The organism is Ralstonia sp. 25mfcol4.1 (genome assembly GCF_900104095.1).
Taxonomy (GTDB): domain Bacteria; phylum Pseudomonadota; class Gammaproteobacteria; order Burkholderiales; family Burkholderiaceae; genus Cupriavidus.
In genome coordinates this window covers 1-55,463 of sequence record NZ_FNJO01000007.1, presented here as the reverse complement: position 1 = coordinate 55,463, position 55,463 = coordinate 1, and the positions used below count along the sequence as shown (strand labels likewise).

The 55,463-nt window shown below is 67.1% G+C and carries 54 protein-coding genes and 2 rRNA genes (1 of these 56 running past the window's edge); 26 read left to right on the top strand and 30 right to left on the bottom strand.

Going from position 1 to position 55,463, the window contains the following annotated elements:
• The 16 genes from BLQ58_RS13970 to BLQ58_RS13895 all read right to left on the bottom strand — a co-directional run.
• Positions 1 to 646, bottom strand: the 5' portion of a protein-coding gene (locus BLQ58_RS13970) for a 3-oxoacid CoA-transferase subunit A (protein ID WP_029051539.1). The gene continues 38 nt to the left of window position 1, outside the view; the window shows 646 of its 684 coding nt (coding positions 1-646); the start codon lies at positions 644 to 646; the stop codon falls past the left edge of the window.
• Between the two features lie 349 nt (positions 647 to 995).
• Positions 996 to 4,049 carry an AAA family ATPase gene (locus tag BLQ58_RS13965; RefSeq protein ID WP_092598821.1) on the bottom strand — a complete coding sequence of 1,018 codons (3,054 nt, stop codon included), beginning with the start codon at positions 4,047 to 4,049 and terminating at the stop codon, positions 996 to 998.
• Positions 4,046 to 5,191 carry an exonuclease SbcCD subunit D gene (locus tag BLQ58_RS13960; protein ID WP_029051706.1) on the bottom strand — a complete coding sequence of 382 codons (1,146 nt, stop codon included), beginning with the start codon at positions 5,189 to 5,191 and terminating at the stop codon, positions 4,046 to 4,048. The genes BLQ58_RS13965 and BLQ58_RS13960 overlap by 4 nt, the downstream gene beginning before the upstream one ends.
• An 86-nt stretch (positions 5,192 to 5,277) precedes the next feature.
• Positions 5,278 to 6,642 carry a sigma 54-interacting transcriptional regulator gene (locus BLQ58_RS13955; protein WP_029051705.1) on the bottom strand — a complete coding sequence of 455 codons (1,365 nt, stop codon included), beginning with the start codon at positions 6,640 to 6,642 and terminating at the stop codon, positions 5,278 to 5,280.
• A 13-nt stretch (positions 6,643 to 6,655) separates the two neighbouring features.
• Positions 6,656 to 8,404: a TadG family pilus assembly protein gene (locus tag BLQ58_RS13950; protein ID WP_254775942.1), complete on the bottom strand. Its 1,749-nt coding sequence runs from the start codon at positions 8,402 to 8,404 to the stop codon at positions 6,656 to 6,658.
• Between the two features lie 9 nt (positions 8,405 to 8,413).
• The gene (locus BLQ58_RS13945) at positions 8,414 to 8,761 is read right to left on the bottom strand and encodes a DUF3613 domain-containing protein (protein ID WP_092598818.1); all 348 of its coding nucleotides are present in this window, start codon (positions 8,759 to 8,761) and stop codon (positions 8,414 to 8,416) included.
• Positions 8,758 to 9,606, bottom strand: coding sequence for a tetratricopeptide repeat protein (locus tag BLQ58_RS13940; RefSeq protein WP_092598815.1), 849 nt, complete (start codon positions 9,604 to 9,606; stop codon positions 8,758 to 8,760). Before BLQ58_RS13940 ends, BLQ58_RS13945 begins: the two co-directional genes overlap by 4 nt.
• Entirely contained in the window at positions 9,603 to 10,736 is a 1,134-nt protein-coding gene (locus BLQ58_RS13935; protein ID WP_029050790.1) for a type II secretion system F family protein, read from the bottom strand. The genes BLQ58_RS13940 and BLQ58_RS13935 overlap by 4 nt, the downstream gene beginning before the upstream one ends.
• 18 nt (positions 10,737 to 10,754) lie before the next feature.
• A complete protein-coding gene (locus BLQ58_RS13930) occupies positions 10,755 to 11,681 on the bottom strand; it encodes a type II secretion system F family protein (protein ID WP_029050791.1) in 927 nt (308 codons plus the stop codon).
• A complete protein-coding gene (locus BLQ58_RS13925) occupies positions 11,674 to 12,990 on the bottom strand; it encodes a TadA family conjugal transfer-associated ATPase (protein WP_029050792.1) in 1,317 nt (438 codons plus the stop codon). The genes BLQ58_RS13930 and BLQ58_RS13925 overlap by 8 nt, the downstream gene beginning before the upstream one ends.
• Position 12,991: 1 nt before the next feature.
• Positions 12,992 to 14,224, bottom strand: a complete 1,233-nt coding sequence (locus BLQ58_RS13920; protein WP_029050793.1) for a response regulator — start codon at positions 14,222 to 14,224, stop codon at positions 12,992 to 12,994.
• Positions 14,225 to 14,251: 27 nt separating this feature from the next.
• Positions 14,252 to 15,547 (bottom strand): type II and III secretion system protein family protein, encoded by a 1,296-nt coding sequence (locus BLQ58_RS13915; RefSeq protein WP_254775963.1) that lies wholly within the window; start codon positions 15,545 to 15,547, stop codon positions 14,252 to 14,254.
• 139 nt (positions 15,548 to 15,686) lie between these two features.
• Positions 15,687 to 16,661: a Flp pilus assembly protein CpaB gene (gene cpaB, locus BLQ58_RS13910; protein WP_029050795.1), complete on the bottom strand. Its 975-nt coding sequence runs from the start codon at positions 16,659 to 16,661 to the stop codon at positions 15,687 to 15,689.
• 6 nt (positions 16,662 to 16,667) lie between these two features.
• Positions 16,668 to 17,129 carry a TadE/TadG family type IV pilus assembly protein gene (locus BLQ58_RS13905; RefSeq protein ID WP_029050796.1) on the bottom strand — a complete coding sequence of 154 codons (462 nt, stop codon included), beginning with the start codon at positions 17,127 to 17,129 and terminating at the stop codon, positions 16,668 to 16,670.
• A gap of 374 nt (positions 17,130 to 17,503) precedes the next feature.
• Positions 17,504 to 17,698 carry a Flp family type IVb pilin gene (locus tag BLQ58_RS13900; protein ID WP_029050797.1) on the bottom strand — a complete coding sequence of 65 codons (195 nt, stop codon included), beginning with the start codon at positions 17,696 to 17,698 and terminating at the stop codon, positions 17,504 to 17,506.
• Between the two features lie 432 nt (positions 17,699 to 18,130).
• Entirely contained in the window at positions 18,131 to 19,309 is a 1,179-nt protein-coding gene (locus BLQ58_RS13895; protein WP_029050798.1) for a collagen-like triple helix repeat-containing protein, read from the bottom strand.
• A 661-nt stretch (positions 19,310 to 19,970) separates the two neighbouring features.
• On the opposite strand from BLQ58_RS13895, the gene BLQ58_RS13890 reads away from it, so the two are divergent.
• Positions 19,971 to 21,380, top strand: a complete 1,410-nt coding sequence (locus tag BLQ58_RS13890) for a collagen-like triple helix repeat-containing protein (RefSeq protein WP_029050799.1) — start codon at positions 19,971 to 19,973, stop codon at positions 21,378 to 21,380.
• Positions 21,381 to 21,517: 137 nt separating this feature from the next.
• Positions 21,518 to 23,194, top strand: coding sequence for a ShlB/FhaC/HecB family hemolysin secretion/activation protein (locus tag BLQ58_RS13885; protein ID WP_029050800.1), 1,677 nt, complete (start codon positions 21,518 to 21,520; stop codon positions 23,192 to 23,194).
• 29 nt (positions 23,195 to 23,223) lie between these two features.
• Here the strand turns inward: BLQ58_RS13885 and BLQ58_RS13880 are convergent, their stop codons facing one another.
• Entirely contained in the window at positions 23,224 to 23,430 is a 207-nt protein-coding gene (locus BLQ58_RS13880) for a dodecin (RefSeq protein WP_029050801.1), read from the bottom strand.
• Positions 23,431 to 23,646: 216 nt separating this feature from the next.
• Between BLQ58_RS13880 and BLQ58_RS13875 the strand changes: the two genes are divergently transcribed.
• From BLQ58_RS13875 to BLQ58_RS13865, 3 genes are all read left to right on the top strand, one after another.
• On the top strand, positions 23,647 to 24,243 hold the full coding sequence (locus tag BLQ58_RS13875; protein WP_254775941.1) for a phospholipase D family nuclease: 597 nt from the start codon (positions 23,647 to 23,649) through the stop codon (positions 24,241 to 24,243).
• A 419-nt stretch (positions 24,244 to 24,662) separates the two neighbouring features.
• Positions 24,663 to 25,082, top strand: a complete 420-nt coding sequence (locus tag BLQ58_RS13870; RefSeq protein WP_049815808.1) for a hypothetical protein — start codon at positions 24,663 to 24,665, stop codon at positions 25,080 to 25,082.
• Positions 25,083 to 25,319: 237 nt separating this feature from the next.
• The gene (locus BLQ58_RS13865; RefSeq protein WP_029050803.1) at positions 25,320 to 26,036 is read left to right on the top strand and encodes a dienelactone hydrolase family protein; all 717 of its coding nucleotides are present in this window, start codon (positions 25,320 to 25,322) and stop codon (positions 26,034 to 26,036) included.
• Positions 26,037 to 26,107: 71 nt separating this feature from the next.
• Here the strand turns inward: BLQ58_RS13865 and BLQ58_RS13860 are convergent, their stop codons facing one another.
• Together BLQ58_RS13860 and BLQ58_RS13855 are read right to left on the bottom strand one after the other, a co-directional pair.
• The gene (locus tag BLQ58_RS13860) at positions 26,108 to 26,851 is read right to left on the bottom strand and encodes a glycine zipper 2TM domain-containing protein (protein WP_029050804.1); all 744 of its coding nucleotides are present in this window, start codon (positions 26,849 to 26,851) and stop codon (positions 26,108 to 26,110) included.
• A 137-nt stretch (positions 26,852 to 26,988) separates the two neighbouring features.
• A complete protein-coding gene (locus BLQ58_RS13855; protein ID WP_029050805.1) occupies positions 26,989 to 27,456 on the bottom strand; it encodes a MarR family winged helix-turn-helix transcriptional regulator in 468 nt (155 codons plus the stop codon).
• Positions 27,457 to 27,645: 189 nt separating this feature from the next.
• Here BLQ58_RS13855 and BLQ58_RS13850 point away from each other — a divergent pair, with 189 nt between their 5' ends.
• Both BLQ58_RS13850 and BLQ58_RS13845 read left to right on the top strand, forming a co-directional pair.
• Positions 27,646 to 28,197, top strand: coding sequence for a YggT family protein (locus BLQ58_RS13850; RefSeq protein ID WP_029050806.1), 552 nt, complete (start codon positions 27,646 to 27,648; stop codon positions 28,195 to 28,197).
• A 200-nt stretch (positions 28,198 to 28,397) separates the two neighbouring features.
• Positions 28,398 to 28,670, top strand: a complete 273-nt coding sequence (locus tag BLQ58_RS13845) for a hypothetical protein (RefSeq protein WP_029050807.1) — start codon at positions 28,398 to 28,400, stop codon at positions 28,668 to 28,670.
• Between the two features lie 136 nt (positions 28,671 to 28,806).
• Here BLQ58_RS13845 and BLQ58_RS13840 read toward each other — a convergent pair whose 3' ends face one another.
• Positions 28,807 to 29,718, bottom strand: a complete 912-nt coding sequence (locus BLQ58_RS13840) for a LysR family transcriptional regulator (RefSeq protein ID WP_029050808.1) — start codon at positions 29,716 to 29,718, stop codon at positions 28,807 to 28,809.
• A gap of 239 nt (positions 29,719 to 29,957) precedes the next feature.
• On the opposite strand from BLQ58_RS13840, the gene BLQ58_RS13835 reads away from it, so the two are divergent.
• The 3 genes from BLQ58_RS13835 (at position 29,958) to BLQ58_RS13825 (ending at position 32,677) form a co-directional block, all read left to right on the top strand.
• A complete protein-coding gene (locus BLQ58_RS13835) occupies positions 29,958 to 30,779 on the top strand; it encodes an IclR family transcriptional regulator (protein WP_029050809.1) in 822 nt (273 codons plus the stop codon).
• Between the two features lie 276 nt (positions 30,780 to 31,055).
• Positions 31,056 to 32,303: a SorA family sulfite dehydrogenase catalytic subunit gene (locus BLQ58_RS13830; RefSeq protein ID WP_049815809.1), complete on the top strand. Its 1,248-nt coding sequence runs from the start codon at positions 31,056 to 31,058 to the stop codon at positions 32,301 to 32,303.
• 11 nt (positions 32,304 to 32,314) lie between these two features.
• Complete coding sequence (locus BLQ58_RS13825) at positions 32,315 to 32,677, top strand: SorB family sulfite dehydrogenase c-type cytochrome subunit (RefSeq protein ID WP_049815810.1); 363 nt, start codon at positions 32,315 to 32,317, stop codon at positions 32,675 to 32,677.
• A 53-nt stretch (positions 32,678 to 32,730) separates the two neighbouring features.
• On the opposite strand, the gene BLQ58_RS13820 is transcribed toward BLQ58_RS13825, so the two are convergent.
• The 4 genes from BLQ58_RS13820 to BLQ58_RS13805 are packed head-to-tail and all read right to left on the bottom strand — an operon-like array spanning position 32,731 to position 35,302.
• Positions 32,731 to 33,084, bottom strand: a complete 354-nt coding sequence (locus BLQ58_RS13820) for a 2Fe-2S iron-sulfur cluster-binding protein (RefSeq protein WP_254775962.1) — start codon at positions 33,082 to 33,084, stop codon at positions 32,731 to 32,733.
• A 29-nt stretch (positions 33,085 to 33,113) separates the two neighbouring features.
• Positions 33,114 to 33,428, bottom strand: a complete 315-nt coding sequence (locus tag BLQ58_RS13815) for a hypothetical protein (RefSeq protein ID WP_029050813.1) — start codon at positions 33,426 to 33,428, stop codon at positions 33,114 to 33,116.
• Positions 33,419 to 33,733, bottom strand: a complete 315-nt coding sequence (locus tag BLQ58_RS13810) for a 2Fe-2S iron-sulfur cluster-binding protein (protein WP_029050814.1) — start codon at positions 33,731 to 33,733, stop codon at positions 33,419 to 33,421. Before BLQ58_RS13810 ends, BLQ58_RS13815 begins: the two co-directional genes overlap by 10 nt.
• Before the next feature lie 30 nt (positions 33,734 to 33,763).
• Positions 33,764 to 35,302: a hypothetical protein gene (locus tag BLQ58_RS13805; protein ID WP_029050815.1), complete on the bottom strand. Its 1,539-nt coding sequence runs from the start codon at positions 35,300 to 35,302 to the stop codon at positions 33,764 to 33,766.
• Positions 35,303 to 35,575: 273 nt separating this feature from the next.
• On the opposite strand from BLQ58_RS13805, the gene BLQ58_RS13800 reads away from it, so the two are divergent.
• The 9 genes from BLQ58_RS13800 (at position 35,576) to BLQ58_RS13765 (ending at position 43,827) form a co-directional block, all read left to right on the top strand.
• Entirely contained in the window at positions 35,576 to 36,514 is a 939-nt protein-coding gene (locus BLQ58_RS13800) for an ornithine cyclodeaminase family protein (RefSeq protein ID WP_029050816.1), read from the top strand.
• Between the two features lie 113 nt (positions 36,515 to 36,627).
• Positions 36,628 to 37,347, top strand: a complete 720-nt coding sequence (locus BLQ58_RS13795; protein WP_029050817.1) for an iron-containing redox enzyme family protein — start codon at positions 36,628 to 36,630, stop codon at positions 37,345 to 37,347.
• Between the two features lie 85 nt (positions 37,348 to 37,432).
• On the top strand, positions 37,433 to 38,881 hold the full coding sequence (locus BLQ58_RS13790) for an aldehyde dehydrogenase family protein (RefSeq protein WP_029050818.1): 1,449 nt from the start codon (positions 37,433 to 37,435) through the stop codon (positions 38,879 to 38,881).
• A 35-nt stretch (positions 38,882 to 38,916) separates the two neighbouring features.
• Positions 38,917 to 39,396: a GlcG/HbpS family heme-binding protein gene (locus tag BLQ58_RS13785; protein WP_029050819.1), complete on the top strand. Its 480-nt coding sequence runs from the start codon at positions 38,917 to 38,919 to the stop codon at positions 39,394 to 39,396.
• A gap of 16 nt (positions 39,397 to 39,412) precedes the next feature.
• The gene (locus BLQ58_RS13780) at positions 39,413 to 40,417 is read left to right on the top strand and encodes a 2Fe-2S iron-sulfur cluster-binding protein (protein ID WP_029050820.1); all 1,005 of its coding nucleotides are present in this window, start codon (positions 39,413 to 39,415) and stop codon (positions 40,415 to 40,417) included.
• A gap of 188 nt (positions 40,418 to 40,605) precedes the next feature.
• Positions 40,606 to 41,331 (top strand): GntR family transcriptional regulator, encoded by a 726-nt coding sequence (locus tag BLQ58_RS13775; RefSeq protein ID WP_029050821.1) that lies wholly within the window; start codon positions 40,606 to 40,608, stop codon positions 41,329 to 41,331.
• Positions 41,332 to 41,612: 281 nt separating this feature from the next.
• Entirely contained in the window at positions 41,613 to 41,780 is a 168-nt protein-coding gene (locus BLQ58_RS29150) for a hypothetical protein (protein ID WP_175459906.1), read from the top strand.
• A 148-nt stretch (positions 41,781 to 41,928) separates the two neighbouring features.
• Positions 41,929 to 42,801 (top strand): helix-turn-helix domain-containing protein, encoded by an 873-nt coding sequence (locus BLQ58_RS13770; RefSeq protein ID WP_254775940.1) that lies wholly within the window; start codon positions 41,929 to 41,931, stop codon positions 42,799 to 42,801.
• Positions 42,802 to 42,909: 108 nt separating this feature from the next.
• Entirely contained in the window at positions 42,910 to 43,827 is a 918-nt protein-coding gene (locus BLQ58_RS13765; RefSeq protein WP_049815813.1) for a sensor histidine kinase, read from the top strand.
• A 23-nt stretch (positions 43,828 to 43,850) separates the two neighbouring features.
• Here the strand turns inward: BLQ58_RS13765 and BLQ58_RS13760 are convergent, their stop codons facing one another.
• Entirely contained in the window at positions 43,851 to 44,696 is an 846-nt protein-coding gene (locus BLQ58_RS13760) for a phytanoyl-CoA dioxygenase family protein (protein WP_049815814.1), read from the bottom strand.
• A 259-nt stretch (positions 44,697 to 44,955) separates the two neighbouring features.
• Between BLQ58_RS13760 and BLQ58_RS13755 the strand changes: the two genes are divergently transcribed.
• The 5 genes from BLQ58_RS13755 (at position 44,956) to BLQ58_RS13735 (ending at position 51,171) form a co-directional block, all read left to right on the top strand.
• Positions 44,956 to 45,867, top strand: a complete 912-nt coding sequence (locus BLQ58_RS13755; RefSeq protein ID WP_029050823.1) for an AAA family ATPase — start codon at positions 44,956 to 44,958, stop codon at positions 45,865 to 45,867.
• A gap of 32 nt (positions 45,868 to 45,899) precedes the next feature.
• Positions 45,900 to 46,934 carry a DUF58 domain-containing protein gene (locus BLQ58_RS13750; RefSeq protein ID WP_029050824.1) on the top strand — a complete coding sequence of 345 codons (1,035 nt, stop codon included), beginning with the start codon at positions 45,900 to 45,902 and terminating at the stop codon, positions 46,932 to 46,934.
• Entirely contained in the window at positions 46,931 to 48,967 is a 2,037-nt protein-coding gene (locus tag BLQ58_RS13745) for a transglutaminase TgpA family protein (protein ID WP_029050825.1), read from the top strand. The genes BLQ58_RS13750 and BLQ58_RS13745 overlap by 4 nt, the downstream gene beginning before the upstream one ends.
• A 132-nt stretch (positions 48,968 to 49,099) precedes the next feature.
• Positions 49,100 to 49,597: a MarR family winged helix-turn-helix transcriptional regulator gene (locus tag BLQ58_RS13740; protein ID WP_029050826.1), complete on the top strand. Its 498-nt coding sequence runs from the start codon at positions 49,100 to 49,102 to the stop codon at positions 49,595 to 49,597.
• A gap of 2 nt (positions 49,598 to 49,599) precedes the next feature.
• Positions 49,600 to 51,171 (top strand): MFS transporter, encoded by a 1,572-nt coding sequence (locus BLQ58_RS13735; RefSeq protein WP_049815815.1) that lies wholly within the window; start codon positions 49,600 to 49,602, stop codon positions 51,169 to 51,171.
• A 150-nt stretch (positions 51,172 to 51,321) separates the two neighbouring features.
• On the opposite strand, the gene BLQ58_RS13730 is transcribed toward BLQ58_RS13735, so the two are convergent.
• Both BLQ58_RS13730 and BLQ58_RS13725 read right to left on the bottom strand, forming a co-directional pair.
• Positions 51,322 to 51,645: a hypothetical protein gene (locus BLQ58_RS13730; RefSeq protein WP_029050828.1), complete on the bottom strand. Its 324-nt coding sequence runs from the start codon at positions 51,643 to 51,645 to the stop codon at positions 51,322 to 51,324.
• Positions 51,646 to 51,889: 244 nt separating this feature from the next.
• Positions 51,890 to 53,347: a DegQ family serine endoprotease gene (locus tag BLQ58_RS13725; protein WP_092598806.1), complete on the bottom strand. Its 1,458-nt coding sequence runs from the start codon at positions 53,345 to 53,347 to the stop codon at positions 51,890 to 51,892.
• Positions 53,348 to 53,574: 227 nt separating this feature from the next.
• On the opposite strand from BLQ58_RS13725, the gene BLQ58_RS13720 reads away from it, so the two are divergent.
• Together BLQ58_RS13720 and BLQ58_RS13715 are read left to right on the top strand one after the other, a co-directional pair.
• Positions 53,575 to 54,048 (top strand): MarR family winged helix-turn-helix transcriptional regulator, encoded by a 474-nt coding sequence (locus BLQ58_RS13720; RefSeq protein ID WP_029051734.1) that lies wholly within the window; start codon positions 53,575 to 53,577, stop codon positions 54,046 to 54,048.
• Between the two features lie 63 nt (positions 54,049 to 54,111).
• Positions 54,112 to 54,534: an organic hydroperoxide resistance protein gene (locus tag BLQ58_RS13715; protein ID WP_029051733.1), complete on the top strand. Its 423-nt coding sequence runs from the start codon at positions 54,112 to 54,114 to the stop codon at positions 54,532 to 54,534.
• A 47-nt stretch (positions 54,535 to 54,581) separates the two neighbouring features.
• Here the strand turns inward: BLQ58_RS13715 and BLQ58_RS13710 are convergent, their stop codons facing one another.
• From BLQ58_RS13710 to BLQ58_RS13700, 3 genes are all read right to left on the bottom strand, one after another.
• Positions 54,582 to 54,908 (bottom strand): GIY-YIG nuclease family protein, encoded by a 327-nt coding sequence (locus BLQ58_RS13710; protein WP_049816015.1) that lies wholly within the window; start codon positions 54,906 to 54,908, stop codon positions 54,582 to 54,584.
• Between the two features lie 220 nt (positions 54,909 to 55,128).
• Positions 55,129 to 55,242, bottom strand: a 5S ribosomal RNA gene (gene rrf, locus BLQ58_RS13705).
• 122 nt (positions 55,243 to 55,364) lie between these two features.
• Positions 55,365 to 55,463 (bottom strand): 23S ribosomal RNA (locus BLQ58_RS13700); the annotation flags it as partial.

Sequence of the window (55,463 nt, the reverse complement as noted above, 5' to 3'; positions counted from 1 at the left end):
CACGCTTGACGAACAGGCCCGGCGTGATGATGTGCTCGGGGTTCATGTCGCCCAGTTCGACGACGTTGCTGACCTGCACGATCGCGCACTTCGCAGCCATGGCCATGATCGGGCCGAAGTTGCGTGCGGTCTTGCGGTAGGTCAGGTTGCCCCAGCGGTCTGCCGTGTCGGCCTTGATCAGCGCGAAATCGGCGTGGATCGGCTTTTCGAACACATAACCCTGGCCGTCGATGATGCGCGTTTCCTTGCCTTCGGCCAGCGGCGTGCCGTAGGCCGTGCGCGTGAAGAAACCGCCGATGCCGGCACCGGCGGCGCGGATGCGCTCGGCCAGGTTGCCCTGGGGCACCAGTTCCAGTTCGATCTCGCCAGCATGGAACAGCGAATCGAACACATACGAATCCACCTGCCGCGGGAACGAGCAAATGATCTTGCGCACGCGCTTGGTCTTCAGCAGTGCCGCCAGCCCCGTGTCGCCATTGCCGGCGTTGTTGTTGACGATGGTCAGGTCACGCGCACCCTGGGCGATCACCGCATCGATCAGTTCCGCCGGCATGCCAGCCAGGCCAAAGCCGCCGATCAGGATCGTGGCGCCGTCGTGGATGCCGGCCACTGCCGCTTCCACCGAGTCATATAGCTTGTTGATCACTTGCGTTCCAGTACGGAAGGGTCCGGCATCGCGCCGGGACCGGCCGCAAGAGGGGCGGCACGCAAAGATGTCTCCGGCAGACTGCTCGGACGGGCGTCCCGTCGTGCCAACCCGTGCTCGGCACGGTGACGACGTCGGGACAGGGTCCACAATCTTGCAGTTGTCTTGATGAGCCGTCTTGCGGCGGCTTCTTTGATGGTCGGCGGATCGGGTTGTCAGCGATGTTCGCTATACGAACCTCAATTCGCAGAATGAACAAAGGTTACACCCGGCGTCAAAACAGGGTCAATAAGGGTCTGCGCGTGGCGGGCGATAATCGGTCACCCCCCCTCCGCGCACAGGGTGTCCCTCAGGGCAAACGCAGCACCGCCTGGCTGCCGCTGACGCCGGGGCGTACTTCGAGCCGCACATCGATCCGTTCGCGCAGTTCGGCCACGTGCGAGATGATGCCGACCAGCCGGCCGGCCTGCTGTAGATCGAGCAGCGTGCGGATGGCGAAGTCGAGGCTTTCCGGGTCGAGCGTGCCGAAGCCTTCATCCACGAACAGCGTGTCGAGCTGGATGCCGCCGGCGCGCGACTGCACCACGTCGGCGAGCCCCAGCGCCAAGGATAGCGACGCCAGGAAGCCTTCGCCACCCGACAGCGTGTTGGCCGGCCGGGTGGCGCCGGTATCGTGGTCGAACACCTCCAGGTCCAGCCCGCCGGCCATGCGCTGGTCGCCCTGCTCGCGCACGCGCTGCAGCGCGTAGCGGCCCCGACTCATGCGCAGCAACCGCAGTGACGCCGCCTCCAGCACCTCGTCGAGCAGCGTGGCCAGGACAAAGCGCTGGAACGTCATGCGGCGCGGATTGTTGCCATTGGCCACTTCCGACAGGCGGCCCAGCACCGCATAGCGTGCTTCCACCTCGCGCCCTTCGGCGGCCAGCGATTCCACCTGACCCTTGCATTGCAGCAGCGTGTCGCGCGACGCGGCCAATTCGCTGCGCTCGCGGATGGCCGCTTCCAGCCTCACCGCCGCCTGGTCGCGCGTGGCCAGCAGCGCAGGCATGTCGGGCACCTGCAGCGCCTGCGCGATGGCGGCGGTGCGGGCATGCCATTCGGCCGCACGGGCCAGTTCGACATCGAAGGCCCGGATCGCGTCGTCCAGCGCCGACGTGTCGTCGGCAGACAGGCACGCGGCGGCGTAAGCATCGTCATGATCGAAGGCGGCCGCGCGCATGGCGTCGGCCAGTGCCGTCTCGCGCTCGGCGACGCGGGCGTCGGCCTGGGTGACGTTGTCTCGCGCCGACGCCAGCGCCGCCGCCGTTGCCGCCTGCAGCGCGACGGCGTCGCGCTCGGCGCCCTGTGCGGCCTGCAATGCGGCTTCGAGCGCGCCGGCTTCGCGCCGGGCAGCCTCCAGCGCGGCCGTCATCGCATCGGGGTCGCGCGAATCCTCGGGCACCTGTTCGCAGGCCGCCTGCCATTCGCCATCCAGCCGCGCGTGTTCCTGCGCGGCGGCGCGGGCGGCCGTGTCGGCGGTCTGGGCCAACACTTCGGCGGCCTCGACGGCCTTGCGGGCCTGCGCCGCCTGCACCGCCAGCGCATCGGCGCGCTTGCCTGCCAGTTCGGCCTGGCGGACGGCCTCGGCCAGCGCGGTGATCTCGGCATCGAGCGCGCTGGCGCCCGCCGCGGATACATCGCCAGCGGCCTCGATCAGATCCGCCAGCCGCGCCTGCCATTGCATGGCGTTGGCACCGGTCTGCTGATGCGCGGTGCTGGCCTCGGCCAGCGCATCCTCGGCACGCTGCAACGCCAGCCGCGCGGCATCGAGATCGTCGTCGGTCACCAGCGCCAGCGTCTGTTGCGCCAGCGCCGGATGATCCTTGCCGCCGCAAACCGGGCATGGCTCGCCGCGCTTGACGCTGCCGGCCAGGCGCGCGGCCTGCCCGTGGCGCCAGTCCACCTCGGCCTGGCGCATGGCCGCGCGCGCCGCGTCGCGGGCCTCGGTGGCAGCGCGCTTGCGCGCCTCGCTGGACACCAGTGCCGCGCGCAGCGGCCCAAGCTCGGCTTCGATCTGGCGGCATTTGGCGATGCGCGCGGCGCGCTCGCGGGCCTGTTCCAGCCGCAGCTGCAGCGCCTGCAGCCCCGCTGCGCCCGCGCGCGCCTGTTCGGCATCGGCCTCCAGCGTCTTGAGCGCGGTGGCGGCGGCCTGAAACGCGTCGATCTTCGCCGCACATGCCGATTGCGCCATGGCCAGCGTGGTGCCGGCCTGTGCCACGGCATTGCGCAGCACCCCAAGCTTGCGCGCCTGCGGCAGCAGGTGTTCGAGCCGGGTCACCGTGCGTTGCGCGGCGGCCCGGGCCTCCTGGCGCGACTGTTCGGCGCGCAGCGCACGGGCGGCAGTTTCCGCCGCCTGCGCGGCCCGCGTAGCCGATATCTCAGCCTGCGCCTGGACCGTGTGCACCCTGGCCTGATCCTGCCGGGCTGCCTGCAGTTGCTGCACCGCCGGCGTGACCTGCGCCGCGCGTCGCGCCGCGTGCAGCCGCACGCGATCGCCGTCCACGGCCGCCACCTTCGCCTTCAGCATGGCATGCGCGCCTTCGGCTTCGCGCCAGGCCTTGATCTGGGTATGCTCGAGTTCGCCCTTGCGCAGCGACGCCTGCGCGGCCTCGCTATCGGCGCGCGCAACGTCCTCGCGGCGCAGCAGCTCGGCCAGCGTGACCTGCAGCGCGTCGATGCGATCGGTCAGGGCGTCGATCGATGGAAGCTCGTGCTGGTCCAGCAGCGTCTTGCGGCGCACGGCAATCTGCTCGGCTTCGCGCCGGATGCTGGCGGCCTGCTCCTTGAGCTGCTCTTCCACGCGGCGATACAGTTCGGTATGGAACAGCCGCTCCAGGATGCCCTGGCGCGCCCGCGAATCGGCGGTCAGCAGCTCGCGAAACCGGCCCTGCGGCAGCACGATGACCTGCCGGAACTGCGCGCTGTCGAAGCCCAGCAGATCGCGCACGGCGTCGCTGACACGGCCCGGCTGGCTGGCGTGGCTCTTCCAGGCGCCGTCGAGCATCACGTCCAGCTGCGCCTTGGCGGCTTCCTTGACGAAACCGCCCGTCGCACGCTGGCTGGGGCGGTCCTGCGTGGGCGAGCGCGTCACGCGGTAGTGCATGGCCCCCAGGCCGAATTCCAGCGTGACTTCGGTGCGCAGCGCGGGGTCGGCATTGGCGCTGCGCATGTCCTGCGCGCTGCGCTCGCCGCCCGACGTATCGCCGTAGAGCGCAAAGCAGATGGCATCGAGCAGCGTGGTCTTGCCCGCGCCCGTGGGTCCGTGGATCAGGAAGAACGCCTGCTCGCCGAGCCGTGTGAAATCGATGGTCTCGGTGGCGGCAAACGGACCGAAAGCCTGCAACTTCAGGTACAGCGGTTTCATGCCGATTCCCTTTCCGAAGCCTCCATACCGGCCAGAAGATGGTCCAGTGCGCGGCGTTGGTCGCCGTCCAGGTCCGCGTCAGCCACTTCGCGGAAGAAATTTGCAAACAGACTGCCGGTGTCCAGCTCGCGCATGCGCCGGCCCGCCTCGCCGGCCTGCCCGCTGCGCGCCAGGATGGCCCGCTCGATCGCCAGCGCGTTCGGATACGCCTCGCGCAGCCGCGCCATCGGGTCCAGCAGCGCGCCGGTATCGGTCAGCACCGCATAGACGTAGTCGTCCCTGCGGGCGTCCGCCAGGCCCGCCTCCACCAGCGCGGCCAGTTCGCCTGTCAGGATGCGCAGGTCACGGCGCGGCTTCAAGGCGATGGGCTCGATGCGCACCGCGCCCTTGCCGTCCAGTTCGACCAGCGACACGGTCTTGTGGTGATCGGCTTCCGATAGCGAATACTTGAGCAGCGACCCGGCGTAGTGAATCCGCTCGCCAATGGTCTGCGGCCGGTGCAGGTGACCCAGCGCCACGAAGTCGAAGCCGTGGAACAGGTCTGCCCCCACCGCACCGCTGCCGCCCACCGACAGCGGCCGTTCCGATTCACTGACCGCGCCGCCCACCACGAACGCGTGTCCCACCGCCACGGCACGCACGCCAGCCGGATGGCTGGCCCGGATCGCGTCGAGCTGCGCGCCCAGCGCGGCCTCGTGCGATGACAGCTCGACACCCAGCGCGTCGCGCACCACCGCGGGCTCCGCATACGGCAGCGCGTAGATCCGCACCTCGCCATGGGCGTCGCGCAGCGACACGCAGGCGGCTTCCGGGCCGGTGCGGCCCGCCACATGCAGGCCGCGTGCGGCCAGCATGCGCGCGCCAAAATCGAGCCGCTGCGCGCTGTCGTGGTTGCCCGCGATCATCACCACCGGCACGCCGGCTTCCACCACGATGCGCGCCAGCACGTCGTCCAGCAACGCCACGGCCTCGGGCGGCGGCACCGCGCGATCGTAAACGTCGCCGGCAATCAGCACGGCATCGGGACGCACGTCACGCACCAGCGCCACGAACTGGTCGAGCACGTGCGCCTGGTCTTCAATCAGGCTGCGGGCATGGAAAAGCCGACCAAGATGCCAGTCGGCGGTGTGGAGAAAACGCAATTCGGGTCCTTCGGCGCGGTGGCGCGTAATGCACGGCCCTGCCGTGCGGTCCCGCATCATAACGTCCCGTCGCCGGCAGGCGGCCTTCAGACCGGTTCCGCCTCGCTGTCGGCAATCTGGAACTTGCGCATCTTCTCCCACAGCACCTTGCGGCTGATGCCCAGGCAGGCGGCCGTATCCTGGCGGCGCCAGCCGTTGGCATCGAGCGCGGCGATGATCCGGCGCCGCTCCTCGACATCGCCGCGCGGATCGCCGCGCTCCAGGCCATCGAAGGCGCCCGGCCGCAGCCCCCGGAACAATGGCCGGATACGGTCCTCGTCCCAGCCACCAAACTGGCGTGCCGTGATGCCCACGCGCTCGGCCAGGTTGCGCAGCTCGCGCACATTACCGATGAAGAACGCGGTGCCCACGGCCCCCTTGAGCCAGTCGGGCATGGGCGGCAGCGCATCGTAGGCGGCCGGGCCCATCATGTGGCGCAGGAACGATTGCAGCAGACCCACCTTGTCGCCGGGGCCGCGGTCCTCCAGGCTCGGGATGCGCAACTCGATCACCGCCAGCCGGAAATACAGGTCGGCGCGGAAGCGGCCCTCGCGCACCGCCTCGCGCAAGTCCTTGTTGGTGGCTGCCACCAGCCGGAAATCGAGCTTCACGGCCATGGTCGATCCCAGCCGCGTCAGTGCGTTTTCCTCCAGCACGCGCAGCAGCTTGACCTGCTGGAACAGCGGCAGGTCGCCGATCTCGTCCAGGAACAGCGTGCCGCCGGTGGCCTGTTCGAAGAACCCCCGGTGCGCGAACATGGCGCCCGTGAAGGCGCCCTTGGCATGGCCGAAGAACTGCGACTCGAACAGGCCGTCGGGAATTGCCCCGCAGTTCACGGCGACGAACGGTCCCTTGCCATACTGGCTGTTGCGCTCGTGGAACAGCCGTGCAATGCGCTCCTTGCCGGCGCCTGTCTCGCCGTACAGCATCACGTTGCTGTCGAAGTTTGCGAAGGTCTCCACCTGTTCCAGCAGCTCCTGCATGGCCGGCGATCCGGCCACCAGGTCGGCCACGTCGGGACGGGCCTCGCCGGCGGCCAGCAGCTGCGGCATCAGCTTGGCAATCTGGTTGCGCAGGTCGCCGCCGTTGAAGTCGTGCGGGAGGATGTATGCGTATTCTGGCGGGAAGCGGCCCGGATCGGTCTCGCGGTCCGGCGCGCCCACCCAGATCACCGGCATGCCGTGGGCGGCTTCCCAGTCCAGCGTGAACTTGGCCGAGCCGATCGCCGAGGCGCTGATCACGGCAATGCACGGCTTCACGCGCGCCTCGTTCGGCAGCGCGTCAAGGGCACCGGCACGAATCACCTCGGTCCCCAGCGGCGTCAGGAATCGCGCCACGCGGTCGGCAATCTCGTACTGGCCTTCCCACACATAGACTTCGAGGCTCTCGTAGGCCCAACGCTCTGCTTTCATGATGGTTCAGGATTCAGTACACAAGTTCGGCGTTGTTGCAGTCCACGCTGTTGAGCCGGACGTTGGCGTTGGCGATATCGATGCCCAGCGTGGCCAGCAGCCAGCCTGCCACCCCGTCGATCAACGGCCCCAGCGGATCAATCAGCGGCGTGAGCAGCTCCCCCGGGGCGATGCTCAGCCCCTTGAGGCCCAGCACATCGACGGAAAGAACAGGGTTGAGATTCCGCAGGAGATCGCCGACGGTGCGGCTCACCGGCGCGGCCGCCGACGTGGAGGCATTGGCGCCAGGGTGCAGCACCAGATCCGTGCCGGTGGCGGTCGATGCGGTCTGCAGGGTCGGGTGGGCGATCAGGTCTGCCTGCGTCGAGCTGCCCGGAATCAGCGGCACCGGCAGCGTCAAGACACTGACGGTGCCCAGCCTCAGCTGGCTGGACGACGTGCATTGCAGCTTGTTTTCCGTCAGGCATGCCACCATCAGGCTTGGGTCCACCCTGATGGTGGCGGTCCGCTGGTCTGGCGTGGCGGCGCACCGCAAGGCGGTCAGGTCCGCCTTCGCCTGCGCAACCTTGAGCAGCAGCGGCAGGTCGAAGCTGGCCGACACCAGCGGCGGCAAGCCAATATTGGCATGCACGGCCAGGTTGAGGCCGAGCTGCGCGGTGGAAGCCGTCGTCTTCCAGCTGCCGTCGGGCAGTTGCTTCGCCGGGCCCACCGCTACCTTGGGCGGATCGATAATGGTCAGCGATGCCGCGGCAGTGGCGCTGCCCACCGGTTGCAACGGCACGTTCAGATTCGGAATATTGAGTGCCACCGCGCTGCTGCCGCGCGCCACATAGGCGGCGGTGGTCAGCAGCGATGCCACGTTCAGACCCACTTCGGCCGCCGACGACGCGGCTGGCGTGAGCACGCCGAGATCCAGCAACCGCGCCAGCGTCAGATTGGTCCCGAGCCCGTTCAGGCCGAGCTGCGTCTCGGGGCTGCCCAGCGCCGCACCCAGCAGTGCCTGCCGCCCGGCCGCATTGAGTACCAGCGCGTAGAACTCGCGGATCGACAGCGTGGTGTTCATCAGCGCATCGACCGTTCCCACGCCAAGCTGGAGCCTCAGCTGCTCCAGCGTGACGTTGGCATTGACCAGTCCGTTCCAGTCGGCCACCGAAAGATTCACCGTATTGCCCAGCAGCAGGCCCAGCACGCCGCTTGCCGAGTTCAGGTTCAACAACCCGCTCCCCAGCGAAAACGACGCCACCGGCGGGCTGGCCGCCGCGATGGCCTCGGCATGCAGCTGGCGCGACGTGCCGCCGGGCAGCACGAACAGCAGCGGCACCGTCAGCGTCCCTTGCACGCGCACGGCGTTGGGCGATAGCGTCGCCGCGTCGTAGCCCGCGTTGAAGTGGCGCACGGTGTCGCCGTTCGCGGCATCGGCCGGGTCCCACACGCCCAGGCACGTGCGCATGCCGTCGCCAGCGCCGGCCGCCGCGTCGGCACAGTCCGGGCCCACCGCACCGCGATAGCCGTTCTGGCTGGCCGCCGCCGTCACGGACGCCATCACGTTGGCCGTGGTGGTGGGCAGGTCATCGGCCCGCTTGAGCTGCTGGGCGCCGGACAGCGCCGCCAGGTCCACCGCCTTCTGCAACTGCCGCTGGCTGTAAAACACGAAGCCGACATCGATCGACACCATGGCACCGATGACCACGGTGGCGATCAGTACGGCGGCCATCAGGCTGATGGCGCCACGCTGGCGATGGAGATCGGCCCGATGCGGCATGGCGTGTGGCTATTGCCCGTTCATCGGCTGGCTGCCCGCGCCGCCGCGCAGCGGGCTACCTGTGGAAATCGTCGAAAAGAACTCGGGCAGCGGATGGGTGAAGCTGCGCATGTAGCGCGCGTACCCCAGCGCGGCCTGGTCGCCGGTCAACGGTTGCTGCGGGCCGGCCTGCGATCCGCTGCGCTGGATGTCGAGCAGGCTGCGCGTGGTATCGCCCACCGCCACGTCGTTGGCGGGACGCACCTCGGCGGGCGCGGTGGGCTGCTGGGCCATGGCCGGCGCCGCGGCAGCCAGCGCGGCCAGCGCGGCCAGCGCCGCCATCCTGGCCAGGCGCGGCGCAAACGGGGAAAGGATCATGGTCTGGCTCCTGCATTGAGCGCCACGGACTGCGCGGCGGCCGCGTTCGCATTGGGATCCGGCATCGGAATCGCGGCGGGATTCGGATGGACGGTGCCCCGTGGCGCCGTCTTGTCGCGCCCCTGCGCGGCGCGGGTCACGCGGTCTGCTTCCTTGCGGATGGCGGCGCGCGTGGCGTCCGGCATCGCGGCACGCTGCATCATCGCAGTGGCCTCGCTCCGCTTGCCGCTGGCCAGCATCCACACCACGGCATTGCTGATGACGCGCGGATTGTTGGCGTCCAGTTCCAGCGCCTGCATCACCGGCACGCGCGCATCCTGCAGCGCGCCACCACGCATCAGCGCATAGCCCAGGTCGTTGGCCACCTGCGCGTTGACCGGCTCAAGCAGCGCCGCCTGGCGCAATTCCACGGCGGCGCGCATGAAATCGCCCTGCCGGCCCAGCACCAGCCCGATGCCGTGGCGCGCGCGCGCGGCGCGATCGGTGTTCAGCAGGTCTCGATAGGCCTGCAGCGCCGCGTCGTCCTGGCCGGTCTCGCGCAGCGCATCGGCGCGCAGCACCTGCAGCGCCGTGCTGCTGCCGTACTTCTGCTGGTACGCGTCGATATGGGCCAGCGACGCGTAGTACATGCCTTCCTGCTGCATCTTGCCGATCAGGCCCAGGTACACGTTCTGGTCGTTGTACTCGGCGCGTGCGGCCTTGTCCTGCAGGCGGGCCAGTTCGATCTGCGCATCGGCCTGGCGTGCCATGGCGTCGGCACTGTTGGGCGTGCTGGCGCAGCCGCCCAGCAATGCCATGGCCACCGCGAGCGAGACTGCCAGCAGCGGGTGGGAGTGTCTTGTCATCCATGTCCTCCGTTCATGCGGGCCAGCATCCGGATCACGCCCAGGAAGCCGGGCCCCGCCGTCAGGATCAGCAGCACCGGCAGCAGGCTGACCACCATCACGCCGGTCATCTTCACGGTCAGCCGGCCGATCTTGTCCTTCATGCGCGCCTTGCGGGCCACCTGCAGCCGCTCGCCAAACTGGCGCAGCGGCTCCTGCACCGCGCCGCCGTGCTTGTCCACCTGCGTCAGCAGCGTGATCAGGCTCTTCAGGTCTTCGTCGTCGAACAGCTTGCCGATGCGCTGCAGCGTCTGTTCCCGCGACCGGCCCGAGGCAAACTGCTGGTTGGCGCGCTGCAGCTCGGGCCCCAGCACGCGCAGCATCGCGCCGAACTCGGTGACGATGACCTGCAGGCTCTGGTCGATCGACAGCCCCACGCCCTGCAGCAGCCGCAGCATGTCGATCAGCACCGGCAACTCCTCGGCCACTTCGCGCTGGCGGTTGGCCGCCCAGCGGCGCAATACGATCTTCGGCAGCAGGTACGCCGTCGCGAACGTGGAGAACCCCCAGGCCAACGCCTGCAACGTCGCGCCGTCGATCCGCCAGAGCAGCACGGCGCCCGCCAGCGCGGCAGGCACCAGCAATCGCAGGCCGCCAAATATGGCGCGCGGCTGCAGGCCATAAAAGCCGCACTGCTCCAGCAGCAACTGTTCCTCCGCGGCGACCACCGCACGGCCAAGGCGCGACTCCAGCCAGGACTGGTTGAAGCGGTCGCCGAAGGCCGCACCGAGCCTGGCGCCGAGCGTGGCAGGCGCTGGCCCGACTGTCGCAGCTGGCCGCGCAGGCGCTTGCCCGAGCGCGGCGGCGGCCGCTGCCGCGCGCGCCGACATGTGCGGCACAGCCGAAGCTGCTGCGGCCGACGATGCGGTGGCCGTCGCCTGTGCCACGGCCCCGGCTGTTTGTGGATGGCCCGGGGCGGCTTCGCCCGGCGCCACGGGTGCGCCATGTGTAGCCTGCCGCTGCAGCGCGGCGTCGATGGTCCGTGCGGCCTCGCGCCGCTGCCGCCATTGCCGCAGCAGCGGCCAGGCCAGCACCAGGAGCGCCATCGCGGCTGCAGCCAGGCTCGCGGAAATTAGGGTGGTGGCATCCATCTGCATGGCCGTGGGCTCCTAGATGGACTTTGCCAGCCGGTACAGCATCAGGATGCCGGCCACTTCGAGCCCGGCCGCGCCCAGCAGCATCATGCGGCCGGTGGGGTCCTTCCACATCATCATGATGTAGCCGGCGTTCATCATGAACAGCCCGCCCGCCACCACCAGCGGCAACAGGCCGAGCACCCAGGCGGACAGGCGCGTCTCGGCCGACAGCGCCATCAGTTCGCGCTGCGCTTCCTCGCGGTCGCGCATGAACGTGGCGGTACGCTCCATCACCACATCGGCGCGTCCGCCATATCGCTGCGACAGCCGCAGCACCGACGACACGATGACCAGTTCGTCCAGGTCGTAGGCGCGGCCCATCTGCATCACGGCCTGATCCAGTTCCTTGCCGGCCCGCTGCAGGTGGATGGCCTGCACGAGGCATTGGCGCAGCGGCGGCTCGGTATTGGCCACCGAGTTCTGGAACGCGGCCGGCACGCTGCTGCCGATTGTCATCAGCCGCACCACGCCATCGAGGAATCCCGGCAACTGGCGCAGCATCCGGTTCCTGAGCCGGCTGATGCGCAGCCACAGCACGAAGGCCGCCGTCGCCACGGCAACCACCAGCATCGCCGCCGCGCCGATGGCACCGCCCGCCCCCGCGCCGGCCACGACCAGGCATAGCATGGGCATGCCCCAGCGGAGGTACGTGCCGCGCGTCGGCGCCATGTCGGCGCGGCGCAGCAGGTCGGCCCAGCGACGTCGCAGGTCGCGCGCGGCGCCGTGCGGCTCGGGTTCCGTGGCCGAGGCATAGCGGGCACGGACCTGTTCGGTCTGCGCGGCCAGGTGGGCGCGAGCGCGCTCGGCGTTGGCCCTGCCACGGGCCGTAGCCAGCATCAGCAGGCCCAGACCCAGCAGCACCAGGGCAAACGTGGCGATGAACAGGCTGGCGCTAGAGATCAAAGCGGTCGTCCAGTGCAAAGGTTGCCGGACGCATGCGCGCCAGCTTGGGCGAATGCGGCAGGATGCCAAGCGACTGCCAGCGGTCGGTCTCGGTGCCGTCGGCGTTGATGACGGGCTCGTAGCGGTACAGCTCCTGCGTGGAAATGATGTTGTCGCCCAGCCCGGTGACTTCGGTGATCGACAGGATGCGCCGGCGTCCGCTGGACAGCCGTCCGATCTGCACGATGAAGTCGACGGCATTGGCAATCTGGCGGCGCAGGCTTACCTCGCTGCCCTGGAAGCCGGCGAAGCCGGCCAGCATTTCGAGCCGGTACAGGCATTCGCGCGGGCTGCTGGCGTGGATGGTGCCCATCGACCCGTCGTGGCCGGTACTCATGGCCTGCAGCATTTCCAGCACCTCGCCGCCACGCACTTCGCCCACGATGATGCGGTCGGGGCGCATCCGCAGGCTGTTGCGCAGCAGGTCGCGGATGGTGACCGTGCCCGTGCCCTCGAAGCCGCCGGGACGGCTTTCCAGCCGCACCACGTGCGGATGGTTCAGCGCCAGTTCGGCGGTGTCCTCGATCGTGATCACGCGCTCGCCCGATGGCATGAACGTGGCCAGCGCGTTGAGCAGCGACGTCTTGCCCGAACTCGTGCCGCCGCTCACCAGGATGTTGCAGCGCGCCCGCACCGCGGCCTCCAGCAGCTCCGTGATCTCGGGGCTCATGGTGCCCAGCGCCTGCAGGTCGGCCGGCGTCAGCGGGTCCTTGCGGAACTTGCGGATCGATACCACGGGGCCGGCCAGCGCCAGCGGGGGGATGATCACGTTGATGCGGCCGCCGTCCGGCAGGCGCGCGTCCACCATCGGGTTCGATTCGTCCAGGCGCCGGCCGATCGGCGCCAGGATGCGTCGCACGATGCGCAACAGGTGGCCGTTGTCGGCAAAGCGAACAGGGATGCGCTCCAGCACGCCATGCCGCGACACGTAGACGTCGAGATGCCCGTTCACGAGGATGTCTTCCACGGCCACGTCGTGCAGCAGGTCCTCGATCGGGCCAAAGCCGGCCAGTTCCTTGGTCAGCGCCTCGGAAATCTGATGCAGCTCGGCCTCGTTGATCGGAATGCGGCGCAGGCGCGTGAAGCTTTCCAGCTCCAGGTCGACAAACCGCTGGATGGCGGTGCGCGTCCAGCGGCCGAACTCCGCCCCAAGTTCCTCGATCCGCGTCAGCAGATGCTCGTGGGCGGCTTCCTTGATCTTGTGGAATTCCTGGGAAACAGGAAACGGGGCGGCGGCGTTATCCGAGAATTCGATGGCTTCGGTCATGTCAGTTCCCCGCCCGTGCGACGCGCGCAACACGCAATGCCTCGGGCAGCTTCTCCTTGATCCGGGCCAGGATGCCGCGCTCGGAAGTCTGTTCCGCGCGGTAGCCCAGCCGTTCCATGAGCGCGCCCAGGGCGCGCACGTAGGGGTCGGCCGGTGCGGCCTCGGCCAGCACCGCACCGCGATTGGCGGCCTGCACCAGCGCCGCACGCCGGTCGGGCAGCGTATCGACCGATGCCACGCCGATGCGTTCGGCGATCTGCGCCGCGTCCACGCCAAGTTCGGGGTCGAAGCGCGACACCATCAAATGCAGGTCGGGGCGGTCGATCTCGCGCTTTTTCAGCTCGTGCAGCAGTTCGGCGGCCGAAACGATGGCGCCCACACTCTGCTCGGCCACCATCACCACCGCATCTGCGGCCTTGACGATCTGCGACATGAACTCGGCATTCGAGAATCCGCCGAGATCGATCACCTGGAGGTCGAAAAAAGCACGCAGGCGGTCCAGCAGCGCCAGCGCCTCGGAAAACGACACATCGCGCAGTTCGGCCAGCGTGGCCGGCAGCGGCAGCACCGACACGCCGCTGCCATGCCGCGCCAGCGCGGTATCGACGAACACCTGGTCAAAGCGGCGCAGGTTGCGCACGGCCTCGACGAAATGGAATTCGGGCGCGATGTTCATGTAGAGCGCGCCGTCGCGCACGGGCAGGCCCAGGTCCAGCAGCAGCACCTCGGCAGCGGCGCCTGCATCGGCGCGCTGGCGCACGCTGGCGGCCAGATTCACGGCCAGCGTGCTCACGCCGACGCCGGGCCTGGCCCCCAACAGCGCCACGATCTTGCCGTGCCGGTGCGTGGGCGTCACGGGCCGCACCTGCGCGCGGGGCACCATCAGGCGCCGCACGGCGTCGGTGGCCTGCGCCGGCGCGCCGCGCAAATCGATGAAGTCCCGCACGCCGGCGCGCAGCGCGGCCAGCATCGCCTGCGGCTCGCCGGCGTTGCCGACGGCCACCAGAGGCAGGTGTGGAAACAGCCGCGCCACCTGTTCGGCCAGCCGGGCCGATGCCTCGACATGCGGCGCCCCGAAGTCCAGGAAGACCAGCCCGGGACGAACCGCCCCGACCTGCTCGATAAAGGCTTCCTGCGCCCCGTCCTCGGCCACCAGCGTGCCGGCGCCGCCCAGCGCCTGGTCCAGCCACTGGCGCAGGCTCTCGCGCCGGGTGTTCAGCAGGAAGGCATCCATCCTCGTCACTCGCTCCATCTGCCGCCGCTACCGCGAAAAACCCGGCAGGGTCGGGTCTGCGTACTCGCCCAGCACGAAGCGCCCCCAGACGTTGGGGCTGGCGCTCGTGCGCCCGTCATTGGCCACGTTTGCCGCGGCCTGGGAATCCCGCGCCAGCGGCTTCACCAGGCGCGGCGTGACCACGATCATCAGTTCGCGGTCCTCCTGGTGGAAGTTCAGGTTCTTGAAGAAGCTGCCGATGATCGGCAGGTCACCCAGGAACGGCACCTTGCTCACGTTGCTGACCGTGTTGCGGCTGACCAGCCCGCCGATCACGAAGCTCTCGCCGTCGCCCAGTTCCACCGTGGTATCGGCGCGCCGCGTGACGATGGCCGGCACCGACGCCCCGTTGATGCTGATGCCGCGCGACGGATCGAGATCGCTGGCTTCGGGCGCCACCTTCAGCGCGATGCGCGACTTCGACATCACCGTCGGCGACACCGTCAGGCCGATGCCGAACGGCTTGAACTGGATCGTCGTGGTGCCCAGCGCCTGCGGCACCGGGATGGGAATCTCGCCGCCCGCCAGGAAGCTCGCGCTCTGGCCCGACAGCGTCACCAGGCTTGGCTCGGCCAGCACCCTGACCAGGCCATTGCTTTCCAGCAGGCTCAGGTTGGCGAAGATGCCCTCCTTGGCCCAGGCCGCCACCAGGTTGAACGCACTGCTCATCGGCAACGCGCCTTCAAACGACGGCGACGGGCCGATCGTGGCCTTTGTCAGCGACGTCGGGCTGAACTGCCCGAACGTGAAACCGCCGCTGCTCTTGACGAAATTGAGCCCTACTTCCTTCAGCACGGTCTTGCTGATTTCCACCACCTTCACATCGACCTGCACGGTGTTCGACACCGGCACCACCGAGCGGTCGATCACCACGCCGCCCTTGCCGTCCGGCCCGCCCACCGCCGCCCTCGCCGCCTGCTGCGTGCGCGCGGCGGCTGCGGCGTCGGGCAATTCGCCCCGGATGGTGGCGCCGGCGGCGGACAGGTCCACCTGCGCGCCATCGGCATCCGGCGCCACGGCATCGACCTGCACGCTGTAGGTCAACGGCGCCGCATTGCGGCTCCAGACCATCATGTCGGTCACGCCCGGCTTCTTTGCCACCACCAGCACGGTGGGCGATCCATTGCGTTGCTTGAGCAGCAGCGCATCGGCCACGGCGGGGTTGCCCACGGCCACGCGCTCCAGCGCCTGACCGGGCTTGATCTCCTGCTGTGCGCCGGCCATCAGGCGCAACGTGCGCGCGGCGGGCGGCGGGCCGGCGTCCTGCGCCATGGCCGGATGCATCGCCCCGGCCAGCACGGCCGCCATCGAGACGGCAGCCATCATCATCGCGGCCCATCGGCGGCGGCACGGATCGGTGTCGATCTGGCGCGCGGGCGCCCGTTCACGGTCTGTCGTCAATGTGGGCATGCCGTGTCGTCCGCTATTCGATCGCTCGCTTGCCGGCGCGGATCACTTCCACGCCGTTGTTGTTGTCGGGGGTTTCGCGTCGTTGCGCCGAGGCCGTCAGTGACGCCGCCGGTGGCGCGGCGGCGCGCATGGCCGGCGCGGGGGGAAGGGCGCGCGGCGTGGTGTTGCCCGCATGGGCCTGGCCCACCAGTCCGGCCAGGCTCATGCCGGCCGCGGCCCTGTCCACGGGCGCGCGCTCGGCGTCCGGCGGCACGCCGGCGCGGGCCTGCAGCACGGCCGGCGGGTCGGCGAACATGCCGTCGCTGGGCATCGACGCATCCGACGGATTGCGCAACGCCAGCACCAGCCGGCCGGCCTGCTGCGCCATGGCCAGCTTGCCGACCTCTTCCACCGGCACCGACAGCACGGCCGTCTTCGCGCCGTCACGGCGGGCCATCATCTGTTCGCCCTGCACCTTGCGTGAATCGTTGACACTGCCATTGCCGTACGCGAGCACGCGCAGACGCGACAGCAGCAGGCGGGTCTGGCTTTCGGCAATCTCCTGGTTGTCGCGGCGCAGGATCACGAACACATCGACGAAGTCTCCGGGCTGCACCTGATGGCCCACGCCAACGGCCTCGTCCACCGACACGGCCAGCGCACGGTCGCCCTCCGGAATCTGCCGCGCCAGCCCGGACAGCAGTTGTCCTTCCAGCACCGGCACGTTGCTGCCCAGGTTCACCACCGGCACCTGGCCCACCACGCGGGCCGCGTCCTGGTAGGCGCCGGCCGGCTCGATCGGCAGTTGCATGACCGCGAGCGCGTCGGCAGTCAGTGGCTTGCCGGCTTCCACGGCTCGCGTGGTGACCACCACGGCATGGGTCGGTGCGGTGCGCGCGGCCGGGATGGCCACCGCCTGCTGGCGCGCCACCTGCCACGCCAGCAGCGCGAGCAGTCCGGCCAGTATCAGCAGGACGATGGCCAGGATTCGAATCTGTTTGCTGCTCATGTGTCCTCAGGTATCGGGAGAGAGCTGGACCACCGCGACGCCGGTCAGCGAAGCGGGCACCGGCACGAACGGCACCACCGGCAGGAACGTTTGCGTGGGGAGATCGAGCGTCACCTGCACGCATTGCGTGCCCGGCGGCGCGCTGCAGGCCACGGCCTGGGCCAGCGAGCCTGCCGCGAAACGGTTGGCGATATTGGGCGGCAGCGTGCTGCGCGCGGCCAGGTCGGCGGCGATGACCCGCTGGCCGAGCGTGGTCGCCAGCGTGCCGCCGTTCGCGGTGAGCGGATAACGCAAGGCAGCCCGCGCGCCTTCCTCGGCGGCGAGCGTCAGGACTTGCTGCAGGGCCAGCACCATGCCGTAATAGACGATGCCAAGCACCACCGCAAACAGCAGCGGAAACACTATCGCGAACTCGATCGCGGCCACTCCGCTTGCGCGGCGCCGGTTCGCGCTCCCCCGTAATGCCATGCTTCACCCGGTTCTTTCGACTTGCATGCATTGGCGACACACGACACCGCGCGGCGGGCACCGGCATGGCTGCACGGTGCCCGCTGCGACGTCCCCGACGGGCTGTGTCGTACTACGTTGCGCGACTTGGAACCACTCTTACCGTTCTAGCCCGGCCGTCCATATGCCTACCTGCGGCCAGTGCCTACCGCTACCACTTCTGCCACTGCTTTGCCGACGGGCGTGCAGACGCCCGCCGCGGCTGGCATGGCTGCCAGCACGGTGCTCTGGTAAATGGTCTGGAGACGTCAGGTCGGCACGAAGCAACGCCGTGCGCGATGCACGAACGCCGCGTCAGCCTTCCGGATGATCAGTGAATGGTCCGCCGGTCGATGTCAGGAGCCACCGTTGTTGGTGGCGAAGAGGGTCGTGACACGTTGGGCAAGATTGCTGAAGCCCGTGCTGAGGCCTGTGCCGAGGGCCTGTGCGCCCACGACGATGCCCAGGGCAACCAGGCCTACGATCAGGCCATATTCGATGGCAGTGGCGCCGCGTTGGGTTTTGCGATGGCGCGCCAGATTCTTTTGCATGATGTTCACTCCCGAAAGTGCGTAACCACTGCATGGATCCCCAGCAATACGCTCCTGACCCCGATCCGACTGCCATCTGTATGAACTGCCACTGTGGCGTTATTGTGCTTTTGCGCTGGTGGATACATTTATAAGACAGGCTTTGTTTCAACCATACCCCCCATTCGGGCTAATGGTTGTCCCAGATTAAAGTAGGACAGACGTTTGAAACAATGCGGCCGCCTTCCTCCATCGGGATGAAATCATCCGAATTGTTAAAGAGCACGCAACAAGTGAAGCGTGCCGTGCGGCGTCCTGCACGTGGTCATGCAGGACGGCCTCACGGCACGAAATAAAAGGATGCGCCGCGCGGGGTAAGGACGACAGCGCACCGTAAATTAGCCGGGGCGGTTGACAGGGAAAGTCCCGACGTCTCCCGCGTGGTATTTCAGATCAATGGGGCGTCAGCCCGCCCAGCAGGCCGGTGACTGGCGCCAGCGGATTGCTGCCGCTGCCACTGGACGAACCTGCACCGCTAGCCGCGCTGGTCAATCCGCCTGTGACGGTGCCCAGCAGGCCCGTGACCGGCGCCAGCGGATTGCTGCCGCCCGAGGTGCCGCCTGCCGCGCCGCCCGCAGCGCCGCCCACCGCGCCGATCAGGCCGGTCACGGGCGCCAGGGGACTGCTGCCCGATGTGCCACCGGCAGCCCCGTTCAACGGCAGGTTGTTGAGCAGGCCGCCCAGCGGATTGCCGCCGGCGCTGCCATTGCCGTTGAGCAGCACGCCTGCCACCGCCACGGTCTTGCCCGTTTCGTTGACGACGCCGCCGAGCGGCGACACCACCGGCGTGTTGGTGTTGGCGATCATGCTGCCCGCCGTGGCTACCGTGTTTCCGACCTGGGTCAGCAGGTTGGTGACCGGCGCACCCAGGCCCGAGGCCGCGCCTACGGTTTGCGTGGCGTTGGTCAACTGCGTGGTCAGCGGCACGATGGCCTTGCTGGTGCTGTCCGTCACTTGCGCGACCGGGCCGGTCGACAGCGTATCGCCCAGCTTGCCGCCGAGGCTCATCACCCCCGCGCCCACGGTCTGCACCAGGCCGCCCGCGGGATTGGTCACGGGCGCCAGCGGCGACAACTGGTCGCTACCAAGCGCCTTGACGAGACTGCCCGTGCTGACCACCGTGGCGCCGGCCTGCGTCACGACATTGCCGGTGTTGGCAACGGTCACGCCCACCGGGTTGTCCGCGGCGCCAATCTGGCCCAGGCCATCGCGCACACCAGCGCCGAGCGTGGCAACGGTCTCGCCGGTCTGGATCACCACATCGCCGGTCGCGTTCTTCGCCGTGGCCGGTACCAGCGGCACGCTGGTGTCCTTGATCTGCTGGCCGATCTGGCTCACCGCGTTGCCGGTGGATACCACGGCGTTGCCCGCGCCTTCCACCACCTTGGCAGTGGGCGTGGTTTCGGCGGTGGGCTGCGGATTCGTCGTCCCCGGATTGGTCGGCGGGGACGGCGGGGACGGATTGGCACCGCCGCTGGAACCGCCCGAGGCGCAGCCCGCCAGCAACGTCACCGCTGCGGCACAGGCCATCGCCATCATGTTGAGGGGGCGCGTCTGCTTGGTTGCATGCATGTCCTGATCTCCTGAGTTTGTTCTTTGTGAGTCCGCTGTCTTCATGTCCGCCCTGCTCACGCGCTTCGCCGCGACCCGGTCGGCGAGCTGCTTCGTCTGGCGTGGCTGCGGACCGATAGCGCAAACGGTGTGCCAGCCTCAATCGCATGTTCGATACGGGCGCTGGATGCCGGCGACGGCAGGGCTGGAACCCGTTGTGGCGCAAGGCTTTCGGGGATGCAGGGGGGCTGCGTCGAGCGCGCTCGAAGCGTCGTGCCGGACGGCGTTGTGGTGTTACGTGCTACGTAACGTGTTCCCTGCGGGCGTTACGGCGGACGGCCTTGGACGCGAGACGGGGACAGGCGCCGTGGAACCGCCATGTCACCGCCATGTCACAGCGCATGTCACGGGGCGTTACGTAACGCGTAACGCCAAACACGCGCCGCGCCGCCACCGCGCGCTTCATGCGTGCGTTTGATCCATTTGCCGCAAAGCCTTGCCACACGCGCGTTTGCGCGCATCACCCCCTGCTTTGGAATGGCGTGGCCCGCAATGGCCGGCGTCACTGGCACACCGCTTGCGCAATACAGCGCAGCCAAGGCACGTCACGCAATCCTTCGCAACGAAGCGGCATGCGAAAACGTGAGCCAGGGTCGGGAACATTAAAAAAAGGGAAAAGGTCATGCGCACATACAAACATTCCGCGAAGCAACTGGTCGTGACGGCATTGCTGGGGTCCATGCTGGTTCTGGCAGGCTGCGCCAGCGGCAGCGGGTCGACGTCGCTGGGCACCAGCGGCACGGGCAGCTCGGGTGCCACCGGCAATGCCGCCAACACCGGCAACACCGGTGGCACGGGTGGCACGGGTGGCACGGGTGGCACGGACTCCGCCAACAACGGGGGCACGAACAACGGCGGCGGCGGAAACAACAACGGCGGCGGCACCACTGCGCTGACGCCCACCAGCGCCATCGTCAGCAACGCGGGCGGCATCGTGAACGGGGTCGGCAGCACCGTCAGCGGCGTGGGTGATGCGATCAAGGACGCGAACGTGCCGGTGGTGTCTTCCCAGACCCGGGATGGCCTGGCTGGCGTGGTGAGTTCGGTGGGCGACGCGGTCAGCGTGCTGGGCACCGGCGTGCAGTCGGGCCTGGGCAATATGCCCAACACCACGAATCCGGTGGGTACCACGGTGGCCAGCACCGGCGGCGTGGTCAGCGAGCTTGGCAACGCCGTCAGCAGCGCCGGCAGCGCGGTCAGCGGCCTGGGCAGCGGACCGCTCGCCCCGCTGTCCGCCGTGACGGTGCCGGTGGGCGGCGTGGTCTCGCAAGTAGGCGGTGCAGTGAACAACGTCGGCGGCCAGCTGGGAACCGCGCTGTCGACCGGACCGGTGGAACAGCTGACCAGCGGCGTCAGCAAGGCCATCGTGCCATTGACTTCCACACTGACCAGCGGCACGCAGACACTGGGCGCCGCCACGGGCCTGGGCCAGCCGGTCAACAACCTGCTGGCGACGGTCGGCGGCGCACTGGCCACGGCGGGCACGCAACTGACCCATACCAATACGCCGGTCGTGTCCGGCGTGGGCGGCATCGTCACGGGCACGGGCACGACCGTGGCATCGCTTGGCGGCGTGGTGAACAATCCGGCAGGCGGTGCGGCGGGCAGCCCGCTCGCGCCCGTGACCGGGCTGGTCGGCGGCCTGAGTGGCGGCCTGACCGGCGCCACCGGTGGTGCGTCGAGCCCGCTGGCGCCGGTCACCGGACTGGTCAGCACCCTCACCAGCGGCCTGAGCAGCGCCACCGCGGGCGGCGGCACGAGCCCGCTCGCGCCGGTCACAGGCCTGGTCGGCGGCATCACCAACGGCGTTACCGGCGGGGCGACCACCGCCACGGGCGGCAGCGCCAGCCCGCTGGCACCGGTGACCGGCCTGGTTGCCGGGCTGACCGGCGGCAATGCACCGGCCAGCAGCACGCCCGCCTCGGGCGGCACGACGGCAGGCACCAAGCCTGCCAATCCGCTGGCGCCGGTCACCGGGCTGGTCGGCGGGCTGGTTGGCGGCCTGACCGGCGCAATCGGCGGCAAGCACTAGCTCCACGGGGCGCCTGGCGCGCCCGCCCCAAGCAAAGCGTCACGGCCACTCATGGGCGGCGGGGAAGCGGCATCCCCTCCGTCCCGTGGCACGCGACCTCATAGCCGCAATGCAGGTTTACATCGAGGGGTAAGACCATGCGACCACGCAATCGCGTTGCCGCGCTGATGATCAGCGTCGGCGTCATCCATAGCGGCCTGGGCCACGCCGAACGCGGCCCCGTGCAGGGCGATCCCACCCAGACGCTGCCCAGCATCGCGCCGAGCAAGCCGGCGCAATCCAATGTGACCGTGCAGGTGGAACGGCCCGACTCGGCGCTGCAGAACCTGCTGGCCTCGCGGCTCACGCCCCGCCACTTCCAGATCGAGGGCGCGAAGACGCTGCCGTTCGAGCAGATCGCGGCAAAGTTCAGCCCGCTGGCCAATCGCGAGATCACCGTCGCGGAACTGCTGCAGGCCGCGGAGTCGGTCACGCAGATGTACAAGGACGCCGGCTACCCGCTGTCGTTTGCCTTCGTGCCGGCGCAATCGTTCGAAAACGGCAATGTGCTGGTCACGGTGGTGGAAGGCTATGTGGCCAACATCACGGTGAAGGGCAAGCCCGGCCCGGCGGAGGCGCGGCTGCGCAAGATTGCCGAGCAGCTGAAGAAGGACCGTCCGCTGCGCCAGGAGAGCTTCGAGCACTATGTCAACGTGCTGGCGCAGCAGCCCGGCATGCAGGTCAACGCCACGGTGCAGCCGCCCACCACCACCGATGGCGCGTGCGACATGGTGCTGGAGGTCAGGCGCAAGCCGTTCACGTTCGGTACGGGTGTCGAATGGATGTCGCCGGGCGTGCGCGCCATCGCCACGGCCACCACCAACAGCCTGACGCCGCTGGGCGAGCAGCTGTCGTTCTCCACGCTGTTCCCCAAGGGCCGCGACAGCGAGGAGTACTACGCCGCCACCTACGCGCAGCCGCTGGGCACCGAAGGCATGCTGGGCAAGATCACCGCGTCGCACTATCGCGGCGTGCCCGAGAACAGCTCGCTGGCCCCGATCGGCTTCAACCCGCGCTACGTGAACGACTCCAAGCGACTGGGCGGCACGCTGAGCTACCCGGTCATCCTGAACAACCGCCACGCGCTGACGCTGACCGGCGGCTTCTACGCCAACAACCAGTTCGAACGCTACACGCAGGCGGTACAGCCCGGCGCAGGCCGCCAGGTGGAACTGTCGACCAGCGTGCGCGTGGCCACCGCCGAGGCGTCATACCTCCAACGTGGCACTGGCGTGACGCGCAGCGCCACGCTCGGCGTCTACAAGGGCTTCGATGCGCTGGGCGCCGACCGCCAGAACAACCTCAACGACCTGAGCTTCTGGCGCACGCGGTTGCTGGTGTCGCAGGCCAGCGACCTGCCGATGGGCTTCGGCATCGCGCTGTCGGGGGCGGGGCAGTACAGCGGCAACCGCCTGGCGTCGAGCGAGCAGATCAGTTTTGGCGGCCGCTTCTTCGGGCTGGGCTACCCGGCCGGCGAGATTGCGGGCGACAAGGGCTGGGGGGCATCGGTCGAACTGAACCGGCTGTTCGCAGTGGACTTCACGTACCTGAAGACGCTGCAACCGTTCGTGGCCGCCGACATGGCGCGCGTGTACTCGAACAGCATCTCGCTGTCGCACCGCACGCTCCAGTCGCTGGCCATCGGCCTACGGTTCTCGGACCGGCGCTACTACACGATGGACGTCTCGCTGGCCCAGCCCGTGGGAGACAAGCCCACCAATGCCAGCCACCGTTCGCCGCGCGTCAACCTGCTCTGGTCGTACCAGTTCGATTGAGCGGGCCGGCGGGTGGCGCGGCCTGCGCGTCAGGTCACGCGGAAGCCGATCTTCAGCGTGACCTGAAAGTGGCCGACCTTGCCGTCCGTGACATGGCCGCGCGTTTCGACCACTTCGAACCAGTCGATATGCTTGATGGTCTCGCCGGCCTTGGCCAGTGCATTGCGGATGGCCTGGTCGCTGCCATCGGGTGACGACCCGACGATCTCGACGAGCTTGTAGGTATGGTCGGACATGCGAGGCTCCTTGTATTTGCGATGGATGCGGCGGCACAACATGCCCCGCCGCGACACGATGCCTTCATCATAGGCACCAGTCAGGTCGAGTCCCAAGACGCCGCCGCAATTCCCCAACCGGCCACGGTGCGTTTCCTGTTGCGAACTGGGCGCATGGCCTGTTACGCTGCCTGCCCTCGATTCCTGTCACCACCCTGTAACCTGATGTTTCCTTCCTTGCTCCGAAGCAGGCGGCTTGCCACGGCGGGCATCGTCGGCCTGCTGGCCATCGTGGGCGGCGCCCAGGCCCGTACCACCTCGATGTTCGATCGCGCCATCGAGACGCTGACCACGCCGCGCGCGCAGACCAGCCAGTTCGCCAGCGGCAGCACGTACACGCTGTGTTTCGTGCCGGACGGCCCGAGCTGCCAGGACATGATTGTCGACGCCATCAACCGCACCCGGCACAAGCTGCTGATCCAGGCTTACTCGTTCACGAGCGCCCCCATCGCCCGCGCCGTGGCCGAGGCGCACCAGCGCGGCGTGGACGTGCGGGTGATCGTCGACAAGAGCCAGGCTTCGGAGCGATATACCAGCGCCACCTTCCTCAAGAACGCGGGTATTCCCGTCGTGGTCGATACCAAACCGGCCATCGCGCACAACAAGGTGATGGTGTTCGACGACCAGGCCGTGTTCACGGGGTCGTTCAACTTCACCAAGTCGGCCCAGGAGCGCAACGCGGAGAACGGCATGCTGATCCGGGGCGACAGCGCGGTGGTCAAGGCATACAGCGACAACTGGCGCACGCGTTTCGAGAAATCGTCGGCCTATTGATTGTCGGCCTATCGAAGGTCGGTCTTGGTTCGCGTCTGATGCGCCTCTGATTCCCGGCCTGATTCCCGCCTGATTCCCGGCCTGATCCCTGGCCGGTCTCCGGCCGATGCGCCGGTCCGGCACGATTACGCACGCAGCGTGGGGCCATGTGAGCGGCGCCTCTCTTTGCCTCCCTCTGCGCACGAATAGGGGCAGAACTGCCCGCTGTTCCGGCCACCCCAAAGTCTCTTCCCGCAGCAAGATCAGTGAAACGCTGACAGACGCCCCGGGTGCAGTGGTGTGTACTTCAGGTACGTATCCCGAGGATGCGCGACAGGCCATCGTCCGGGCCTGCGTACCTGCCCTGAACCTGCCTCACGGGCTGCAATTCCTGCATTGGGTACCCGTCGCACATCCCGTCAACCTGGCAGGAGGAAGCGATGCAAACTCAAAACACGACGATCACTCGACAGGTACGTGTCTGGTGCGCAATCGGTGCCGCTGCGGCGGCGATGGGCGTGGCGGTGTCCGCTCACGCGGACATGAAGACGTCGACGGCCGGCCCGTTCACCTATGTTTGCGGCGGCGTGGCTGCCGACGAACAGGCCGAAATGCGCAGCGAGGCGTCCCAGTACGACATGGGCCTGCTGTTCACGCAGGGCGGCCGCGGAGAATATCTGTCGGACGTCAACGTGAAGCTCATGCGCAATGGACAGCAGGTGGCCGAGTTCACATCCACGGGCCCACGATGCCTGATCAAGGGGCCGCGCGCCTCGTATCAGGTCGTGGCCACTTATGAAGGCACATCCAAGCGCACGACGGTGAGCCCTGGAGAAAAGAATGTGCAGATGCGCTGGTAACCGGCGCGGATGAACAGTCAGTCAAGCAGTCCTGTGCCGCGCAACTGGCGCGGCCGCCATGCCGGCTACCCCTCCCGCGGGTGCCGGCATATTTTTTTGCCGGTCGGCTACCGGCCAGCGGCGCTGCAAGATCGGCGCGGCGGTGGCACACTTGGCGGTCTCTCGCGGATCCCCCCGGAGCCCGCGGATCCGGCGCGCCCGCGCGCCCGCCCCGACAAACCCTGGAGTCTTCCCAACATGAGCCCCACGCCCAACAGCCACTGGATCCGTATCGACACCGCCGGCGGCAGCTTCGACGCCTACCTGAGCCTGCCGCCCGGCGGCAAGGCCGTCGGCAACCCCGGCATCGTGCTGGTGCAGGAGATCTTCGGCGTCAACGAACACATCCGCAGCGTGGCCGACCAGTACGCAGCCGACGGCTACGTGGTGCTGGCCCCGGACGTATTCTGGCGTTCGGCCCCGCGCGTGGAGCTGGGCTACAGCGGCCCGGACTGGGAAAAGGCCATGGAACTGCGCAAGGCCGTGAACCTGGAAGATACGGTGTCGGACGTCGCCGCCACTGTCGAGGCGCTTCGCAAGGAAATTGGCGAAGGCGGCAAGGTGGCTGCGGTGGGCTATTGCTTCGGCGGCCTGGTGTCGTACATGGCCGCGGCGCGCGGGCTGGTGGACGCCGCGGTGCCCTACTATGGCGGCGGCATCCAGAACAACCTGCACGAGGCGGCCGCCCTCGACGTGCCGGTGCAGTTCCACTACGGCGCGCTGGATGCCCATATCAAGCCCGACGATGTGGAGAACGTTCGTCAGGCCGTGGCCGGCAAGCGGGGCACCGAGGTCTTTGTCTACGACCAGGCCGACCACGGCTTCAACTGCTGGGCGCGCGCGTCGTACCACCAGCGGTCGGCCGCGCTGGCGCATGGCCGCGCGCTGACCTTCCTGGCCAACGCGCTGTCCTAAGACGGCCCGACCGTCGAAGAAAAGCCCGGCCCTGGCGCCGGGCTTTTTCGGTGGGCGAACGATCCGGTATGTCAGTAGGGCACGGCCGTGCCGTTCTGCACCTTGACGCGGTCGCCGATGCGCAGGTTGTATGGACTGGCCTGCGTCAGCGTCATATAGGCGTTGTCGTTGGTACGCACCCGCACGCGAAACGCCGGCGGCGTGGTGTGGGTGCGCTTTTCCACCTCGTTGCCGGCCAGCGCGCCCGCCACCGCGCCGCCGATGGTGGCCACCGTGTTGCCACGACCGCCGCCGATCTGGTGCCCCAGCAGGCCGCCCGCCACCCCGCCCAGCACGGCGCCCACGCCGCTGGCGTTGGCCGGCTGTCCGCCTACCTGCTCGATTGACTCCACCCAGCCGTAACGCACCGCGTAGGGGTCGTTGTAGCCGGCGCTGGTGCCGTAGGTGCCGTCGTAGCTGCCCTGGGCCTGCTGCGGATATCCATACTGGTCGTAGCCGGGCTGCTGCGGATAGGCGGGTTGCTGGGACTGTTGCGGATAGGACGACTGGGGATACGACTGCTGCGGGTACGACTGCTGGGGATAAGCCGGCGTGCCGCTGATCTGCGTGCCCGAGGTGCCATAGGCGGATCCGTATCCGGCATTGCCGTAGGTGCCCTGGTAGCCGGCGGTCTGGTAGCCGGTCTGGTACCCCGAACCATAGCCATCGCCATAGCCGGCGCCATAAGGTGCGGCGCAACCCGCCAGCGCCAGCGTACCGGCAGCCACGGCGGCCAGTGCTAGCGTGCGGGCGACCGGGCGAATCGTGATGGACATGATGGGGACTCCTGCGACGGTGCGCGTGTTGATATTGCGCGGGAGTCTAGTGCCGGGCCATGCCGGCAGGTGTCACCGGAGATTGTGATGGGTAACCGCCTGTAACGCGGCTGGCCCGACCTGCGAAAACGCGGCGCTCAGTCGCGCTCGGCTTCGTCGTCGTTGAAAGCAGTAATGCGTGCCACACGGAACGCCCCGCGCAACGATTCCAGCTCGGCCCGGTGCAACGCGGCCAGGCGGTTCAGGCATCGCTCTCCCTTGGCCAGCAGGTGAATCTGCACCACGCGGCGGTCGTCGGGATGGATCCGGCGCGTCACCAGCCCCGCGGCCTCGCAGCGGTTGACCAGCGCAACCACGCCGTGCTGCTTGGCCTGCAGCCGTTCGGCCAGTTCGCCCACGGACGCCCAGTTCTTGTCGCGGCTGCCGCGGATGTGCAGCATCAGCAGGTATTGCTGTACGGTCACCCCTTCGGCCTGCGCGGCGTCCTCCGAAAACCGCAGGAAGCGGCGCAACTGATACCGGAAATCGGACAGCGCCTCGAAGTCCTGCTTGCTCAGTACGTTGGCATCGTTCGAAGACTTCGCGGAAGCGGTCGGGCGTGGCATGGGCGGAAAGGGGCTACGCGGGCGGTATCGGACAAGCCGCCCATTATATGGGGTGCCACCGCTGCGCCCGGTGCGATGACACGCATTGCGCCCCTATTTTCCACAGAGGCAGGGCAGCGGGGTATGGCAGAATCTGTGCGGTCGTCGACACCCTGTCGCCCTCTAACGTATTCAAGGGAAATCCGCCTGATGTTCACGGAAATCATCCTCTTCCTGCTCGATACCGTCTTTACGCTCTTCGGCATGGCACTGCTGCTGCGCCTGTGGATGCAACTGACCCGGCTGCCATCGCGCAACCCGGTGTCGCAGGGGGTGTTCCAGGTCACAGACTGGCTCGTGCGCCCGCTGCGCCGCATCATTCCGGGCATCGGCGGCATCGACTGGGCCACCGTGCTGGCCGCCTACCTGACCGCCGTGGCATTCCTGGTGTGCCGCGCGCTGGTGCTCGATGCCGATCCGCTGGCCTTCCTGCCCGTCATCCTGGGCCTCGCCGTGCTGAACCTGCTGAAGTGGGGCATCAGCATGGTGATGTGGGTCACGCTGCTCATGGCGGTGCTGTCGTGGATCAATCCGCAATCGCCGCTGGCCGGCCCGATCTGGCACCTGACCGCGCCGCTGCTGCGCCCGATCCAGCGCGTAATGCCGCGCCTGGGCGGGTTCGACATGTCGCCGCTCGTGCTGTTCGTCATCGCCCAGATCCTGCTGATGCTGATTGCCGGCGTTAGCCGTGGCGTGGTGTAAGCAACCACTAACCTTGCATCGTTGTCCGGTGGCGGGGCGCCACCGTATCACAAAACAACGCCCTAGGGTTAACCCCTAATGTCCAGACAGCTGGACAGTCTGTCGAGGATTCGCCCTTTTTCGTGCGCGTGCCGGCGCCTACATTACAGCCACCGCGGGACCACCCGCGATCTCTGCCAATAAGTAGGAACAGCACAACCATGAAGACCCTCGCCCTCTCCCTGATCTGCGCCATCGGCCTGTCGGCTGCCGCCACCGCCGCCCAGGCTGCGCAACCCCTGTCGGACCTGGCACGCCTTGACGGCAGCATCGGCCGCAAGATCGATCCGTACCTGGACGGCGCCCGTGGCGTGACCGAAAAGCGTGACGTGTATTCGGAAGGCGCCCGCTCGGTGACCGACAAGCGCGATGTGTACTCGGAAGGCGCCCGTGGCGTGACCGAGAAGCGCGACGTGTACAGCGAAGGCGCTTAAGTCCTTCCCCTCAGCAGCGGCTTCGCCTTCCCCCAAGGCGAAGCAGGCCCGGGGCGCGCTCCCCCGAGTTCCGCCGGGCCGCCTTCCCCACCCCCTCTCCCGCGTTTTCCCCCGTACCGCATCCCCGCCGGGCCAGTTACTGCCCCAGCGCGTCCAGTTCCGCCCCCATCATCGATTCGATGGCTTCCATGAAGGCCCGCACCTTGCGCGGCTGGAGCCGCCGGTCAGGCAGCAAGGCAAACACCCTCAGCGGTGGCAACGGGTAATCGGGCATCACCCGGACCAGCCTGCCCTGGGCGATCTCCGTTTCGGCGGCCGTCATCGGCACCCGGGCGATCCCCAGGCCCGCCAGCGCGGCCTGCATGCGCAGTTCGGCGTTGTACGTCTGCATGCGCGGCCGGATCGGCACCGGAATCCGCCGGCCGTCGCGCGAAAATTCCCACACCGACGCCCCGGGCGTGGCCAGCGTGGGCATGTTGGACAGGTCTTCGGGCTGGATCTGCGCCGGCAGGCTCGCCGCCAGACTGGGGGCCGCCACCAGCCCGCGTTCCACGTTCCAGATGCGTCGCGCGATGGTGCCGGAATCGGGCAGGTCGGTGTCCACGGTCACGAAGGCGATGTCATAGCCTTCCCGGATCGGATCGACGAGCCCCTGGGCAATTTCCACGGTGATATCCAGCGCCGGATGGGCGGCCAGCGTGCGGCAAATGACACCGCCCAGCTGCTGCGCCCCGAATTCGTAGGGCGTGGCAATGCGCAGCATGCCCTGCACGCGTTCCTCGCGCGCCAGCGTTTCCTGGCGGATTTCACGCAGCCGGGCGAACAGCGGCGCCACGTCGCGATAGACGGCGCCGCCGGCATCGGTCAGCCGCATGCGGCGCGTGGTGCGTTCCAGCAGCTTGGCGCCGATGGCGGTCTCCAGCCGGATCACCGCTGCGGAGACGCGCGATTTCGGACAGTCCAGGGCCGCGGCTGCCGCCGTGAACGTGCCCTGCTCCACCACACTGCAAAATGCCTCCCAATCATTCCACTGGATTGTCTCGCTCACCGAACCCATTCCCTTGTATGACACTGTTGTCGTGGCCGCCCGTCGGCGTCACCTTGTTGACGGCATCTGCCGCGCCGGACGGCCGCACATTATGCGATAGACAGATTCGTCTCGTCAGCGCCGCCGATAGTTCCACGCGGCAAGCGGCGCTGCGGTAAAGGTTGCTCCGGACTGGCAAAGCAGGCACATTTCCTCTACCCTTTCGGCCTTTCCGAGTCTTTCCGAACTCTCTCAGACCCATGGCGCATCCTGCCGATTCCGCTACGTCCCGCGCGCCCGGCGCCGGTACGACCGAAAAGCCGAGCGACAGCTATGTGCAGTCATTTGCGCGTGGCCTGTCGGTAATCCGCGCGTTCAACGCCAGCCATCCGGCCCAGACGCTGACCGAAATCGCCCAGGCGAGCGGCCTGACCCGCGCCGGCGCGCGGCGCATCCTGCTGACGCTGGTGGGGCTGGGCTACGTGCAGAACGACGGCCGGCTGTTCCGGTTGACGCCCAAGATCCTGGACCTCGGGTTCGCCTACCTGACCTCGATGCCGTTCTGGAACCTGGCCGAGCCGGTCATGGAAGCGCTCTCGCAATCCGTCCACGAAAGCTGCTCGATCTCCGTGCTCGACGGCACCGAAATCGTCTATGTACTACGCGTGCCGGCCCGCAAGATCATGACGATCAACCTGTCGATCGGCAGCCGGCTGCCGGCCTATTGCTCGTCGATGGGCCGCGTGCTGCTGTCCGGGCTCGATGACGCCGAACTCGACCGCGTGCTGCAGGCGTCCGACCTGCAACCACGTACCCGCCGCACCGTGACCGATATCGCCGCACTGAAATCGCTGATCGCCGATATCCGCACCCGTGGCTGGGCGCAGAACGACCAGGAGCTTGAGGAAGGCCTGGTGTCGCTGGCTGCCCCGATCCGCAGCCGCACCGGCCAGGTTATCGCCGCGCTGAACATCAGCGGCCAGGCCAACCGGACCAGCGCCCAGGAAATGTCCGACCGGTTCCTGCCACCGTTGCTGGAAGCGGCCGAGAAGATCTCGGCGATGGTGAGTTTGCGGACCTGACCCGCCCCCGCTTCGTTTCCCTCTCCGCATCGTTTCCCGCGCACCGGGTGCCTACCCGGTGTCGCCCGGCATTTCTCCGCGTCTCGTTTTCATCCCGGCCCGACTGGCGATTTGCCCACCGGGCCGAATCCGGTCGCCCCTGCCGGCACCCATCGGATTTTCCGGTCAGCCATAGCGAAATAACTTGTTTCGCCAATATGGCGCACTACGATTACGCTCAACGGCTCCGACACCGATAAAAAAGCGGCCGATCCCGGCTGCCCGCGAGGAGACAAAATGGCCAGGAAACCCACAAGAGGCGAAATCGATCCAAGGCGTCGCGGCGTGCTGATGGGCGGCGCTGCGCTGACGCTGCAGGCGTCGCTCGGATTTACCGCCACGCGCGCCTTTGGCGCGGCCAATACCACGGAGATGCCATTCGAAAACGGGCATCGGGAACTGGTGGCATTTCCGCAAAAACGGCCGCTGATCCTGCTGACCAACCGGCCCCCGCAACTCGAAACCCCATTCGAGGTATTTGGCGAGAACGTGATCACGCCCAATGACGCGTTTTTCGTCCGATATCACTGGAGCGGTATTCCCACATCGATCGATGCAGCGACCTATCGCCTGAAGATCGACGGGCATGTGTCGCGCCCCGTATCGCTGAGCCTGCAGGAATTGCGAAAGCTTGGCGACCCCGTGGAAATCGTCGCGGTCAACCAGTGTTCCGGAAATGGCCGCGGCTATTTCTCGCCGCGCGTCAATGGCGGCCAATTGGGGAACGGCGCGATGGGGAATGCGCGCTGGACGGGTATCCCGCTGCGCACCGTGCTCGAAAACGCGGGCATCAGGGCCGGCGCCGTGCAGGTCAGTTTCGACGGACTGGACCGCCCGCCGCTCGAAAACGGTCCCGACTTTGTCAAGGCGCTGTCGATGGACCATGCCATGGACGGCGAGGTCATGCTGGCCTGGGCCATGAACGGCAAGGACCTGCCGATGCTGAACGGCTACCCGCTGCGGCTGGTCGTGCCCGGCCATTACGGCACCTACTGGGTCAAGCACCTGTCGCATATCGAAGTCCTGGACAAGCCCTTCGAGGGCTTCTGGATGAACCCCGCCTATCGTATTCCGGCCAACGACTGCGCCTGCGTGGCACCGGGTACCGCACCGGCCAGCACCGTGCCGATCGGCCGGTTCAACGTCCGCTCCTTTATCACCAGCCATGTGCCGGGCAGCTTTATCAAATCCGGGCAACCCGCCGTGGTCAGGGGCATCGCGTTCGACGGCGGCCATGGCATCGCGGATGTCGCATTTTCCGACGATGGCGGCGCCAGTTGGCGCTCCGCCGAGCTGGGCAAGGATCTGGGCCGTTATTCGTTCCGCGAGTGGAGCATTCCGTTTCAGCCGAAGCGAAAGGGAGAATTCGATTTGCGGGTGCGTGCCAAAACGCGATCGGGAGAAATCCAGCCGCTGACGGCAACCTGGAATCCGGCGGGATATATGCGGAATGTCGTGGAATCCACGCGCATTCTGGTAGTGTGAGGAGGCCAATCATGAAACCGCACCGCACTTTCATGCTGGCCATCGCCTGCGCATTCGCCGCAGTGTCCGGGTCATCGCATGCGCGCCCAGTGGAAATCAAGCTGCCGCAGGAAACGGCCAGCTATAAACCCAGCACGCTGCCCGGTTATAACCTGACGCTGCAGAACTGCATGATCTGCCATTCGGCCCAGTACGTATCCACGCAGCCATCCACATCAACCCGCGCGTATTGGGACGCCACCGTCAAGAAAATGAAAAAGCCCTTCGGCGCACCGCTGAAGGAGGAGGATATTCCGGCGATTGTGGATTATCTGACGAAGACTTACGGGGCGGAGCAGGCGCAGGGGACATCGAACGCTGCCGTGGCCAAATAATGAATCCGGGGTGGATCTTTCCACCCTCGCATTCCATCGTCCTCCGGCCTTGATTACCGCGGCCCCGTCCTCGGTTCCCACGACACCGCCACGTCGCCCTTGATGAATGTCTGGCATGCCATGCGATAGCCGGCGCGCAGGTCGTCGTCGTTCAGGTGCTTGCGTTCCTTGGGCTTGACGGCGTCGGTGTGTTCCAGGCCCTGCTCGATCCGGCATTTGCAGGTGCCGCAGATGCCGCCGCCGCACTTGAATGGAATCCCGCCCTGCTCGCGTAGCGATACACGTAGCAGATTGCTGTTTTCCGGCGCGGTCACGGTCTTGCCGCTATTGGTCACGAACGTGATTTCGACGGTGCGCGCCTGCGGCGTGGCTGCGCCGTTGGTGTCGGTGTCGGTGGCTTCGGTCACGGTAGCATCGGCATCGGTGTCGGCCCGCATCATTGTTTCCTTATCGATAGATCCATGCTGCCGAAGTGCGCCAGCTTCTGCAGCGCGTCGTGGGCAGCGTCGAGCGTGTCAAAACGCTCCAGGAATTTGGTCGGCACGTGGTTGATCACGGGATCGGCGTCGGGCGCGGTCGATTCCTCGATCACGCGCACCTTCACCGGCTGTTGCGTTTCCATCAGTTCGGCAATCACGAAAATCGCCTTGGGCCGCCCGTAGAACAGGTATTCCCAGGTCTCGCGGGGTTCCACGCCGGGCACCGCCTCGGTGCGGAACTGGCCCGGCTTGCTGGTCAGGATCACGAACATGCCGCAACCACCATCTCGGGCTGTTCCAGTTCGATGTCGTGCGTCAGCCAGATCTGGCAGGCCAGCCGGAAGCCCTGGTCCAGCCGCTCGCCAAGCTGCTTCTTCTCTTTCCAGTTGGGCGGCGGCAGGTGTTCCGCGCCGGACAGCACCTTGCAGGCGCACTTCGAGCATTTGCCCATGCCGCATTCGTAGCGCAGGTTCGGATACGGAAATTGCTTGATGCCGGCGCGCACGACGAGATTGGTCTCAGGCTTGACCTCGTCGACGAATACCTGGCCGTTCTTATGGAAGGTGACTTTCGGCATAACTATTTCTTTAATCTGGGAAGACTCAGCTCAACGCCACAGGAACATGGCGCAGATCGTGGAGACGAACAGGCCGGCCAATACCGGCAACAGCAGCGCCCGCACCGCATCGAGCACCGGCACACGGGCAAACCCCGCCACCGCGATCAGCGACGACCACGCGATCAGCGTGCCGCCACCGGTCCACACCGCGCCCATCTGGCCCACGGCGGCGAGCGTGGCCGAGTCGAAACCGACCACCGGACCCAGCGCACCGGCCAGCGTGCCGGTCAGCGGCAGACCGGCAAAGCCCGAGCCGTCGATGCCGGTGATCATGCCCACCAGCAGCACGCCGAACGCCACCAGCACGTGGTTGTCGGGAATCATGTGCTGGTAGGCCTGGATCAGTTCGAACAGCAGGCTCGGTGCGCGACCCGCATCCACACCCAGGATCTGGGCGGCGGTCTCGCCGGCACCCACGAAGAAGAAGCCCGCAATCGGCAGCACCGACCCCATGGCCTTGAACGCAAACACGAAGCCGTCGGTGATGTGGTCGGGGCAGACGTCGAGCATGCGGCGCGGGCCTTCGGCGGCCAGCGTGGCCAGCATCATCAGCAGCGCTGCCACGCCGCCCACCAGTGCCGCGGCGGCGCCGCCCTTCAGGTCGGGCATGCCCGACGAGATCTTCGGCAGCACCATCAGCGTCACCACGCAGATGAACGCCAGCGGCGTCAGCACGGCGAAGAACTTGGACCACTTCACGCGGCGGCGCTCCACCATCGCCAGGCTCTGCTCGATGTTCGCGTCGGTAGCCAGCGGCTCTTCGTGCGATGTGCCGCGTGCGATCTCGGCCTTGTCGAACGTGCCGGTGGCCTCGACGGCGGTGTCCGTGCCGGTGGCGCGGGCCTGCCAGCGATCCAGCAGTGCGCCGCTGGCCGGCACGATATGGCGGCGCATCGACAGGTAGGCCAGCGACAGCGCGATGGCGCCGGTGATGATCGACAGGATCAGCGCGCGGTCCGCCACCACGGCAGCACTCACCGCCGCGCCGGCCGCCTTGGCGCTGATGCCCGGCGCCACGCCGATCACGTAGTCCGACGACAGCGCCATGCCCTGGCCGGCGATGGCAATGGCCATGGCCCCCGCCAGCGGCGGCAGGCCGGCGGCAATGGCGGCCGGCAGCAGGATGGCCGACACCAGCGGGACGGCCGGCGTGGGCCAGAAGAACAGCGAGATCACATAGGTGATGCCGGCGAGGATGAAGTAGGCACTGTGTCCGTTCTTCATCACAACCCGGAAGGGCTCCACCATGCGGATATCGGACCGCAGCGTCTTCAGCGCATTGAGCAGCGCCGTCATGAACGCAATCACCAGGAAGATGTTGAACAGCTCCTTGGCCGCCACCAGGCTTGCCGCGAAGATGCCGCCCAGTGCGCTGATCGGGCTGCCGGTAATGGCCAGGATCACGAGGAAGGTGCCGACGATGGACGGCACCACGACATTGGCCCGCAGGATCATGGTCAACACGATCACGGCCACGCCTAGCAGATACACCCAATGTGCCAGGCCAATCTCAACAGCATGTTGCATGAGGCTCCCCTTTTCCTGGAGGCCCTTGTGGGGGCGGTATAAGAATTCTGTGTGCGACTATTTTGTATACTATATCCCGCAGTCGATTGAAAACAAGCGAAAACTGCTCGACTTAGGGAAATCACCCCATCGGTGCGGAGATTGGCTTCAGCGCACGGTTTGCGCGCATTCCGCACCACACCGGACCCCTGCCGCGCCCTGGGAAAACCCTCTGGCTTTTTCCAAAACTATGTGTAGACTGTATACCGAAATGGCTTCTGAGACGATTTCACCATGCTCCATGTCACCGACGCGATGATCGACCGCCACGTCACGGCCGCCGATGCCCAGGCCGCGATGCTCGAAGCGTTCCAGAGTTTCGGGCGCGGCGAGGCCGCCATGCAGGAACGGATTCGCACGGAAGCGGGCGGCGTGAAGCTTTCGACGCTGGGCGCGGTGATTCCGGCCCAGCAGGTGGCTGGCGCCAAGGTGTATACAACCATCGCCGGTCAGTTCTCGTTTGTCATCCTGCTGTTTTCGACGGTTGACGGGCGCCCGCTGGCCTCGTTTGACGCAGGCGCCATCACACGTTTGCGCACGGCGGCCTGCACGGTGCTGGCCGCGCGCCGGCTGGCGCGTCCCGATGCCGAAACGCTGGCGCTGTTCGGCGCCGGTACGCAGGGCGTGCAGCATGCGTTGCAGTTGTCGGCCGCATTGCCGCTGCGGCGCATCCTGGTCTGCGATCCCTATGCCGAGGCGGCCGCCGCCGAGCGTCTGGCCACGCAGTGCGGCATCCCGGTGACGTTCGCGCAACCGGAGGAAGCCGCCGCAGCCGCAGACATCATCGTGACGGCTTCGCGCTCGACCACCCCGCTGTTCTCGGGCGCCAGCGTCAAGCCCGGCACGTTCGTGGCGGCCATCGGTTCCAGCCTGCCGCACACCCGCGAACTCGACGACACGCTGCTGGCGCGCGCCGCCACCGTGGTCGTGGAATGGCGTCCCCAGTCGCTGCGCGAAGCCGGCGACCTGGTGCTGGCAGACAAGGCCGTGCTGCCCGACGACAAGATCGTGGAACTGGCCGATGTACTACTGGACGGAACCGATATCCGCGCCGCACGCCGGCAACCCGACGACATCGTGATCTACAAGTCGGTCGGCGTAGGCCTGGAAGACGTGGCCCTGGCAGGCGTGGCCTGGCAGCGCATCTCTGCGGCGCAGGCTGCCGCCGCCTGATCTCGCACCACTGAAGTCGCCGCGTGCGCGCGGTTTTTTTATCGCCTGAACGACGTTGTAGAAAGTATACAAATTCATTCCACCCCGAACGCAGACAAACAGGAGTCCCCGAAATGGCTGAACTGATGAACCGTGAAGAATTCCGTGCCGCCCTGGAAAACGCCATCAAAGGCAAGAGCGCCAACCAGGCGCCGTTCAGCAAGGCATGGGCCAGCGGCACGCTGAGCCGCGAGCATCTGGCGCGCTGGGCAGAGAACCACTATCACTATGTGGGCCCGTTCGCCGACTACCTGGGCTATATCTACGCCCGCACGCCCGACCACATGACCGAGGCCAAGGACTTCCTGCTGGCCAACATGTACGAGGAAGAAATCGGGGGCGACCGCCACACCGACCTGCTGATCCGCTTTGCCGAAGCGTGCGGCACCACGCGCGAGCGGGTGGTGAGCCCGGACAACATGTCGCCCACCACGCGCGGCCTGCAGAGCTGGTGCTACGCGGTGGCCATGCGCGAAGACCCGGTGGTGGCCGTGGCCGGCCTGGTGGTCGGCCTGGAATCGCAGGTGCCGTCGATCTATCGCAAGCAAACCCCGACGCTGCGCGAAAAGTACGGCTTCACCGACGAAGAGGTGGAGTTTTTCGACCTGCACATCGTGTCCGACGAAATCCACGGCGAACGCGGTTACCAGATCGTGCTGGAACACGCGAACACGCCCGAGCTGCAGCAGCGTTGCCTGAAGATCTGCGAAATCGGCGCGCAGATGCGCCTGCTGTACACGACCGCGCTGTACTACGACTACGTCGACACCAAGCCGGAAGCCGCTGCCGCCTGAGGCATATCGATCAGGAAGTCCGGACCCGGCGCCGTGCGCGGCGCAGGTCCGGCGTCTCTCCGAACCAGAACAAGGCCCCCGCAAGATGACCGAGACGTACCGCAACTACATCGACGGCGAATGGTGCGATAGCGCCAGCGGCCGCACGCTCGACAACATCAATCCCGCCGACACGCGCGACATCGTCAGCCGCCACGCCGCGTCCGACGCGCGCGATGCCGCCGCCGCCGTGTCCGCCGCAGCCGCCGCCTTCGACAGCTGGAAGAAAACGCCGATCGGCAAGCGCGCGAAGATTCTCAACGACGCCGCCGCCCACCTGGAAGCCAGCGCCGATGCCATCGCCGCCGAACTGACGCGCGAGGAAGGCAAGTCGCTGAACCTGGCGCGCGACGAGATCATGCGTTCGGCGCAAACCCTGCGCTTCTACGCGGTGGAAGGCCAGACCTTCAGCGGCGAAAGCTATCCGAACGACGACCCGGACATGCTCGTGTACAGCCTGCGCGAGCCGCTGGGCGTGGTCACGGTGATCTCGCCGTGGAACTTCCCTGTGTCGATTCCGGCGCGCAAGATCGCACCGGCGCTCATCACCGGCAACACCGTGGTGTTCAAGCCGTCGTCCGATGCGCCGCTGTCCGGCTATCGCCTGGCCGAGGCGTTCGTCAAGGCCGGCATCCCCAAGGGCGTGCTCAACTTCCTGACCGGCAGCGCCGGCGATGTGGGCCCGACCATCGTCGAATCGCGTGCGGTGCGCGCGGTGTCGTTCACCGGATCGACGCAGGCCGGCGAACAGATCCACAAGTCCGTGCCGATGACCACGCGCACGCAGATGGAACTGGGCGGCAAGAATCCGCTGATCGTGATGGAAGACGCCGATCTCGACCGCGCGGTGGACCTGGCCGTCAAGGGCGGGCTGTCGCTGTCGGGCCAGGCGTGCACCGGCACCAGCCGCATCCTCGTGATGCGCGAGGTCAGGCAGGCCTTTACCGACAAGCTCGTGGCCAAGGTCAAGACGCTCAGGATCGGCAGCGGCATGACGCCGGGCATGGACCTGGGCCCGCTGGCCACGCGCAAGCAGCTGCAGACCGTGCTGGGCTATATCGAGGCCGGCAAGCAGGAAGCCACGCTGCTGTGCGGCGGCCAGCAACTGACCGATGGCGATTTCGCCAATGGCTTCTACGTGGCGCCGGCCGTGTTCACCGACGTCACGCAGTCGATGCGTATTGCCCGCGAGGAAATCTTCGGCCCGGTGCTGGCCATCATCGAAGCGGACAGCTACGCGGACGCCATCGCCAAGGCGAACGACACCGAGTACGGGCTGTCTGCCGCCATCGCCACGCGCAATCCGCGCTACATGCACGACTTTGCCCGCGACATCGAATCGGGCACCGTGAAGATCAACCGCACCACGACGGGCAACCTCGTCAACGCGCCGTTTGGCGGCCTGAAGCGGTCCAGTACGTCGACGTTCCGCGAATCGGGCCGCGCCGGGCTGGAGTTCTACACGCAGATCAAAACGGTCTACCAGGGCGTCTGAGTCCGGGCATCCGACACAAAGTTAAGGAAACAGCCATGAAGAAAGCCATCAAGCTGGAACTGAGAGAAGCGCGCCACATGGTGGCCGCCGCCGTGCGCAAGGCCGAGGAAATCGGCGTGCTGGAATCGGTCTGCATCGTCGACGACGGCGGCTACCCGCTGCTGCTCGAACGCATGGACGGCGCGCGCATCACGGGGCCGCAGATCGCGTGGAACAAGGCGTTCACCGCGGCCGGCCACAAGCGGTCCACGCACCTGTTCAACACCGCGCCGAACGGCCCGGCGCTGCCCGGCAACGAAGCGTTCGGCATCCAGTGGAGCTTTGACGGCAAGTTCGCCGTGTTCGTGGGCGGCTACCCGATCGTGGTCAATGGCGAAGTGATCGGCGGCGTTGGCCTGTCGGGCGGCAACGGCGAACAGGACACCGCGTGTGGCGTCGCGGCGCTGGAAGCCCTGCGGGACCTGCTGGCTGCCGAAGACCTGACCGTGCTGGCGCAGGCCGATATCAAGAAGTAAGCAAGGGGGAATCGTCATGTCCCATCGGGTCGAGATTGCGGAAACGCAACAGGTGTTCATGGTGGCGCCCGGTGAATCGGTGCTCGATGCCGCCCTGCGCTGCGGCGTGGAACTGGCGCACGAATGCACGTTTGGCGGCTGCGGCACGTGCCGCATGCGCGTGGTGCAGGGATCGGTCTCGTACGAGGACTTCCCGATGGGGCTGACCGAGGAAGAGCACGCCGACGGCTTTGCGCTGGCATGCCAGGCGCGGCCCGACGGCGACCTGGTCATCAGCACCGCCCGTGCGGCGGGGCCGCAGGTGCCGGCCCGGCGCACTACGGCCACCGTGCTGTCGGTGGCGCCGCTCGGCCCGGACGTGATGCATATGCGCCTGGCGCTGCCCGGCGACGAGCCCTTCGTCTACGAGCCCGGCCAGTACCTGAAGGTGCTGCTGGACGATGGCACGCATCGTAGTTTCTCCATGGCGTCGGCACCGGCCGGCAACACCGTGGACTTCCACGTGCGGCAGATCGCGGGCGGCCGCTTCACGTCCACGCAACTGCCGCAGTTGCGCGCGGGTGACCGGCTCGAAGTGGAATTGCCGCACGGCAGTTTCAGTTTGCGCAAGGAAGACTATCGGCCGCTGCTGATGGTGGCGACGGGCACCGGTCTGGCGCCGATCAAGAGCATGCTCGAATCGCTGATGGACGATCCCGACTGTCCGCCGGTGTGGCTCTATTGGGGCATGCGCTCGGCGGCGGACCTCTACCTGCACGACGAGATCGCCACGTGGGGCGAACGGCTCTATGACTTCCAGTACGTCCCGGTGCTGTCCCGCGCCGATGACAGCTGGCAGGGCCGCCGTGGCTACGTGCACGAGGCCGTGGCCGCGGACCTGGGCGACCTGTCCGAGCATGCCATCTATCTGTGCGGATCGCCGAACATGATCCACGACGCCAAGCAGACGTTCATGGTGCTGGGGGCGCAGGCACCGTTCATGTACTCGGACGGCTTTACGTTCCAGCACGCGGGAGGCTGAACCGCCAGGCAGGCCGAAAGGGCTGAAGTGGCTGAAGTGGCTGAAGGGGCGGGACGTCACACCGGCGGAATGCCGGTAGATGTCTACCCTATGTCTTCAATGAGGAGGTGACGGTATACAATAGCGGCATTCACGCCGCGGCCCTTCGACCGCGGCCCATTACCGATATCCGACGGCCGATCCCGATCATGAACGACGCCACCGCTGCCCTGAAGCCGGGTCCGGACACCCCGGCCGCAAGCCTGGGCGCCCAGCATTCCCCACTGTTCGCACTGGTCACCGACACCCTGCGGCAACGCATCCTGGGTGGCCAGTACGAACAGGGCGAACGTCTGGTGGAAAACACGCTGTCCCTGGAACTGGGCGTATCGCGCATCCCGGTGCGCGAAGCGTTGCGCGCGCTGGCGGCCGAAGGGCTGGTGCGCATCGAGCCGCGGCGCGGTGCATCGGTGGCGCGGCTGTCGCCCAACATCGCGCGCGAAATGGTGGAGGTGCGGGCCACGCTGGAAGGGCTCAACGCCAAGCTGGCGGCCCAGCGCCGCGACCCGGCACTGATCCAGGAACTTGAAAAGGTGCTTCAGGAAGGCAACGATGCCGTGAACAGCGGCCAGACCGAGCGATTTGTCGAACTGAACTCGCGTTTTCACGAAGTACTGGGCAATATCGCCGCCAACAGCGTGCTGCAGGACATGATGCGGTCGTTGCGCGAACGCACCGCGCTGCTGTTCGCCCCGGCGAACCTGAGCCGCGCCCGCCTGAACTGGGACGAGCACGCGCAGATTCTGCAGGCCGTGATTGCCGGCGACGCCGACCTGGCATCGCTGCTGGCCACGCGGCACGTCTACAGCGCGGCCAAGGCCGTGGAATCGATCAACGGCGCAGAAGCGGCAGCCGACGCACACCCCTCCGCCTGACGGGCAGACGCGCCGGACGACCCTCGCGGCCGGCGCCCCAGCGGTCGATACCCAATCGACACAGCCAGCCGACACACCTGTCGGCGCGTGATCCAATTACCCCTTGATACACCCGTGAGCGCGCCGCCCGCCATTCCGGCAGCGCGAATGCCGGGACACCTGTCGCGCGCTTCTACGCACCAGTTCGAATCCGGCAATCCCTTGTTGCGCACCAGGAAATGGCGCGGTGCACCATCGGAGTGTATACTGTAGGCGTTTCTTGACCGCAATAGGGATTGACCATGAACTACCCGGATGCTTCCTACCTCGGCCGACCGGTGGGCGAGCAGCTTCTGAGCCACTTCGCACGCCGTGATGCCGTTCGCCATGCCTCGCCGCTGCTGCCATTGCGCTTCGCCGACCTGCTGGCACTGTTCCGCGGCAACGCCTCGCGCCACAAGGCCGTCTGACCGCCCTTGCCTATAATTGGCGCCGGCAATACTTCCAGTATCGAGGCGCCTTTTGGATCACGAACCCGGCCAGCCCGCCGCCCGCGACCGTACAGCGGGCAATGCGAGCGATACGTCATGGCAATACTCCGCGCATATGAACGCGGAGGTGACCCAGACCATTGTCAGCCGGGCTCTCCCCTATACCCCCATCGGCATCACGCGTGTGCGCAGCACACGCCGCAACACGGGTGCGACCGCTCCGTACGAACGCGAGCCCGCCTATCTGGTCGTGCTTCAGCTACGTCCGTTTGGCGAGCAGGACCTCTGGGTCGGCGGCCGGCCTGCGCCCCATGCGCCGTTCGGCGCGGGGTTCCTGGCCGTCTACGATCTGGAACGGAACTGGGTATCGAACCTGATCGGCGAGTACGACTGCCTGCAGTTCTATCTGCCGCAGGCCGCGTTGGATGAAACCGCGAGGGACCTCGGTGCGCGGACCGTCGAGCGACTGTATTGCCCGCCCCACCTGACCGTTGCCGACCCCGTTGTCCATCATCTGAGCCTGGCGCTGCTGCCGGCGCTGGAACACCCCGAGCGCGCATCGACGCTGTTCGTCGACCATATGGCGCTGGCGCTGCGTGCGCACCTGGTGCAGACCTACGGCGGCATTCCGCAGATCGCGCGCCGCGTGCAGGCCCGGCTGGCAACCTGGCAGGAAATGCGCGCCAAGGACATGATCATGGCGCACCTGGACGGCGAGATCTCTCTCGAGGCACTGGCCGATGCCTGCGGCATGTCGCGCGCGCATTTCGCCAAGGCCTTCCGGGCGTCCACCGGCGTGCCGCCCCATCGCTGGATGGTGTTGCAGCGCGTGGAGCGCGCCAAGCACTACCTGGCGCACGGCGACATGCCGCTTGGCCAGATCGCCCAATTTTGCGGTTTTTCCGATCAAAGCCACTTCACCCGCACTTTTGCGCGCGTGGTGGGCGTCAATCCGGGCACGTGGCGCAGAGGCCGGCGGCGCTCTCCGACGCCGGATTGAGACGACCCGCAACGTCAGCACACGTTTCTACAAAAACGGCACGCCTGTTCTATCGGGCAACGCGGCCTGTCGATAGATTTCGCCCAGTCACCGGGAAAGGAATCTCTCATGTCTGTCCGCGAAGCCATTGCCGCCGACCTGCGTCACGAAATGCCTGCCGAACCTGTCAGTGCGTCGCCGCAAGACGCCGTCCGGCTGGTGCGCGAATTTGCGACAGCCATGGAGCGGCGCATTCTGGAATGCTCCGGCCCGTCCGGGCCATCGGCGCCGGGCAGCGCAGCGCCCGACTGCGATCCCTCGCCACTGTTGAAGTCTCTGCAGGACCAGCTCGTCCATCTGGCGCGCGTGGCCGCGCTGGGCACGCTGGCCGCGTCGATCGCGCATGAGATCCGCCAGCCGCTGACCGCCATCCGCGTCGAATCCTATGCCATGCAACGCTGGATGAACCGCCCGACGCCGAATACGGCCGAGGTCGCCGACGGCATCCGCAGGATCCAGGCGCAGTCGGAGCGGGCCGAACAGGTCATCCGCAGCCTGCGCGCGCTGATGCGCCGCGAGCCCACGGCGCGACATCCGTTTCAGCTCGATCAGGCCATCCTCGACATCCTGCCGCTGGTGGAAGCCCGCATCTACGACGCCGATGTCACGCTACAGCTGGACCTCGACGCCACGCTGCCGCCCCTGCACGGCGACCGCGTGCAGATCCAGCAGGTCGTGCTCAACCTGTTGCTCAACGCGGTGGATGCATTGCGGGGCCAGCCCCACGGGGTCGCCGCCGTTGCCCTGCGGGTGTTGGCCGGCAAGCCGGGCATGGCGTCGATCGAGGTCGCCGATAACGGCAAGGGGATCGATCCGGCGCGCATCGACCAGATCTTCGAGCCGTTCGTCAGCACCAAGTCGGACGGCATGGGCATGGGGCTGGCCATCTGCCGCATGATCGTCGACGCGCACAACGGCACCATCGACGCCACCTCGGCAGCCGGACGGACGACCATGACGGTCCACCTGCCGCTGCACACCGCATAAGCCGGGTCCGCGGCCAGCGGCTGTCAAAGCGCGGCCGGGGGCATCTCCACGCTGCCGAACTCGGCCGATCGCGAGCCGGTGACCGGGCGGTTGCTGGCGCCGAAATAGGCGAACGCCACCGACAGCTTCACCGCCTCTGAATCGTTGCGGCCGGCGGCATGGAACAGCCGGCTGTCGAACATCAGCACGTCGCCGCGATGCAACGCCAGCGGCATCGCGCCCTTCAGCAGCATCTGGCTGGCGGGATGCGCCTCGATCAGGAATTCTGCCGGGTCCAGCTGCGCGGGATCGAGCTTCGCGCGGTGCGAACCCGGAATCACGCGCAGCACGCCGTTGCGCTCGTCTTCGTCACCGAGCGCCAGCCACACGGTGACCAGATCGGGCTTCATGAACGACCAGTAGCGCGTGTCCCGATGCCAGCCGGTCTGGCTGCCATAGTGCGGGTGCTTGGTCATCACGCAGTTGTGGTGGGCCAGCGTCAGGCGGGTGGGTTCGCCCAGCAGCGCCTCGACCGTCGCCACCAGTTGCGGATGGCTGGCCCAGCGGCGGAAGGCCTCGTCGCGGCCATAGGCCTGGCGCAGCCGGCGCACCGTGTTGCCGCCGGCTTCGTGGCGCGTGGCCGGTGCGCCGGGGTAGCCCAGGTCGGCCTCGAACTCCACCGGGGGCACCGCCGCCGCCAGATGCTGGCGGGTCACGGCCTCCAGCGCCGCGCACGTGGCCTCGCTGGCAAAGTTGCGCAGCACGATATAGCCGCCCGCATGAAATTCACGGGCCAGGCTGGCCAGCGCCGCCTGGTCGGCCAGCGGCGCGGAAGAGTCGAAATCGAGGGGGGCAGGCGCGCCAGACACGCGCGGTTGCGAAGCAGTCATTGCAGCGGCTAGGACGATTCTGAAAAGTGGCAGGGTGCCAACAGTTCGATGATGCCAGAACGCGCGGGATCCGGCGCGGCTGGCGCCCGATTCCGGTGCATTCCCGGACTGTCTGTCGCGTACAACCGTGCGGAAACCCACTGTCCGATGCGACCTCCACGCCGCTACAATGGCCGGACCCTGCCGGACCTTGCCGGACCCAGCCGTACCCGGCGCGCATCGCAACGTCATCGCCAACCCGCCATCGAGGCCGCCTAACGTGACAGCCAGACCCAGGATTACCGCCTCGCTGGCCGAGGCCCAGAACCAGCTCGGGCGCATCGTGCTGGGCAAGCCGCGTCAGGTGCGGCTGGCGCTGGCATGCATGCTGGCCGGTGGCCACCTGCTGCTCGAAGACGTGCCGGGCGTGGGCAAGACCACGCTGGCGCATGCGCTGGCGCAAACCCTGGGCCTGCAGTATCAGCGCGTGCAGTTCACCAGCGACCTGCTGCCGGCCGATCTGGTGGGCGTCTCCGTCTACATGCGCGACACCGGAAATTTCCGTTTTCATCCTGGCCCCGTGTTTGCGCAGCTGGTGCTGGCCGACGAGATCAACCGCGCCCCGCCGAAAACGCAGAGTGCGTTGCTCGAAGCCATGGCCGAACGCCAGGTGACGCACGACGGCGTGACGCACGCGCTGCCGGCGCCGTTCTTCGTCATCGCCACGCAGAATCCGCTGGAGCAGATCGGCACGCATGCGCTGCCCGAATCGCAGCTCGACCGCTTCACCATGCGCATCTCGCTGGGCTACCCGGACCCCGCCTTCGAGCGCGTGCTCTATCTGGGCGGCACCGCCGCGCAGGAGGCCTCGGCCATCATGGATGCCGAACAGGTGCTCGCACTGCAGGCCGCGGCCAGCACCGTGTACGCCAGCCCGGCGCTGGTGGATTACGTGCTGGCGCTGGTGCAGGCCACACGTGCGGAAGCCGGCTTCGTGGCCGGCCTGTCGCCGCGCGCCGGCCTGGCGCTGCTGGCCTGCGCACGCGCCTGGGCATTGCTCGACCAGCGCGACATGGTGGTGCCCGAGGACGTGCAGGCGGTGTTCGCCGCCGTCGCCGCGCATCGGCTGTTGCCGGCCGGGCAGGCGGCCACCTCGCTGGATCGCCTGATGGCTGGCGTGGCGATTCCCTGAAGCGCGACGTTTCCCGCGTCACGACGAACACCATGCCACGTGCCCAATCGGCGTCCGTCAAGGCGTCCCAGGCATCCGCACCGCACCGCTCCGCGCAGGCCGGCGTGGCAACGCCGCGCCCCCGCCGTCCCCGCAAGCCTGTCAATGGCGTGGTCACGCTGGACCGGCGCCATCTCTATATCCTGCCCACCCGCAGCGGGCTCGGCTTTGCCATCCTGCTGCTGGCCATGCTGGTCACATCGCTGAACTACAACGTCAGCCTCGGTTTCGCCCTGACATTCCTGCTGGTCGGCATCGGCATGTCGTGCATGTGGATGGCCTATCGCAACCTGCTCGATCTGGAAATCTCGGCGGGGCCCGTGTCGCCGCCGTTTGCGGGCGAGGTGGCGGCGTTCGCGCTGCATGTCGCCAACCATGACGGCGGTGCGCGCATCGGCATCGAAGCCGTGGCGTCGTCCGGTGGTGCGGCCCAGGCCGCGCCAGCGCTGACACTGGATGGACTGGGCCAGGGCGTGCTGGACGTGCGCATGGATGCCCCCCGGCGCGGCCGGCTGGCGTTGCCGCGCGTCACGGTGTCGAGCCGTTTTCCGTTCGGGCTGTTCCGCGTCTGGAGCTACGCCGATTTCCCGGTCGCCACGTGCGTCTATCCCGCGCCCGAGCTTCACGCGCCGCCGCTGCCGGTGGCGGCCCACCCCGACCAGGAGGGCGACGATGGCGACATCGGCGTGGTGTCCGACGATGGCATCGACCAGTTGCGCAGGTATCGTCCGGGCGATCCGCTGCATCGCATCGCCTGGAAGCACAGCGCGCGCACCGGCCGCTGGCTGAGCCGCACGGGCCAGGTGCCGCGGCTGCCGGGATGCTGGATCGACTGGCATGCCTTGCCGACGACGATGGATACCGAGGCCCGGCTGTCCCGGCTGTGCGCATGGCTGCTGGCCGCCGGAGACCAGTTCGACATCGGCCTGCGGCTGCCGGGCGTGGAAATTCCGCCGGGTCACGGCGCGGCCCATCGCCGCATCTGCCTGGAGGCGCTGGCCGTCTGGCCGGAGCGGCGCGCGCCATGAAAGCATCGATTCAGCCCCGCGCGCTCGGGCATCAGGAGCACGGCATGCTGATCGGCCAGCTGGCGCTGGTGCTGGCGCCGCAGGCGCGTTCGCTGCCCGTGTCCGTCAGCGTGCTGCTGGTATTGCTGCTGGCATGGCGCTGGCTGCTGTGGCGCCAGCGGGCCCCGCTGCCGTCGAAGCTGGTCGTCGGCACGACGGCGATGCTGGTGCTGCTGATTGCCGCGGCGCTGGTCTGGCGCGGCGGCGGCGGGCTCGGGCGCGAACTGTGCGTGGCCCTGCTGGCCGCGTTCGTGATCCTCAAGCTGCTGGAAACGCGGGCGCTGGCCGATGCCACGCTGGTCACGCAGCTGTCGTTCTATCTGCTGCTGACGCTGTACCTGGAAGACCAGCCGTTCTGGCTGGCGCTCTACAGCATGGCCATCGGCGCGTGGATCCTGCGCAACTGGCTGCTGTTCCACCATCCCGAAGCCCGTGGGCGCCTGGCCATCTGGCCGCTGCTGGGCCGCATGGCGCTGTTCGGCCTGCCCTGGGCGCTGTTCCTGTTCGTGCTGTTTCCGCGACTCGATCATCCGCTCTGGCGCCTGCCGCAATCCGAGCCGGTCGGGCGCACAGGCATGAGCGAGACAATGCGCCCCGGCAGCATTGGCGAACTGATCCGCTCGCCCGAGGTGGCCTTCCGCGCCGATATCGTCGGCGATGCGCTGCCCGCCAGCGCCTTGTATTGGCGCGCCCGGGTGCTGTGGGACTACGACGGCGTGACGTGGCGCCCCGACGATGAACCGCCGACGCGCCCGGCTGCGGGCTTGCGCAACGACGGCGACGGCGAAGAGAACGGCGACGACGGCAATGTCGCCGCGGCCGCCGGCGCTGGGGCGAGTCCGCGCGAGTACAACGTGACGCTGGAGGCCACGCAGAAGACCTGGCTCTACCTGCTGGACCGTGGCGTAGCGGTGTCGGACAGCCTGGCCGCCTGGCACTCGGCCGACGGCGAGTTCTTTGCCCGGAGCCCGGTGGATCGGCCCCTGCGCTATCGGGCGCGGTCATGGCTGCAGGGCGTGCCGCAGCCGCTGACCCGCCGCACGCTGCAACTGTCGCTGGCGCTGCCTGAAGGCAACCCCCGCAGCCGCGAACTGGCCGCCGGCTGGATGGCGCGCTACGCCGACCCATGGCAGCGCGTGCAGGCCGCCATGCGGCTGTTCGCGGAGGCGCCATTCGCGTACACGCTGTCGCCGCCGCCGCTGGGCAAGGCGCAGGTCGACAGCTTCGTGTTCGATACACGGCGCGGCTTCTGCGAACACTACGCCAGCAGCTTTGTCTTCCTGATGCGCGCCGCCGGCGTGCCCGCGCGCGTGGTGATCGGCTACCAGGGCGGCGAGTACAACCCGCTGGGCAAGCACTATGTCATCCGCCAGTCAGATGCCCATGCCTGGGCCGAGGTCTGGCTGGCCGGACGCGGCTGGGTGCGGGTGGATCCGACCAGCGCGGTGGCACCGAGCCGCGTGGAAAGCGGCGTCGATGCGGCGCTGTCGGGCGAGGACCTGGGCGCGCTGGGCGACCTCCGAGCGCCGGGCTGGCTGCGCGCGCTGCGCTGGGGTTTCGACGGTCTGACCTACAAATGGCAACGCTGGGTGCTCGAATACGATCGCGGCCAGCAACACCGCCTGCTGGAACGGGCCGGGCTGGGCGACCAGCTGCCACAACTGCTGGCCGTCGGCATCGGCATCCTGAGCCTTGGCGCGCTGGTACCGATGTGGCTGCGCCGCCGTCGTGTCGATCCTGTCCAGGCGCTTTACGACCGGTACTGCGCCGTGCTGGCGCGCCAGGGCATTGCACGCGGCATGGCGGAAGGGCCCCGCGCCTTCGCGGCACGTGCCGAAACCGCATTGCCGCACGCTGCGTCGTCAGTGCGAGCGTTCACTGACAGCTACGTGGCCTGGCGCTACGGCGCGCCCGATGCCACCACGCAGGCCAGTATCGTCGCCCGGCTGCGCCAGGCGTTGCGCGAACTGGGGCGAAGCCTTGGACAAGGCTGAGCAGCGCGGATACGGAAGTCCCTTTACGCCTGATCGTCCGGCTGGCCGTCCACACCGTCCAGCTGCAGGCCCTTGCGGGCGCGAAGATCGACGCATATAGTTTCATACGTAACTATTACCGATGAAACCAATATGTCGTTTGAACGCCGCATCGACCGGTTCTGCGCCGACCATCCTGAAGCCCCGCGCGACCTGATCCTGGCCTCGCGGCTGCTATTGCGTTCCGCCCGGCTGCTTCGGCAGCACATCGAGCACGCCTTGGCGCCGTTCGAACTCGACCTGAGCCAATACCTGGTGATCAGCATGCTGGCGACCGACGCGGGCGAGCCGACCATGCCATCGGAACTGGGCATGTCGATCGACGCCACGCGCACGCAGATGACGCGGCTGATCGATAGCCTGCAGGCGCGCGGCCTGGTGCAACGCAAGACATCGGAACAAGACCGGCGCAGCCTGGAACTGACGCTGACGCCGGCGGCCCATGCGCTGCTGGATCGCGCCGCGCCGGCCGTGCACGCCGCCTATGCGCAGGCGTGGGCCCCACTTGGTCAGGACGGGCTGGCCACAGCCACGCGCGACCTGGCCGCGCTGCACGCGCATCTGGCCGCGCTGGAAGCAGGCAAGCCGTGACGATGCTGGCAAGGCCGTGGCAACGTTTGCGCGCCGGCGTGCGCTGGCTGCGGGTGCTCAGTCATCGGCAGCGGCAGACGTTGCTCATGATGCTGCTGGGCCTGACCACGGGTGTCGAGTTCCTCGAGAACATCATGTTCGTGTTTGCGTCGAGCCATATCGTCGGCGGCATCGACGCGGACCCGCGCAGCTTTGCGCTGGTGCAGGCCGCATACGCGGTGGGCAGCATGATGATGATTCTGAAGCAGCAATGGTTGGCGCAGCGTTTTGGCTACCGCTACTACCTGACCGGATCGCTGCTGCTGTTCATGTCCGGCACGATCGTGGCGGCCACCAGCACAGGCCTGCCGCAAATGGTCGTCGCCCGCTTCATGCAGGGCGTGGGCGGCGGCGCGCTGTTTACAAGCTGCCGCATCCTGGTGAACCTGATGTTCGCGCCGGCCGATCGGCCACGTGCGTCACGTCTCTTTATGCTCGGGATTTTTGGCGCATCGGCCATGGCTCCGGCATTTGCTGCCGAACTGGTGGAGCACGGCGTCTGGCAGGACGTGTTCTATGGCGTGCTGCCGTTCGCGGCGCTGGCCGCGCTTGGCACGTGGCTGCTGCTGCCCGATGCCGAACCCCGGGCCGATCAGGAAGGTCCGGCGCTGGGTCCGCTGCTGCTGTTTGGCGTGGCGGTCGTCGCGCTGCAGGCGTCGATGACCGAAGCGCGCTTCGATATCTTTTCGCATCCGCTGCGCGTGGGCATGGCCGCGATGGTCGCGCTGGCCCTGCTGGGGGTGTTCCTCTGGCAGCAGTGGCACCACGACACACCGGTGCTGCATCTGCGCGCGCTGCGGCAGCCCGTGTACATGACGGGGCTGGCCATGTATTTCGTCTATTACATGATCAGCAACCTGAGCAGCTACGTGTTTCCGATCTATGCCGAGCAGGCGTTGCGCTTTCCGCTGGCCACCACCGGATGGCTCAACACGCTGGCCGCGCTGATCAGCCTGGTGGGCATCTGGATCTACCTGCGCGTGGCGCGCCGGCTTACGCACAAGAAACCGGTAATGGTGACAGGCCTGCTGCTGATGGCGGCCGCGATGGCGTTCTTCTCGTTCATGCCACCGGACATCGCCCCGGCGGCCCTGGTGCCCGGACTCGTCGCCAAGGGGCTGTTCGGCGTGATGGTCATCATCCCCATTGCCGGGCTCACCTTCCGCACGCTGAGCGGCGATGACTTTGCCCACGGCTATCGCAGCAAGAACCTGGTGCGGCAGATTGCCAGCTCGTTCGCGTCATCGCTGGGGGCGGTGCTGCTGCAGAACCGCCAGTTCGCGGTGCATACGAGCCTGGTACATGCCATCGGCCAGCGTCCCGCCGAAACCGACAGCTGGATGCGCACGGCACAGTCGCTGCTGGCGGCGCGCGGGTTCGATGCCGGGCAGGCGCATGCCGGCGCGCTGGCGCAAATGGCTGCGATCGTCGACCAACAGGCTCGGCTGATTGCCTGCGAGGATCTCTATCGGTTGATTGCCGCGATCGCGCTGGTGGCGGCGGTCTTCATGCTTGTGCAACGCCGGCTGGACTAGCCTGGCAGATGCAATGCGGAGGAGGGACTACCTGGACGCTGGCGACGGGCGCGGCAATGGCGGCGGCGGCATCGCGGAGAGCATGCATGCCCTGTGTCAGGCACGCGGTCCGGTCATGGACTGTTCGGCGTAAGCTTTGAAACGCCAGCCTCAGAATAACGACAGCTGGCGCATGCCGAAGCCAACCGTTTCTTCCACACGGGCGCGCGCATGCGCGAGCGAACCCTCGGCGCCGGAATAGTTGCCGGCCGCCCAGTGGTAGACCACAGGCAGATCGCCGCGATCGGACAAGCGGACTTCTCCGAGCTTGTCGCCACGTTCGTTACGGTAGTAGTGGGAGCGGTAGCCGCGCTCCCAGTGGGGCGGGACTTCCTTCTTGCGCCGACGCGCCGTCGCCTTTCTGGCAACTGGCGCCAGGCGCCTCGCCAGATCGGCGGCCGGCGAGATGGGGGCGCGGGTGAAATCCAACTGCATAGACTTCCTTCTTCTGTCGATTCAGCAAGAACCTGAAGTGGTGACGTGAGTCTCCACACGCTTCATGCATCGCAGTCGAGATCATACCCGTTCAAACATGTCTTTGGGGCGTTTTGTCGCCCGGAATTCCGCTTCTGGCAAGGGTTTGCGGGCGTATACGCGTATACGTATACGCCCGTCGGACACCTGCCGTATGCCTGTCGTATACGTGTTTTGCGAAGCGTAAACCGCTTGCCGCCAGAGGTCAGCCGAGGTCGAGCGGAATGAAGATCCGCGCGTCGTCGCGCTGCACCAGCAGGGCCACCTGCTTGCCCGATTTCGACACCAGCGAACGCAGCTGCTCGGCCGAGGAAATCGGCGTGCCGTTGAGCGACAGGATGACATCGCCGGGCTGGATGCCGACACGTGCGGCCGGGCCCGCCACGTCTTCGACGACGAGGCCGCCATCGATACCGCTGTCGCGCCTTTCGGCCGGCGTCAGCGGACGCACGGCCAGTCCCAGACGGCCACCCACTTCACCGCCGCCCTTGCCCTGCGCCACGGCGCTCTCCTTCACGGCGCCAATCTTCACGCTCAGCGTCAGCGGCTCGCCCTTGCGAATCACCTTGAGTTCGGTCTTGGTGCCGGGCTGCAGGTCTGCCACGTGCTCGGGCAGATCGCCGGAGTGGTCGATCACGTCATTGCCAAGCTGCACGATCACGTCGCCGGGCTTCAGGCCACCCTGCGCGGCCGGGCTGTCCGGCTCTACGGAGTTCACCAACGCGCCCGCCGGCTTCGGCAACTTGAATGACTGCGCCAGCGCCTGGTTGACCTCCTGCACCGAGATGCCAAGGCGGCCGCGCGTGACCTTGCCGTGTGCCACAAGCTGCTGCTCGACCTTCTTGGCCACGTCGATCGGAATCGCGAACGACAGGCCCTGATAGCCGCCGGTCTGGCTGTAGATCTGCGAATTGATGCCGATGACCTCGCCACGCTGATTGAACAGCGGGCCGCCCGAGTTGCCCGGATTCACGGCCACATCGGTCTGGATGAACGGCACATAGGTGTCATCGGGCAGCGAACGCGACTTGGCACTGACAATGCCGGCCGTCACCGTGTTCTCGAAGCCATAAGGCGAGCCAATCGCCAGCACGGGTTCGCCGACACGAATCTTCGACGGATCGCCGAGTCGTACGGTCGGCAGGTCCTTGGCGTCGATGCGGATCACGGCGATATCGGTCTGGGGATCGCTGCCCAGCACCTTGGCCTTGAACTCGCGGCGATCGGTCAGCTTGACGGTGACCTCCGTGGCGTTGTCGACCACGTGGGCATTGGTCAGGATGAGGCCATCGGAACTGACGATAAATCCCGAGCCCAGGCCTTTCACGAGTTGCGGCTGCTGGCTCTGCGGACCCTGGAACTGCGGCCCGAAGCGTTTGAAGAACTGGAACAGCGGATCGTCCGGATCCATGCCGGACGGCACTTGCGCCGAGGTACGCTGCGCGCGGGCCGTCACGCTGATATTGACCACGGCGGGACCGTACTGATCGACGATGCCCGAGAAATCCGTCGGGGTTGCCACGGCGGCGGCGGGGGCGACGGCCGGGGTCGGCGCTGCGTAGCCGGGGGTGATCGCGTCTTTCTGGAGATAGGCGTATCCGCCGGCCAGGGCAGCAAGCGCGGCAACACCGACTGCGGAACGGGCAAGAGTCTGGCGAATCATGGTGCTTTCCTTTCTGGATGATGGACAGCGCCGAGTGTTGGCGCGACAGGGCCATCCTATGCACCCACACTTAAACCAGACTTAAGGGTTGTAACTTGGCGGTTGTACGAAAGTCGTACCGGATCAGCCTTTGATCCGCTTTGCTCTGTCACGGCCGGCCCCTATTCTTCATAGGGCCGATAGAAAATTTATCTTGCACACAATTTAATTGTGTATAAGATATAGCCATGACGACGCAAACGACGACCCCTCCCAAGACAGGCAACTGGCTACAGCTGGATCAGCAGCTCTGTTTTGCGCTGTACTCGGCGTCACTAGCCATGACCAAGGTCTACAAGCCCATTCTGAGTGAGCTTGGACTCACTTATCCGCAGTATCTGGTCATGCTGGTGCTTTGGGAACACGACGAGGTGAGCGTTTCGGAACTGGGCGGGCGGCTGACGCTCGATTCGGGCACGTTGACGCCGCTGTTGAAACGACTGGAGTCAGCGGGGTTCGTGCGTCGCGGGCGCGATTCCGAAGACGAGCGTCGAGTGCTGGTCAGTTTGACGGAAGCCGGGCGCCGCTTGCGAAGTGCCGCTGCCGATATCCCCGAACGGTTGTTGTGCGCGATGCAGTGTTCCGTGGAAGAGATCCAGGCACTGACATCGCGACTGCATTGCTTACGGTCGACGCTGGAAGACGCGCGATCGGAAGATTGACAGCCGACTCGGTCGGCATCTTGAAACTGCTGCCCGCCCCCGGGCAAACCTAGGAGAGTGCAAATGAAACTGGAAAAAGTCCTGTACACCGCCCACGCATCCGCAACCGGTGGCCGCGATGGCCGCGCCACCACGTCGGACGGCCAACTGGACGTCAAGCTTGCTGTGCCCAAGGAAATGGGCGGCGCCGGCAACGGCCTGAATCCGGAGCAACTGTTCGCGGCGGGTTATTCGGCCTGTTTCCTCGGTGCGATTCGCTTTGTCGCCGGCCAGCAGAAGATTACGGTGTCGCCCGATGCCAAGATCGAAGGCGCCGTCGGCATCGGCCAGATTCCGCAGGGCTTTGGTATTCAGGTGGAATTGAAGATCTCGCTGCCGGGCATGGAAAAGGAAGCCGCCCAGAAGCTGGTGGAAGCTGCCCATCAGGTGTGCCCGTACTCGAACGCCACGCGCGGCAATATCGATGTGAACCTGATCGTGGTCTGATAAGGCACGATCGACAAAGAAAAACGCCGGCCATTGGCCGGCTTTTTTTATGGCAAATCGACGATGTCGGGAGAATCCGGCGCCGGCTCTGCTACATCGGCGAACGCTTGCTGCAGCGTGCCACACATCGCACGTTTCTGGGCCGGAGTCAGCCGCTTGGTGCGGATTTCCGCCTTCAGGGCTTCGGACTTACTGGGAAACGCCATCCAGCCGAGCAGCCGTAGCGGCTTGCGAGCACGTGTGTATTTGGCCCCGGTACCGGCGACATGCTGGGCATATCGACGTTGAACGTCAGTCGTCACGCCGGTATAGATCGAATTGCCTTCGCATTCGAGCAAATAGAGAAACCAGGCGGTATCAGTGTTGACCTCGATATCCGGATCCGTATCGGTATCGGTATCGACAGGCACGGTAGGGTCGTCGGAGCAGAATTTTTCGGCGGTCATGTCAGCGCCGATCATACGCGGGGACCAGGGCGTTTGCACCGATGCCGAGCATATCGCCATGTTCGCGTCGTACATTTTCGCCCGCACGTTTCCGTCGCCCCAAAGCAAAACCCCCAAGCTTTAGGGCTTGGGGGTTCTGGGTATAAGAGCCTGGCGATGACCTACTTTCACACGGGTAGTCCGCACTATCATCGGCGCAAAGTCGTTTCACGGTCCTGTTCGGGATGGGAAGGGGTGGTTCCAACTTGCTATGGTCACCAGGCATGACGGGTTGCCGCGCTGACATGCATCAGCGCAGCGAATCGGGGTGTAGTAAAGAGGTTGTGTTGTATGCCATGTGGCACACGCGGACTCACGTCCCACCAGGTCAAACACACTGGTTATAGGATCAAGCCTTACGGGCAATTAGTACTGGTTAGCTTAACGCATTACTGCGCTTCCACACCCAGCCTATCAACGTCCTGGTCTCGAACGACCCTTCAA

Bases quoted from the DNA above. Each gene is read 5' to 3' on its own strand.
- BLQ58_RS13965 (WP_092598821.1), bottom strand. From the start codon at position 4,049: ATGAAACCGCTGTACCTGAAGTTGCAGGCTTTCGGTCCGTTTGCCGCC.
- BLQ58_RS13955 (WP_029051705.1), bottom strand. From the start codon at position 6,642: ATGAAAGCAGAGCGTTGGGCCTACGAGAGCCTCGAAGTCTATGTGTGG.
- BLQ58_RS13950 (WP_254775942.1), bottom strand. From the start codon at position 8,404: ATGCCGCATCGGGCCGATCTCCATCGCCAGCGTGGCGCCATCAGCCTG.
- BLQ58_RS13945 (WP_092598818.1), bottom strand. From the start codon at position 8,761: ATGATCCTTTCCCCGTTTGCGCCGCGCCTGGCCAGGATGGCGGCGCTG.
- BLQ58_RS13940 (WP_092598815.1), bottom strand. From the start codon at position 9,606: ATGACAAGACACTCCCACCCGCTGCTGGCAGTCTCGCTCGCGGTGGCC.
- BLQ58_RS13935 (WP_029050790.1), bottom strand. From the start codon at position 10,736: ATGGATGCCACCACCCTAATTTCCGCGAGCCTGGCTGCAGCCGCGATG.
- BLQ58_RS13925 (WP_029050792.1), bottom strand. From the start codon at position 12,990: ATGACCGAAGCCATCGAATTCTCGGATAACGCCGCCGCCCCGTTTCCT.
- BLQ58_RS13920 (WP_029050793.1), bottom strand. From the start codon at position 14,224: ATGGATGCCTTCCTGCTGAACACCCGGCGCGAGAGCCTGCGCCAGTGG.
- BLQ58_RS13915 (WP_254775963.1), bottom strand. From the start codon at position 15,547: ATGCATCCGGCCATGGCGCAGGACGCCGGCCCGCCGCCCGCCGCGCGC.
- cpaB (WP_029050795.1), bottom strand. From the start codon at position 16,661: ATGAGCAGCAAACAGATTCGAATCCTGGCCATCGTCCTGCTGATACTG.
- BLQ58_RS13905 (WP_029050796.1), bottom strand. From the start codon at position 17,129: ATGGCATTACGGGGGAGCGCGAACCGGCGCCGCGCAAGCGGAGTGGCC.
- BLQ58_RS13900 (WP_029050797.1), bottom strand. From the start codon at position 17,698: ATGCAAAAGAATCTGGCGCGCCATCGCAAAACCCAACGCGGCGCCACT.
- BLQ58_RS13895 (WP_029050798.1), bottom strand. From the start codon at position 19,309: ATGCATGCAACCAAGCAGACGCGCCCCCTCAACATGATGGCGATGGCC.
- BLQ58_RS13890 (WP_029050799.1), top strand. From the start codon at position 19,971: ATGCGCACATACAAACATTCCGCGAAGCAACTGGTCGTGACGGCATTG.
- BLQ58_RS13885 (WP_029050800.1), top strand. From the start codon at position 21,518: ATGCGACCACGCAATCGCGTTGCCGCGCTGATGATCAGCGTCGGCGTC.
- BLQ58_RS13880 (WP_029050801.1), bottom strand. From the start codon at position 23,430: ATGTCCGACCATACCTACAAGCTCGTCGAGATCGTCGGGTCGTCACCC.
- BLQ58_RS13870 (WP_049815808.1), top strand. From the start codon at position 24,663: ATGCAAACTCAAAACACGACGATCACTCGACAGGTACGTGTCTGGTGC.
- BLQ58_RS13865 (WP_029050803.1), top strand. From the start codon at position 25,320: ATGAGCCCCACGCCCAACAGCCACTGGATCCGTATCGACACCGCCGGC.
- BLQ58_RS13860 (WP_029050804.1), bottom strand. From the start codon at position 26,851: ATGTCCATCACGATTCGCCCGGTCGCCCGCACGCTAGCACTGGCCGCC.
- BLQ58_RS13855 (WP_029050805.1), bottom strand. From the start codon at position 27,456: ATGCCACGCCCGACCGCTTCCGCGAAGTCTTCGAACGATGCCAACGTA.
- BLQ58_RS13850 (WP_029050806.1), top strand. From the start codon at position 27,646: ATGTTCACGGAAATCATCCTCTTCCTGCTCGATACCGTCTTTACGCTC.
- BLQ58_RS13845 (WP_029050807.1), top strand. From the start codon at position 28,398: ATGAAGACCCTCGCCCTCTCCCTGATCTGCGCCATCGGCCTGTCGGCT.
- BLQ58_RS13835 (WP_029050809.1), top strand. From the start codon at position 29,958: ATGGCGCATCCTGCCGATTCCGCTACGTCCCGCGCGCCCGGCGCCGGT.
- BLQ58_RS13830 (WP_049815809.1), top strand. From the start codon at position 31,056: ATGGCCAGGAAACCCACAAGAGGCGAAATCGATCCAAGGCGTCGCGGC.
- BLQ58_RS13825 (WP_049815810.1), top strand. From the start codon at position 32,315: ATGAAACCGCACCGCACTTTCATGCTGGCCATCGCCTGCGCATTCGCC.
- BLQ58_RS13815 (WP_029050813.1), bottom strand. From the start codon at position 33,428: ATGTTCGTGATCCTGACCAGCAAGCCGGGCCAGTTCCGCACCGAGGCG.
- BLQ58_RS13810 (WP_029050814.1), bottom strand. From the start codon at position 33,733: ATGCCGAAAGTCACCTTCCATAAGAACGGCCAGGTATTCGTCGACGAG.
- BLQ58_RS13805 (WP_029050815.1), bottom strand. From the start codon at position 35,302: ATGCAACATGCTGTTGAGATTGGCCTGGCACATTGGGTGTATCTGCTA.
- BLQ58_RS13800 (WP_029050816.1), top strand. From the start codon at position 35,576: ATGCTCCATGTCACCGACGCGATGATCGACCGCCACGTCACGGCCGCC.
- BLQ58_RS13795 (WP_029050817.1), top strand. From the start codon at position 36,628: ATGGCTGAACTGATGAACCGTGAAGAATTCCGTGCCGCCCTGGAAAAC.
- BLQ58_RS13790 (WP_029050818.1), top strand. From the start codon at position 37,433: ATGACCGAGACGTACCGCAACTACATCGACGGCGAATGGTGCGATAGC.
- BLQ58_RS13785 (WP_029050819.1), top strand. From the start codon at position 38,917: ATGAAGAAAGCCATCAAGCTGGAACTGAGAGAAGCGCGCCACATGGTG.
- BLQ58_RS13780 (WP_029050820.1), top strand. From the start codon at position 39,413: ATGTCCCATCGGGTCGAGATTGCGGAAACGCAACAGGTGTTCATGGTG.
- BLQ58_RS13775 (WP_029050821.1), top strand. From the start codon at position 40,606: ATGAACGACGCCACCGCTGCCCTGAAGCCGGGTCCGGACACCCCGGCC.
- BLQ58_RS29150 (WP_175459906.1), top strand. From the start codon at position 41,613: ATGAACTACCCGGATGCTTCCTACCTCGGCCGACCGGTGGGCGAGCAG.
- BLQ58_RS13765 (WP_049815813.1), top strand. From the start codon at position 42,910: ATGTCTGTCCGCGAAGCCATTGCCGCCGACCTGCGTCACGAAATGCCT.
- BLQ58_RS13760 (WP_049815814.1), bottom strand. From the start codon at position 44,696: ATGACTGCTTCGCAACCGCGCGTGTCTGGCGCGCCTGCCCCCCTCGAT.
- BLQ58_RS13750 (WP_029050824.1), top strand. From the start codon at position 45,900: ATGCCACGTGCCCAATCGGCGTCCGTCAAGGCGTCCCAGGCATCCGCA.
- BLQ58_RS13745 (WP_029050825.1), top strand. From the start codon at position 46,931: ATGAAAGCATCGATTCAGCCCCGCGCGCTCGGGCATCAGGAGCACGGC.
- BLQ58_RS13740 (WP_029050826.1), top strand. From the start codon at position 49,100: ATGTCGTTTGAACGCCGCATCGACCGGTTCTGCGCCGACCATCCTGAA.
- BLQ58_RS13735 (WP_049815815.1), top strand. From the start codon at position 49,600: ATGCTGGCAAGGCCGTGGCAACGTTTGCGCGCCGGCGTGCGCTGGCTG.
- BLQ58_RS13730 (WP_029050828.1), bottom strand. From the start codon at position 51,645: ATGCAGTTGGATTTCACCCGCGCCCCCATCTCGCCGGCCGCCGATCTG.
- BLQ58_RS13725 (WP_092598806.1), bottom strand. From the start codon at position 53,347: ATGATTCGCCAGACTCTTGCCCGTTCCGCAGTCGGTGTTGCCGCGCTT.
- BLQ58_RS13720 (WP_029051734.1), top strand. From the start codon at position 53,575: ATGACGACGCAAACGACGACCCCTCCCAAGACAGGCAACTGGCTACAG.
- BLQ58_RS13715 (WP_029051733.1), top strand. From the start codon at position 54,112: ATGAAACTGGAAAAAGTCCTGTACACCGCCCACGCATCCGCAACCGGT.